57 protein-coding genes (2 of these 57 cut by a window edge) are annotated in these 54658 nt (G+C 64.3%); 32 read left to right on the top strand and 25 right to left on the bottom strand.

Features of this window, described 5'->3' with window-relative positions:
• The 3 genes from ACNHGR_RS12685 to ACNHGR_RS12675 all read left to right on the top strand — a co-directional run.
• Nucleotides 1-63 carry the final stretch of a hypothetical protein gene (locus tag ACNHGR_RS12685; RefSeq protein WP_475288416.1) on the top strand. 438 nt of this gene lie to the left of the window's left edge, so 63 of the gene's 501 nt are visible here — the last part of the coding sequence; its start codon lies off the left edge, out of view; the stop codon is at nucleotides 61-63.
• A gap of 168 nt (nucleotides 64-231) precedes the next feature.
• Nucleotides 232-1494 (top strand): dual-specificity RNA methyltransferase RlmN, encoded by a 1263-nt coding sequence (gene rlmN, locus ACNHGR_RS12680; RefSeq protein WP_475286519.1) that lies wholly within the window; start codon nucleotides 232-234, stop codon nucleotides 1492-1494.
• Nucleotides 1495-1577: 83 nt separating this feature from the next.
• Nucleotides 1578-2000 carry a hypothetical protein gene (locus tag ACNHGR_RS12675; protein ID WP_184267772.1) on the top strand — a complete coding sequence of 141 codons (423 nt, stop codon included), beginning with the start codon at nucleotides 1578-1580 and terminating at the stop codon, nucleotides 1998-2000.
• 74 nt (nucleotides 2001-2074) lie between these two features.
• Here ACNHGR_RS12675 and ACNHGR_RS12670 read toward each other — a convergent pair whose 3' ends face one another.
• Entirely contained in the window at nucleotides 2075-2584 is a 510-nt protein-coding gene (locus tag ACNHGR_RS12670; RefSeq protein WP_184267770.1) for a porin family protein, read from the bottom strand.
• 343 nt (nucleotides 2585-2927) lie between these two features.
• On the opposite strand from ACNHGR_RS12670, the gene ACNHGR_RS12665 reads away from it, so the two are divergent.
• The 7 genes from ACNHGR_RS12665 to ACNHGR_RS12635 all read left to right on the top strand — a co-directional run bounded on the left by ACNHGR_RS12665 (nucleotide 2928) and on the right by ACNHGR_RS12635 (nucleotide 7775).
• Nucleotides 2928-3647: a cytochrome b/b6 domain-containing protein gene (locus ACNHGR_RS12665; protein WP_475286516.1), complete on the top strand. Its 720-nt coding sequence runs from the start codon at nucleotides 2928-2930 to the stop codon at nucleotides 3645-3647.
• Entirely contained in the window at nucleotides 3644-4390 is a 747-nt protein-coding gene (locus ACNHGR_RS12660) for a molybdopterin-binding protein (protein WP_475286514.1), read from the top strand. Before ACNHGR_RS12665 ends, ACNHGR_RS12660 begins: the two co-directional genes overlap by 4 nt.
• A gap of 31 nt (nucleotides 4391-4421) precedes the next feature.
• Nucleotides 4422-5663, top strand: a complete 1242-nt coding sequence (locus tag ACNHGR_RS12655) for a class I SAM-dependent methyltransferase (RefSeq protein ID WP_475286513.1) — start codon at nucleotides 4422-4424, stop codon at nucleotides 5661-5663.
• A gap of 146 nt (nucleotides 5664-5809) precedes the next feature.
• Nucleotides 5810-6112: a hypothetical protein gene (locus tag ACNHGR_RS12650; RefSeq protein ID WP_475286512.1), complete on the top strand. Its 303-nt coding sequence runs from the start codon at nucleotides 5810-5812 to the stop codon at nucleotides 6110-6112.
• A 70-nt stretch (nucleotides 6113-6182) separates the two neighbouring features.
• On the top strand, nucleotides 6183-6605 hold the full coding sequence (locus ACNHGR_RS12645; protein WP_475286510.1) for a DUF350 domain-containing protein: 423 nt from the start codon (nucleotides 6183-6185) through the stop codon (nucleotides 6603-6605).
• Nucleotides 6606-6609: 4 nt separating this feature from the next.
• Nucleotides 6610-7446 carry a S1 family peptidase gene (locus ACNHGR_RS12640; protein ID WP_184267761.1) on the top strand — a complete coding sequence of 279 codons (837 nt, stop codon included), beginning with the start codon at nucleotides 6610-6612 and terminating at the stop codon, nucleotides 7444-7446.
• A 53-nt stretch (nucleotides 7447-7499) separates the two neighbouring features.
• Nucleotides 7500-7775, top strand: a complete 276-nt coding sequence (locus ACNHGR_RS12635) for a DUF3297 family protein (protein WP_184267759.1) — start codon at nucleotides 7500-7502, stop codon at nucleotides 7773-7775.
• Between the two features lie 39 nt (nucleotides 7776-7814).
• Here the strand turns inward: ACNHGR_RS12635 and ACNHGR_RS12630 are convergent, their stop codons facing one another.
• From ACNHGR_RS12630 to ACNHGR_RS12610, 5 genes are all read right to left on the bottom strand, one after another.
• Nucleotides 7815-8603 carry a CHAP domain-containing protein gene (locus ACNHGR_RS12630; RefSeq protein ID WP_475286507.1) on the bottom strand — a complete coding sequence of 263 codons (789 nt, stop codon included), beginning with the start codon at nucleotides 8601-8603 and terminating at the stop codon, nucleotides 7815-7817.
• A gap of 125 nt (nucleotides 8604-8728) precedes the next feature.
• Nucleotides 8729-9259, bottom strand: a complete 531-nt coding sequence (locus ACNHGR_RS12625; RefSeq protein ID WP_184267755.1) for a CHAP domain-containing protein — start codon at nucleotides 9257-9259, stop codon at nucleotides 8729-8731.
• Between the two features lie 107 nt (nucleotides 9260-9366).
• Nucleotides 9367-10437, bottom strand: a complete 1071-nt coding sequence (gene recF, locus ACNHGR_RS12620) for a DNA replication/repair protein RecF (protein ID WP_475286505.1) — start codon at nucleotides 10435-10437, stop codon at nucleotides 9367-9369.
• Nucleotides 10438-10545: 108 nt separating this feature from the next.
• Nucleotides 10546-11088: a demethoxyubiquinone hydroxylase family protein gene (locus ACNHGR_RS12615; protein ID WP_475286503.1), complete on the bottom strand. Its 543-nt coding sequence runs from the start codon at nucleotides 11086-11088 to the stop codon at nucleotides 10546-10548.
• Nucleotides 11089-11619: 531 nt separating this feature from the next.
• Nucleotides 11620-12135: a hypothetical protein gene (locus ACNHGR_RS12610; protein ID WP_475286501.1), complete on the bottom strand. Its 516-nt coding sequence runs from the start codon at nucleotides 12133-12135 to the stop codon at nucleotides 11620-11622.
• Between the two features lie 100 nt (nucleotides 12136-12235).
• Between ACNHGR_RS12610 and ACNHGR_RS12605 the strand changes: the two genes are divergently transcribed.
• Nucleotides 12236-12649 (top strand): VOC family protein, encoded by a 414-nt coding sequence (locus ACNHGR_RS12605; RefSeq protein ID WP_475286499.1) that lies wholly within the window; start codon nucleotides 12236-12238, stop codon nucleotides 12647-12649.
• Nucleotides 12646-13176: a peroxiredoxin gene (locus tag ACNHGR_RS12600; protein WP_184267747.1), complete on the top strand. Its 531-nt coding sequence runs from the start codon at nucleotides 12646-12648 to the stop codon at nucleotides 13174-13176. The genes ACNHGR_RS12605 and ACNHGR_RS12600 overlap by 4 nt, the downstream gene beginning before the upstream one ends.
• 30 nt (nucleotides 13177-13206) lie before the next feature.
• On the opposite strand, the gene ACNHGR_RS12595 is transcribed toward ACNHGR_RS12600, so the two are convergent.
• From ACNHGR_RS12595 to ACNHGR_RS12580, 4 genes are all read right to left on the bottom strand, one after another.
• A complete protein-coding gene (locus tag ACNHGR_RS12595; protein ID WP_475286497.1) occupies nucleotides 13207-14100 on the bottom strand; it encodes a dienelactone hydrolase family protein in 894 nt (297 codons plus the stop codon).
• A gap of 124 nt (nucleotides 14101-14224) precedes the next feature.
• Nucleotides 14225-14650 carry a response regulator gene (locus ACNHGR_RS12590; protein ID WP_475286495.1) on the bottom strand — a complete coding sequence of 142 codons (426 nt, stop codon included), beginning with the start codon at nucleotides 14648-14650 and terminating at the stop codon, nucleotides 14225-14227.
• A 72-nt stretch (nucleotides 14651-14722) separates the two neighbouring features.
• Nucleotides 14723-17482, bottom strand: a complete 2760-nt coding sequence (locus tag ACNHGR_RS12585; RefSeq protein WP_475288415.1) for a TonB-dependent receptor — start codon at nucleotides 17480-17482, stop codon at nucleotides 14723-14725.
• Between the two features lie 203 nt (nucleotides 17483-17685).
• Nucleotides 17686-18354, bottom strand: coding sequence for a 2OG-Fe(II) oxygenase (locus ACNHGR_RS12580; RefSeq protein WP_475288413.1), 669 nt, complete (start codon nucleotides 18352-18354; stop codon nucleotides 17686-17688).
• A gap of 92 nt (nucleotides 18355-18446) precedes the next feature.
• Here ACNHGR_RS12580 and pip point away from each other — a divergent pair, with 92 nt between their 5' ends.
• Entirely contained in the window at nucleotides 18447-19388 is a 942-nt protein-coding gene (pip, locus tag ACNHGR_RS12575) for a prolyl aminopeptidase (RefSeq protein WP_475286493.1), read from the top strand.
• Between the two features lie 26 nt (nucleotides 19389-19414).
• Nucleotides 19415-19822, top strand: a complete 408-nt coding sequence (locus ACNHGR_RS12570) for a membrane protease subunit (protein WP_184267738.1) — start codon at nucleotides 19415-19417, stop codon at nucleotides 19820-19822.
• Nucleotides 19823-19837: 15 nt separating this feature from the next.
• Here the strand turns inward: ACNHGR_RS12570 and ACNHGR_RS12565 are convergent, their stop codons facing one another.
• From ACNHGR_RS12565 to ACNHGR_RS12555, 3 genes are all read right to left on the bottom strand, one after another.
• Nucleotides 19838-20380 (bottom strand): SixA phosphatase family protein, encoded by a 543-nt coding sequence (locus ACNHGR_RS12565; RefSeq protein WP_475286491.1) that lies wholly within the window; start codon nucleotides 20378-20380, stop codon nucleotides 19838-19840.
• Nucleotides 20377-23145, bottom strand: a complete 2769-nt coding sequence (locus ACNHGR_RS12560) for an ATP-dependent DNA helicase (RefSeq protein ID WP_475286489.1) — start codon at nucleotides 23143-23145, stop codon at nucleotides 20377-20379. Before ACNHGR_RS12560 ends, ACNHGR_RS12565 begins: the two co-directional genes overlap by 4 nt.
• A 67-nt stretch (nucleotides 23146-23212) precedes the next feature.
• Nucleotides 23213-23593: a PilZ domain-containing protein gene (locus ACNHGR_RS12555; RefSeq protein WP_184267731.1), complete on the bottom strand. Its 381-nt coding sequence runs from the start codon at nucleotides 23591-23593 to the stop codon at nucleotides 23213-23215.
• A 129-nt stretch (nucleotides 23594-23722) separates the two neighbouring features.
• On the opposite strand from ACNHGR_RS12555, the gene ACNHGR_RS12550 reads away from it, so the two are divergent.
• Nucleotides 23723-25303, top strand: a complete 1581-nt coding sequence (locus tag ACNHGR_RS12550) for a lysine--tRNA ligase (RefSeq protein WP_475286487.1) — start codon at nucleotides 23723-23725, stop codon at nucleotides 25301-25303.
• A gap of 205 nt (nucleotides 25304-25508) precedes the next feature.
• Here the strand turns inward: ACNHGR_RS12550 and ACNHGR_RS12545 are convergent, their stop codons facing one another.
• From ACNHGR_RS12545 to ACNHGR_RS12535, 3 genes are all read right to left on the bottom strand, one after another.
• Complete coding sequence (locus ACNHGR_RS12545) at nucleotides 25509-25979, bottom strand: RcnB family protein (RefSeq protein WP_184267727.1); 471 nt, start codon at nucleotides 25977-25979, stop codon at nucleotides 25509-25511.
• A 156-nt stretch (nucleotides 25980-26135) separates the two neighbouring features.
• Complete coding sequence (locus ACNHGR_RS12540; RefSeq protein ID WP_184267725.1) at nucleotides 26136-26810, bottom strand: prolyl hydroxylase family protein; 675 nt, start codon at nucleotides 26808-26810, stop codon at nucleotides 26136-26138.
• Between the two features lie 210 nt (nucleotides 26811-27020).
• Entirely contained in the window at nucleotides 27021-28019 is a 999-nt protein-coding gene (locus ACNHGR_RS12535) for an RcnB family protein (RefSeq protein WP_475286486.1), read from the bottom strand.
• 275 nt (nucleotides 28020-28294) lie between these two features.
• Between ACNHGR_RS12535 and ACNHGR_RS12530 the strand changes: the two genes are divergently transcribed.
• The 3 genes from ACNHGR_RS12530 (at nucleotide 28295) to ACNHGR_RS12520 (ending at nucleotide 32474) form a co-directional block, all read left to right on the top strand.
• Nucleotides 28295-28828, top strand: coding sequence for a biliverdin-producing heme oxygenase (locus ACNHGR_RS12530; RefSeq protein ID WP_475286484.1), 534 nt, complete (start codon nucleotides 28295-28297; stop codon nucleotides 28826-28828).
• Nucleotides 28821-31388 carry an HWE histidine kinase domain-containing protein gene (locus ACNHGR_RS12525; protein ID WP_475286482.1) on the top strand — a complete coding sequence of 856 codons (2568 nt, stop codon included), beginning with the start codon at nucleotides 28821-28823 and terminating at the stop codon, nucleotides 31386-31388. Before ACNHGR_RS12530 ends, ACNHGR_RS12525 begins: the two co-directional genes overlap by 8 nt.
• Nucleotides 31389-31664: 276 nt before the next feature.
• Nucleotides 31665-32474 (top strand): DODA-type extradiol aromatic ring-opening family dioxygenase, encoded by an 810-nt coding sequence (locus ACNHGR_RS12520; RefSeq protein WP_184267721.1) that lies wholly within the window; start codon nucleotides 31665-31667, stop codon nucleotides 32472-32474.
• 93 nt (nucleotides 32475-32567) lie between these two features.
• On the opposite strand, the gene ACNHGR_RS12515 is transcribed toward ACNHGR_RS12520, so the two are convergent.
• From ACNHGR_RS12515 to ACNHGR_RS12500, 4 genes are read right to left on the bottom strand one after another with little or no spacing between them, the layout of a single operon-like run.
• On the bottom strand, nucleotides 32568-33140 hold the full coding sequence (locus tag ACNHGR_RS12515; protein WP_475286480.1) for a (2Fe-2S)-binding protein: 573 nt from the start codon (nucleotides 33138-33140) through the stop codon (nucleotides 32568-32570).
• Nucleotides 33137-33616 carry a DUF2721 domain-containing protein gene (locus tag ACNHGR_RS12510; protein ID WP_475288412.1) on the bottom strand — a complete coding sequence of 160 codons (480 nt, stop codon included), beginning with the start codon at nucleotides 33614-33616 and terminating at the stop codon, nucleotides 33137-33139. The genes ACNHGR_RS12515 and ACNHGR_RS12510 overlap by 4 nt, the downstream gene beginning before the upstream one ends.
• Before the next feature lie 2 nt (nucleotides 33617-33618).
• Nucleotides 33619-33774, bottom strand: a complete 156-nt coding sequence (locus ACNHGR_RS12505; protein ID WP_475286478.1) for a hypothetical protein — start codon at nucleotides 33772-33774, stop codon at nucleotides 33619-33621.
• A gap of 58 nt (nucleotides 33775-33832) precedes the next feature.
• The gene (locus tag ACNHGR_RS12500) at nucleotides 33833-35044 is read right to left on the bottom strand and encodes an LL-diaminopimelate aminotransferase (RefSeq protein WP_184267717.1); all 1212 of its coding nucleotides are present in this window, start codon (nucleotides 35042-35044) and stop codon (nucleotides 33833-33835) included.
• Nucleotides 35045-35187: 143 nt separating this feature from the next.
• Between ACNHGR_RS12500 and ACNHGR_RS12495 the strand changes: the two genes are divergently transcribed.
• The 8 genes from ACNHGR_RS12495 to ACNHGR_RS12460 all read left to right on the top strand — a co-directional run bounded on the left by ACNHGR_RS12495 (nucleotide 35188) and on the right by ACNHGR_RS12460 (nucleotide 44572).
• Nucleotides 35188-36927 (top strand): PHA/PHB synthase family protein, encoded by a 1740-nt coding sequence (locus tag ACNHGR_RS12495; RefSeq protein WP_475286477.1) that lies wholly within the window; start codon nucleotides 35188-35190, stop codon nucleotides 36925-36927.
• Between the two features lie 151 nt (nucleotides 36928-37078).
• Entirely contained in the window at nucleotides 37079-37888 is an 810-nt protein-coding gene (locus ACNHGR_RS12490) for a phasin family protein (protein WP_475286475.1), read from the top strand.
• Between the two features lie 160 nt (nucleotides 37889-38048).
• On the top strand, nucleotides 38049-38426 hold the full coding sequence (gene clpS, locus ACNHGR_RS12485) for an ATP-dependent Clp protease adapter ClpS (RefSeq protein ID WP_475286474.1): 378 nt from the start codon (nucleotides 38049-38051) through the stop codon (nucleotides 38424-38426).
• Nucleotides 38427-38560: 134 nt separating this feature from the next.
• Nucleotides 38561-39172, top strand: a complete 612-nt coding sequence (locus ACNHGR_RS12480) for a hypothetical protein (RefSeq protein WP_475286472.1) — start codon at nucleotides 38561-38563, stop codon at nucleotides 39170-39172.
• Between the two features lie 123 nt (nucleotides 39173-39295).
• Nucleotides 39296-40795: a glycerol-3-phosphate dehydrogenase gene (locus ACNHGR_RS12475; protein ID WP_475288411.1), complete on the top strand. Its 1500-nt coding sequence runs from the start codon at nucleotides 39296-39298 to the stop codon at nucleotides 40793-40795.
• The gene (locus ACNHGR_RS12470; RefSeq protein WP_475286470.1) at nucleotides 40792-42255 is read left to right on the top strand and encodes an FGGY family carbohydrate kinase; all 1464 of its coding nucleotides are present in this window, start codon (nucleotides 40792-40794) and stop codon (nucleotides 42253-42255) included. Before ACNHGR_RS12475 ends, ACNHGR_RS12470 begins: the two co-directional genes overlap by 4 nt.
• 69 nt (nucleotides 42256-42324) lie before the next feature.
• Nucleotides 42325-44106: a sensor domain-containing diguanylate cyclase gene (locus tag ACNHGR_RS12465; RefSeq protein ID WP_475286468.1), complete on the top strand. Its 1782-nt coding sequence runs from the start codon at nucleotides 42325-42327 to the stop codon at nucleotides 44104-44106.
• An 88-nt stretch (nucleotides 44107-44194) separates the two neighbouring features.
• A complete protein-coding gene (locus ACNHGR_RS12460) occupies nucleotides 44195-44572 on the top strand; it encodes a MerC domain-containing protein (RefSeq protein ID WP_184267703.1) in 378 nt (125 codons plus the stop codon).
• A gap of 96 nt (nucleotides 44573-44668) precedes the next feature.
• On the opposite strand, the gene glpX is transcribed toward ACNHGR_RS12460, so the two are convergent.
• Nucleotides 44669-45655 (bottom strand): class II fructose-bisphosphatase, encoded by a 987-nt coding sequence (glpX, locus tag ACNHGR_RS12455; protein WP_184267701.1) that lies wholly within the window; start codon nucleotides 45653-45655, stop codon nucleotides 44669-44671.
• Nucleotides 45656-45798: 143 nt separating this feature from the next.
• Here glpX and ACNHGR_RS12450 point away from each other — a divergent pair, with 143 nt between their 5' ends.
• Nucleotides 45799-46230: a hypothetical protein gene (locus ACNHGR_RS12450; protein WP_475286466.1), complete on the top strand. Its 432-nt coding sequence runs from the start codon at nucleotides 45799-45801 to the stop codon at nucleotides 46228-46230.
• Nucleotides 46231-46236: 6 nt separating this feature from the next.
• Here ACNHGR_RS12450 and ACNHGR_RS12445 read toward each other — a convergent pair whose 3' ends face one another.
• Together ACNHGR_RS12445 and ACNHGR_RS12440 are read right to left on the bottom strand one after the other, a co-directional pair.
• Nucleotides 46237-47541, bottom strand: a complete 1305-nt coding sequence (locus ACNHGR_RS12445; RefSeq protein WP_475286464.1) for a homoserine dehydrogenase — start codon at nucleotides 47539-47541, stop codon at nucleotides 46237-46239.
• A gap of 113 nt (nucleotides 47542-47654) precedes the next feature.
• On the bottom strand, nucleotides 47655-48533 hold the full coding sequence (locus ACNHGR_RS12440; protein ID WP_475286463.1) for a hypothetical protein: 879 nt from the start codon (nucleotides 48531-48533) through the stop codon (nucleotides 47655-47657).
• 248 nt (nucleotides 48534-48781) lie between these two features.
• Between ACNHGR_RS12440 and ACNHGR_RS12435 the strand changes: the two genes are divergently transcribed.
• The 5 genes from ACNHGR_RS12435 to ACNHGR_RS12415 all read left to right on the top strand — a co-directional run bounded on the left by ACNHGR_RS12435 (nucleotide 48782) and on the right by ACNHGR_RS12415 (nucleotide 51879).
• A complete protein-coding gene (locus ACNHGR_RS12435) occupies nucleotides 48782-49444 on the top strand; it encodes an energy transducer TonB (protein ID WP_184267692.1) in 663 nt (220 codons plus the stop codon).
• Between the two features lie 72 nt (nucleotides 49445-49516).
• Nucleotides 49517-50269 (top strand): MotA/TolQ/ExbB proton channel family protein, encoded by a 753-nt coding sequence (locus ACNHGR_RS12430; RefSeq protein ID WP_184267690.1) that lies wholly within the window; start codon nucleotides 49517-49519, stop codon nucleotides 50267-50269.
• A 115-nt stretch (nucleotides 50270-50384) separates the two neighbouring features.
• Nucleotides 50385-50873 (top strand): ExbD/TolR family protein, encoded by a 489-nt coding sequence (locus tag ACNHGR_RS12425; RefSeq protein WP_184267688.1) that lies wholly within the window; start codon nucleotides 50385-50387, stop codon nucleotides 50871-50873.
• A 24-nt stretch (nucleotides 50874-50897) separates the two neighbouring features.
• Nucleotides 50898-51320, top strand: coding sequence for an ExbD/TolR family protein (locus tag ACNHGR_RS12420; protein WP_184267686.1), 423 nt, complete (start codon nucleotides 50898-50900; stop codon nucleotides 51318-51320).
• Nucleotides 51321-51549: 229 nt separating this feature from the next.
• On the top strand, nucleotides 51550-51879 hold the full coding sequence (locus tag ACNHGR_RS12415) for a PilZ domain-containing protein (RefSeq protein WP_184267684.1): 330 nt from the start codon (nucleotides 51550-51552) through the stop codon (nucleotides 51877-51879).
• A 9-nt stretch (nucleotides 51880-51888) separates the two neighbouring features.
• Here the strand turns inward: ACNHGR_RS12415 and ACNHGR_RS12410 are convergent, their stop codons facing one another.
• Together ACNHGR_RS12410 and ACNHGR_RS12405 are read right to left on the bottom strand one after the other, a co-directional pair.
• The gene (locus ACNHGR_RS12410; RefSeq protein ID WP_475286460.1) at nucleotides 51889-53676 is read right to left on the bottom strand and encodes an ABC transporter transmembrane domain-containing protein; all 1788 of its coding nucleotides are present in this window, start codon (nucleotides 53674-53676) and stop codon (nucleotides 51889-51891) included.
• A 127-nt stretch (nucleotides 53677-53803) separates the two neighbouring features.
• Nucleotides 53804-54658 carry the 3' portion of a class I SAM-dependent methyltransferase gene (locus ACNHGR_RS12405; RefSeq protein WP_475286458.1) on the bottom strand. 435 nt of this gene lie beyond the right edge of the window, so the window shows 855 of its 1290 coding nt (coding positions 436-1290); the start codon falls outside the window, past its right edge; the stop codon is at nucleotides 53804-53806.

The raw sequence follows: 54658 nt of genomic DNA, 5'->3' as shown, positions 1-54658 counted from the left end.
GCCCTGCGCGGCGCTGCGACGGCGATCGACGCGGCGGCATTGGGTTGCGCGAAATTGCGTTAAACTTGAAAATGCGCGGTAGAGCGCATTTTTACGGCACCGGCCCACACCCCCACCCGACTGCCCAATCAGGATACGCTGTAGGCGGTCGGATGGGGGTGTGGGCCGGTGCCGTGCTTCGACGTTCAACCCATCTTTAAAATTCTGCGAAAATCGACTATGTGCGCGGCCATGCAATCAGCCGCCAGCCCACTCATGCCGATTCCCGGCCCCCTTGATCCTGTGCCCGTGCCGCGCGCCGTGACGCCGCGCGAAGATGGCCGCATCGACCTGATGGGCCTGTCGCGCCCGCAGATAAAGGGGGCGCTGGAGGAGGTCGGCCTCGACCTGAAGGCCGCCAAGCTGCGCTCCAAGCAGCTGTTCCACTGGCTCTATCATCGCGGCGAAACCGATTTCGAGGCGATGACCGACCTGGCCAAGCCGATGCGCGGCTGGCTGGCCGAACGTTTCGTCGTCGGCCGCCCGCAGGTGGTGGAGGCGCAGGTGTCGAGCGACGGCACCCGCAAATGGCTTCTCCGCTCCGACGACGGACAGGATTATGAAATGGTCTTCATCCCCGATGCGGATCGCGGCACGCTGTGCGTCTCCAGCCAGGTCGGCTGCACCTTGAATTGCAGCTTCTGCCACACCGGCACGATGCGGCTGGTGCGCAACCTGACGCCGGGCGAGATTGTGGGTCAGGTGATGCTGGCCCGCGACGCGCTGGGCGAATGGCCCAAGGGCAATATGGGTGCGGCCAATGATGCCGACGAGGATGAGGACGCCCCGCAATATTCGCCCGACGGGCGGATGCTGACGAACATCGTCATGATGGGCATGGGTGAGCCGCTCTATAATTTCGAGCATGTGCGCGATGCGCTCAAGGTCGTGATGGATGGCGACGGCCTGGCCCTGTCGCGCCGCCGCATCACCCTGTCCACCTCTGGCGTCATCCCGATGATGGCGCGCGCCAGCGAGGAAATCGGCGTCAATCTGGCCGTCTCGCTCCATGCCGTGACCAAGGAAGTGCGCGACGAACTGGTCCCGCTCAACCGCAAATATGGCATCGAGGAATTGCTGCAGGCCTGTGCCGACTATCCCAAGGCCAGCAATGCGCGCCGCATCACCTTCGAATATGTGATGATTCGCGACAAGAATGACAGTGATGAGGACGCGCGCGAACTGGTTCGCCTGATCCGCAAGTACAAGCTGCCGGCCAAGGTCAACCTGATCCCGTTCAACCCCTGGCCCGGCACCGACTATGAATGTTCGACGCCCGAGCGCGTCCGTGCGTTCAGCAGCATCGTGTTCGAAGGCGGCATCAGCGCGCCGGTGCGCACACCGCGCGGCCGCGACATCATGGCGGCTTGCGGCCAGCTCAAGTCGGCGAGCGAGAAGAAGAGCAAGGCGGAAATGAAGCGCCTCGCCGAAGAGAAGCAAGCCGCACTGGGATAATCCGGGGACGACAAGCTGTGCGGCATACGCATCATGACAAGCCCCGCCCGCAACGGCGGGGCTTTTCTTTTGGGGGAACGAACATGACCGATGACGAGATCGAGGCGCTGGCGAATGGTTTTTGCGCCTGCACCCTGCCCAAGGAATGCTGGACGCATCAGGCGCATTTTGCGACCGCGCTCTGGCTGATTCTGAAACGCCCCGACATCCAGCCCGAACGCGACATGCCCGACCTCATTCGCCGCTACAATGAAAGCGTGGGTGGCGTGAACAGTGACAGCAGCGGCTATCATGAAACGATCACGCAGGCCTCGCTGCACATGGCGCGCGCGCTACTCGCTGGCCTGCCCGACAACATTGCGCCGACCGACGCGCTGGCCGCACTGATGGCGTCTCCGCTGGGCGACAAGGACTGGCTGTTCACTTATTGGTCGCGCGATCTGTTGATGGCGGCGCCGGCGCGACTGGCCTGGGTGGAGCCGGATCTGCAACCCTTGCCCGCCTGACTTTGGCAGGCACAAGAAAAGGGCGGCCTCTTGCAAGGCCGCCCTTCCTTAAGATCTGATCGTTTTGAGAGGGATCAGAAACGGAAGCCGATGCCGACCACCGCGGCGTCGCGGCCGCCGATGTTCTGCTCATATTCGGTGCGCTGATATTCAGCCGAGATGTAGGTGTTCGGGGTCGCCGCGAACTCCAGGCCACCGCCGTAGCGCACGCCTTCCAGGCCGACGCCGTCACCAGCGGCTTCGAAGCGGGTCGAAGCGTAGCCGACCTTGCCGAAGGCCAGGACGCGCGGGGTCACGACATAGCCGGCGCGCAGCGACGCGGCGATGTCACGGCTGACGTCCAGGCCGCTGTCGTCGACGGTGCTGTCGCCCAGGCTGACTTCCACGCCGCCGACGATGCGCGGTGCGAGCGCGAGGTCGTAGCCGGCGTTGACGCCGTAGGAGAAGCCGTCTTCGCCGCCGATCTTGTCATAGCCCAGCGTCACGCCCGCGCGCGGCCCGGTGAAGGGCGCAGCGTCCTGAGCGAAAGCAGGAGCCGAAACAACGGTGGCAGCAGCAATCGCTGCGAAAATCACAGTCTTCATAAAGTCCTCGATATTTATCTTGTCGCCGTGACTTAGACATTCATCCGGCGTTCAGGTTCGATGCAAAGATATTACGAACTTATTCTCATAATAACTCCTGCGTCTCTTCTCTCCATTATCGGGAGATCAAGAGCGCGATCCGCATCATGACCGCGCAGCAGCCATCTAGGATTGCGAGTTTGAGTTGCAAAGGGGGTCGATCTTTATTTCAATCAATTTCAGGGCTTGTGTTGCAAAACGGTTACATCAGCGATGGTGGCTTCCGCCGTCCGGATCGTGCCGGAACACGCCCTTGCGCATGGTCGCCTATGGACCCGTCGCCAGAATCGGATAGGATGGTGCCATGGGCAGCAAAGCCGACAGCGCAGACAGGATGGTCCGACGCCATCGTCTTTCCACGCGCCTGTGGCACGCGCTGAACGCGCTGCTGCTCTACACCCTGTTCACCAGTGGCCTTGGCATCTTTAACGCCCATCCCCGACTCTATTGGGGGCAATATGGTGCCAATTTCGACCATCCCTGGCTGACGCTGGATCGCTTTCCCGGCTGGATCACCCTGCCGGGCCATTACAGCCTGGCCCTGTCGCGCCACTGGCATCTGGCCGCAGCGCCGATCTTCGCCTTCGGGCTGCTCGCCTATATGCTCTGGAGCCTCGCCAACCGCCATATCGCCCGCGATCTCGCCTTTCGCCGTAACGAATTGACCTCGCGCCACCTCTGGCAGGACATATGCGACCATGCCCGGCTGCGCTTTCCCACGGGGGAGGGCGCCTTGCATTATGGCCTGCTGCAGAAGGCCAGCTATGTCGGCGTGCTCTTCGTCGCGCTGCCGCTCGTCATCCTGACCGGCCTCACCATGTCGCCCGGTATGAATGCGGCCTGGCCCTGGCTGGTCGATCTGTTCGGCGGGCGGCAATCGGCGCGATCGATCCATTTCATCACCGCCTTTGCACTGCTCGCCTTCTTTCTCGTCCATATCCTCATGGTGCTGCTCAGCGGGCCATGGAAGCAGGTTCGGGCGATCATCACCGGCCGCTTTCGCCTGTCGCAGGACCGGCCATGATCCTGACCCGTCGTACACTGCTGCTCGGCGCCACCGCCACGCTGGCGGGCTGCGATCGGCTGGCGCGCGACGAGCGCTTCCGAGAGGCGCTCTTTTCCGCCGAGAATTTCCACAAATGGGCGCAGCGCGGCCTGATGGCGCCCGAAGCGCTGGCACGGGAGTTTCGGCCCGACCAGATTTCTCCCATCTTCCGCGCCAATGGCACCGCCAATCCCAACACGGCCGCCTATAAGGCGCTCTGGCGGGGCGGCTTTGCTGACTGGCGGCTGCAGGTAACGGGGCTGGTGGCGCGCGACCTGTCGCTTTCGCTATCGCAATTGCACCGCCTGCCGCATCGCGAGCAGATCACCCGTCATGATTGCGTCGAAGGATGGAGCGCGATCGGCAAGTGGCGCGGCGTGCCGCTGAAGACGATTCTCGACGGGGCGGGGCTGAAAAGCCGGGTGCGCTACATCGTCTTTCGCTGCGCCGACGATATGGGCGGGGGGCGGCCCTATTATGAAAGCATCGACCTTGCCGATGCCTTTCATCCCCAGACCATCCTGACCTTCGCGCTCAACGACCGGCCGCTCTCCGTAGCGAATGGCGCGCCCCTAAGGCTGCGCGTCGAACGCCAATTGGGTTACAAACAAGCCAAATATCTCATGGGGATAGAGGCGGTGGACAGTCTGGCAAAGATCGGCAAGGGTAAGGGCGGCTTTTGGGAAGACCATGCCGATTATGACTGGTATGCCGGTATTTGACGCCTGCGTAACGACATGACAAGGTAGCGACATGAAACTGTTTGAACTGGTTCTCAAGCGGCTCGTCACGCGCGGCCGCGTGACCGTCCATTACGCCAATGGCAAAACGATTACGGTCGGCCAGTCCGATCCCGAATTTCCCGATCTGGCGCTACGGTTCAAGGATGGCCGCGTGCCCTTCGACATCGTCAAGGACCCACGCCTCGGCATGGCGGAAGCGTGGATCGACGGGCGGGTCGCCATAGAAGGCGGCGGCATCATGGAATTCATATCCATGATTCGCGCCAACAATCCGTGGGAGCAGGGCAAGTCGATCGAATCGAAGAGCCGGCTCAAGCGCGGCATCAGCGAAGTCCGGCAAAAACTCTGGCGTGCCAACCACCGCGCCCGGTCGAAGGCCAATGTCGCCCATCATTATGACCTGTCGGGCGCGCTCTACGCACTCTTCCTCGACCGCGACCGCCAATATAGCTGCGCTTATTATCCCGATGTGGACAATGAGGCCGGGATCAGTCTGGAGCAGGCGCAGGAGGACAAGAAGGCGCATATCGCCGCCAAGCTGCACCTGAAACCGGGCATGAAGGTACTGGACATCGGCTGCGGCTGGGGCGGCATGGCGCTTTATCTGCATCGCACCTGCGACGTCGACGTGACCGGCATCACTTTGTCGGAGGAACAGCTCAAGGTCGCGCGGCAACGGGCGATCGACGCCGGCGTCGCCGACCATGTCCGCTTCGAATTGATCGACTATCGCGACATGACCGGTCCGTTCGACCGGATCGTGTCGGTCGGCATGTTCGAACATGTCGGCACGCCCGATTACCGCACCTTCTTCGATAAGTGCCGCCAATTGCTGACCCCCGATGGCGTGATGCTGGTCCACACCATCGGGCGCATGGGAGGCCCCGGCACGACCGACGCCTTCACCACCAAATATATTTTCCCCGGCGGTTATATTCCGGCCCTGTCGGAAATGGTGGCGGGCAGTGAGGGTACGCGGCTGATGGTGACGGACGTGGAGGTGCTGCGCGTCCATTACGGCCTTACCCTGCGCGAATGGTACAAGCGGACGATGGCGCACAAGGCGGATATCGTGGCGCTCTATGACGAACGTTTCTTCCGCCTCTGGACCTTCTACCTCGCCGGCGCGGCGACCGTGTTCGAACATGGCGGCATGGTGAATTTCCAGATTCAGTATGCCCGCAACCGTCGCACCTTGCCCATCACCCGCGACTATATGCAGGAAGCGGAAGCGGCTCTGCGCGGGCGCTGAAACGGTTGGGCGCGATGGGCCATCCACCCACCGTTTCAGGCTGAACCGTCGCTGACAGATGCATTCCCGGACGGTTCAGCCGGGCAAGGCCATTCTCTCCTCATGCTCCCACCCCCTCATGGGCGGGATCTATGAGGAGAGAAGAGATGAACATGTTTTGGAAGGGCGCGGCGGCGCTGGGCCTCGCCATCACTGGCCTCGGCGCGGCGGCTGCGCCGGCGCAGGCACAATATTATGGCGGTCATGGCTGGCGCGGCGATCGCGACCGGCATTGGGATAACCGGCGCTGGGACAATCGCCGCTGGGATGATCGTCGCCACTGGCGCGGCGGTCGCGACTGGCGGGGCTATCGCGGCTATTACCGCTCCAGCTATCGGACCCGCTGCTGGACCGAATGGCGCTACGACTATTATCGCGATCGCGACGTGCGGGTGCGCATCTGCCGGTAACAGCGTGATAAATTGACATGGCAACCCGTCCCGATTGAACCTCGGGGCGGGTTGCTGCATTTCTGACGGCATGAGCGATCCAATGCCCGTCATCCAGAGCCTGTTGTCGGGCCTCCCCATCCTCTTGCTGCATCTGGGCAGCGCCACTTTTGTCTGGCTGGCGGCGCTCGCGCTCTACATGTGGATCACCCCGCATGACGAATTCGCGCTGATTCGTGGCGGCAATGAAGCCGCTGCTATCTCGCTCGGCGGCGCGGCGATCGGCCTTGCCGTACCCCTGGGTTTCTGCCTCGCCGGATCGGTCAATGTCTGGGATATCGTCATCTGGGGCAGTGTCACGTTGATCCTGCAACTGGTCGCCTTTCGCCTGGTCGATTTCCTGCTCGGCACCCTGTCGGCCCGGATCGAGGCGAATGAGCGGTCCGCCGCAATCTTCCTTGCCATGATGAAGGCGGCGATCGCCTGCCTCACCGCCGCGGCGGTGGCGGGCTGATCCGATGGCGGGTGGCAAGGGCTGCGGCTGCCTGCCCTTCGCGCTGGGCGCGCTGCTGCTGGTCGCCTGGTTCGGGCAGGATGTGCGCGTGCCGCCGCTGGAGGTGGAGCAATATGATCCGCGCTCCCCGCGCCGCCCCATGCCCGGCTGGGGCGACGAGCAGTTCGTGATCGAGGACAGCCCGGATGGCCCGACCGATTCGATGGGCACCGCCTTTGCCGTGGATCGCGACGGCGCCTGGCTGACGGCGCAGCATGTCACCCATGGTTGCGCCCGCGTCGGGCTGGAGGATGGCCGCTTCGCTCGTCCGGTGTCGCGCGTGCTGGAAAGCCGGGAGGCGGACGCCGCGCTGGTGCGCGACGGCCTGCCCAGCGATGCGGCGCTGCCCTTATCGGCCCATGTGCCGCAGCCGGGCACACCGGGCTATCATATGGGCTTCCCCGCCGGCCAGCCGACCCTGGTCTTGTCCGAACTGATCGGGCAAGCCAGTGCCCGGCGCGGCCGCACCGACCTGACCCAGCCGGTGCTGGCCTGGGCCGAAAAAGGGCGCATCCCGACCAGCGACGGCACCTTGTCCGGCATCAGCGGCGGTCCGGTCTTTGCCGAGGACGGCCATGTCGTCGGCGTCAACAGCGCGTCGACCGACCGGCGCGGCCGCATCCTGACCACTGCGCCTGATGCGCTCGCGCGGCTGACCCGCGCCAGCGGCGCAGTGGACGACCGGCCGGTCGCCTATCCCTTCGCCGGCATTGCCGACGCCGAAAGCCGCTTTGCCGCCTGGCTGGACGAAGGGGTGATCCGCCGCATCTTTTGCGATGTGGACGAAAAGCGCGGCGGTTGACGGCAATAGGCCCCAACCGCTAGGCGGGGCGCAAATTTTCAGGGAATATGATCATGAGCGACACGCCTCCCAACCACCTCTCCACCAATCCCAAAAGCCCCCATTTCGATATGGAGGTGCTCCAGCGCGGCATCGGCATCCGCTTCAAGGGCCGCGAGCGCAAGGATGTGGAGGAATATAATATTTCGGAGGGCTGGATTCGCGTCGCCGCCGGCAAGACCCGCGACCGCCATGGCAATCCGCTGACGATCAAGCTGACCGGCGAGGTCGAGGCCTGGTTCGAGAACCCGGCCGAAGGCGCCGAGGACAAGGCCGCAGACGCGGAATGACATAAAGAAGGGCGCCGGAGACGGCGCCCTTTTTGTTTGTCAGTTCATCGCCGTTTCGCGCCGCACATCGGCGATTATCGCGCTCAGCGTCCGCTGCGACGGCGTGGCATCGGCATATTCCACTACGAAGGGATCGGCTTCCAGATGCGGCTCGCGTGATGCTTTCGCTGGTTTGCTCGCCTTCACCGCCTTGACGGGCGTCGCCATCGCCATCCGGGTCGGGCTGGCCAGCACCGCCTTCGCCGGCATTGGCACCGGCGCCGCAAGCGGCTGGCGCATCACGGCCGGCAGCGTCCGCTCGTCCCACATGTCCGAATCCACCTTGGCGAAGCGCACGCTCGCGCCCAGCGTCGGATCGGGCGTGAAATCATGCAGCTTGGCCTTGACCGGGTAGATGAAACCAAAGGTCGGGTTGGTCCGCGCCCCCATCTGGTTGGTCGGACTGTGCCACACCCGCACCTGGCTCCAGTCGCCCGCCGCCGACACGTCGATCGCCAGCACATCTTCTTCGATGGAGCCGGGCACCGACCAGTTGGCATGGCGGATCAGCACGCGGCGATCATCCAATATCTTGCTGACGACGGCGACATGGCCCAGCGTCATCGGGCCATTGGGCCTGAACGCCAGCACCGCGCCCTTTTTCGGCCGGTCGCCCCTCTTATACTGTCCGTCCGCCTGATCCCACCAGGTCAGCGCATCGCCCCTGATGGCCACGCCCGACACGATCCGGGCATAGGGCACACATTGCAGCACCGCCGATCCCCAGGAGGGCGCGGTTGCCAGACCGGACAGCAGCAGTGCTGCGGTCCAGCGCATCGATCGAAACATATGCGATCCCGAAATTTTTAGAATCGCCCCACCGGGATCGACCCTAGGCCCGGCTTCCTTTGGAAAGGGTTAAACCGGCATCCGGGATAGAGGTGGGATAGGAAATATTATGGGGAAAATTCGGCTCAGAAGGCCGAACGGACGGCCGCGCCGCCGGTCGTGTCGGCCGACGCGATCTGCACCGGCTGGTCGATGCCCTTGGGCGCGCTGGCGTAGATGAAACCCTTGGCCGGATTGGAGCGGAGGCCCAGGTCGCCGATCGGGCCGTACCACACGCGCACGTCGGACCAGTCATTGTTGGCCGACACGTCGATGGCGCGGACATTGCGCTCGATGCCGCCGCGATAGGACCAGTTGGCGTGGGTCAGCAGCACTTCGCGGTCGTTCACGACCTTGCTGACCATGGCGACATGGCCGACCGGCATGGAACGGCTGGCCGAGAAAGCCAGGACCGCGCCGACGCGGGGTTCATGGCCACGGTCGTAGCGGCCTTCGGCCTGGCCCCACCAGGTGTTCGCATTGCCGTGAATATCGATGCCGGAAACCTGCCGGGCGAACGGTGCGCATTGCAGCGTGCCGGCGGTGGCGGGAACAGCGAGAAGGGTCGAAAGCGCAAGAACAGACGCCGCGAAAACCGCGCGAAAACCAGCGAACATGCGATTGCGACCCCGACTTGTTTTTAGGCTTGAACCCCGATGCCGGTCTTAGGCCAGACGCCGGACGAACCGACAAGCGCCGGGCGACGAGTCGTTTTATCGATGCGTTATGCTGCGGAACGAAAAACATGGCCGGCCGTTACAGTCAGCCGGGTTGCATCCGGTAATTCGCTGAAAAGACTGGATTCGGTGCCCGTCATCCACACCTGACCCCCACTTTCCCGCAAACGTTGGAACAGTGCGGCGCGGCGCAACGGGTCGAGATGGGCCGCCACTTCGTCGAGCAGCAACACCGGCGGCTGGCTCCGGTCGGCCGCGACCAGCGCGGCATGGGCGAGCAGGATCGACAGCAGCAGTGCCTTCTGCTCCCCAGTGGAACAGAGCGCGGCGGCCTGCCCCTTGGCGATATGGGTGACGGACAGGTCGTGGCGATGGGGGCCGGACAGCGTTCGCCCCGCCGCCGCATCGCGCCGCCGCTCCCGCGCCAATCGCTGCGACAGCGGTTCATCGCTCCCCTCATCCCCCAGGATAGCGATCAACGGCCGGGCAAAGGGTTCGTCGGGCTGGTCGGCCAGCGCGTCATTCAGCCGCGCCACCAGATCGGCCCGCGCCGCTGCCAGCGCCGTGCCATGCTCGCCCATCTGCGCCTCCAGCGCGCTCAGCCAGGTCGGATCGGCGCGGCGTATGTCCGCCAGCAACCGATTGCGTGCCCGCATCGCCGCGTCATAGCGGGCGCTGTGCGCGGCATGGCCGGGATGCAGCGCCAGCGTCAGCCGATCCAGAAACCGCCGCCGCCCGCCCGGACTGTCCAGGAAGAGCCGGTCCATCGCCGGCGTCAGCCATACGATCGACAGATGATCGGCCAGCGCGTTCGCAGAGGAAGCGACCCCGCCGATCCGCACCTGCCGCCGGTCGGGGCTGGCGGCGGTCACGCCCGTGCCCAGCATCACCCCGTTCACTTCCGCCGCGATACCGAAGCCACCGCCACCCCCCTGCCGCGCCATGGCGGACAGCGCCGCGCCACGCAGGCCACGCCCCGGCGCCAGCATCGACACGGCTTCCAATATATTGGTCTTCCCCGCGCCATTATCGCCGGTCAGCAGGATGAAGGCATGATCGGGCAGGATCAGCGCATCCGCATGATTGCGGAAATCGCTCAAGGTCAGACGGCCGATCATCGCGCGGCTGTAGCGGCGCGGCGCGGGGGAGGGAAGAGTCGGCGTTTAGGGATGCGTGATGATCGTTGCTGCTGTGATGACAAGGTGAGTGGATGGCGGACAGGCAGGTTAAAGTCGCATTCCAAGCCAAATCACCGCCTCTGTTGACGCCATGACTATTGGTTCGATGGCAACTGACCAAAAGCGATTTGTTGAAGTGTGCGCCAGCGAAAGGTCATGATGCTCCTGCTCATCAAGAATGATTTTGCGAAGCATAACGGTGGCCTCGATATCGCTACCGTCAAGCGCCTCAATCTGCTCACGCATATGCCGTAGGACGACCCGTTCGATGGCAACAGTTGTCGCGCCAACAGCTTCGCGCCCCGCTAAACCTGTCACCGTGCCTAAGAGAAAACCTCCTAATCCACACAAATAGTAGCTTCGACAGCGAGGCCGGTGTCGGCGTTCAAGTTCGGCTCCAAAGCGGGCGCGATGCCCGATTTCGTGTTGAAGAAATTGGTCAAGTTCACTCAACAATTCCGGTGATCGCCAGCGCGAAATCCATCTTTGCGCCCGATAAACACATACTGCGCCATGCTCGCCCGCATGATCGACTTTGATAACGCGGTCGCCCAGCGTCTCACCGCGATTTAATCGTGCTGAAAGAGTCATTGCGCCTTATTGTCAGTCAGTTCCTATGTCCGCAACTGGGATGGGATTTGAGGGAACTGAACGGCAAAAACCGGTCGTTTCCAGACTCAAACATCCGTTCGCCCTGAGCCTGTCGAAGGGCCGCACTTTTCTTCAAACATAAGCCCAAAAGAAAGATCAGGGCTTCGACAGGCTCAGCCCGAACGGACGTTGGGTGTCCGAAACTGGTCGCTTCCAGACCGTCCGCATCTGCTCATCGCACCCTCTCGAAAGCCTTTCCTAATAGGATTTTGTCTGATCTATCCTGCGGAATGACGCCGTCCCGCATCCATCGACGCCATCGCCCCGGCATGCGACGCGCGCAAGGTGCAATGGCGGCGCGTAGGTGGTGCATGCCTGTCACCACGGCGAAGAAGGAGGTGACGCTTCGGGAAAGCCTTAGTGACGCTTCGCGAGAGCCTTGCGAGCGCTTCGAGAATGCTTCCGGCCCAAAACCCCTGTTACACTGTGAACTTCGGACGCTGCCCTTTTTCAGTCCGCGACCGCCCTGCCTCAGCAGCGTTTGCGCGTCACTGCGGCACCGTCATTCACCACGGTCAGCGCCTTGCCATCCTTCGACAGGCTGAGCGCCAGCGTGCGGGTCCAGCTCTGGCCCTCGCCGGTAAAGGCGGCCTCCACCGCTGCGCGCCCGTCCTTGTCCTGGGTCACGCTTTTGACCGTGCCGACGCTTTCGTGGAACAGCAGTTGGTCGGGCATGACCGTTAGTTCCAGCGCCGCCGCCTTGTCGCCGCAACGCTCCGCCGCCCCCGCCCAACGCCCCTGCATCGCCGCCGGGATCAGCCCGTCCGGCGCGGCGGCGGGTGGCGGCGTCTTGACGTCCGGGGCCGCCTCGACCGGCGTGATGCCGTTGTCGGGCGCCTCCGCGACATTGGGCCTCGTACCGGGTAGCGTCTGGTCCAATATATTGGTGACGACGCCGGGCCGGTCGCCCTGTTTATCCGGCGTCCGGTCACAGGCGGTGGTCAGCAGCAGCGGCAGCGCAAGCAGGGCGGCGGAAACATATCGCATGCCTGTCCAACCGACCACCGCCCCCGCCAGTTCCCGTCCGCCCTTTCCTTGTGCCACCGTCCTGCTAGGCTCGGTCCGGTCCATAAGGGGAGTCGATGCCATGCCGGTGCTGGGAATGGGCGGCCTGTTCTTCCGCGCGCGCGATCCCGATGCGCTGGCGGCCTGGTATCGCACGCATTTGAACGTCGGTGGTGGCTGCGTGGTCGATCCCGCTGACCAGCCAAACGAATGGATCTGGCAGCCGCAGGGTGGGCCTATGGTCTTCGCCCCGTTCAAGGCGGACAGCGACTATTTTGCCGCGGACAAGGCCTTCATGCTCAATTTCCGCGTGTCCGATCTCGATTCCCTGCTGGCCCACTTGCGCGGCGCAGGCGTTGAGATCATCACCAAGCCCGAATGGGACGATCCTGTCCTCGGCCGTTTTGCCCGCATTCACGATCCGGAGGGCAATGCGATCGAATTATGGGAACAGCCCGAACATCGCCCCGAAACGCCGCAAGGAACCCCGTCATGAAGCGCCTCTCCCTTCTCCTCGCCGCTGCCGCGACCCTCATGTCCGGCAATGCCATGGCTGCGCTCGCCATCGGCACCAAGGCGCCCGACTTCACCACCCGCGGCGCGCAGGCGGGCAAGACCTTCACCCTCACTTTGTCGCACCAGCTCAAGCGCGGCCCCGTGGTCCTCTATTTCTTCCCCAAGGCGTTCACGCCCGGCTGCTCGGCCGAAGCGCGCGAATTTGCGGAAAATATCGACAAGTTCAAGGCCGCCGGCGCCACCGTCATCGGCATGTCGGCCGATCCGGTGGACGATCTCGTCGCCTTCTCGACCAAGGAATGCGCGGGCAAGTTCGCCGTCGCCTCGGCCGGTCCCGGCATCGTGTCGGGCTATGACGTCGCCTTGAAGATGCGGCCGGGCATGACCGACCGCACCTCCTATGTCATCGCCCCCTCCGGCCGCATAGCCTTCGTCCATAGCGAGATGAGCTATGCCGGCCATGTGAAGAGCACGCTGGCGGCAGTGGAAGCGATGAAGGGGAAATAACGAGCGGGAAATAAGCGCCAACGGAAGTTGCTACTTTTTCACATAGGTGCCGAACCAGCCAAGCGTCGCCTCCCAAGCGGCCTTGGCGGCGGCTTCATTATAGCTGGGGCGGTAATCGGCCATGAAGCCATGCTCCGCCCCGGCATGAACGGTGATCGCATCGGGTGGCGACTTGCCCGCCTTGGCCAGCGCGGCGCGCATCGCCTCCACGTCCGTGATTGGAATGCCCTTGTCCAGCGCGCCATATTGACCCAGCACCGGCGCCTTGAGTTTCGCAACCTCTTCGATCGCGCTGAATGGTTGCAGTTCGGTCTTGTCGCTCACCAACCTGCCATAATAGGCGACCCCGGCATCCAGCCTGTCACTATGCGCGGCATAGAGCCACACGATCCGACCGCCCCAGCAAAAGCCGGTAATGCCCCGCTTCTTGCCATTGCCGCCATGGCTGCCGGCCCAGCCATAGACGGTGTCGATATCGGCCAGCACCTGCGCGTCGGGCGCCTTCGACACGATGGTGCCCACCAGTTGCTTGAAGTCCGCAATCTTGGTCGCGTCGCCATGGCGGGCGAACAGGTCCGGCGCGATGGCATAATAGCCTTCCCTGGCGAAGCGGCGGCACATGTCGCGGATCCATTCATGCACACCGAAAATCTCATGGACGACGACGATCACCGGCGCGGCCTTCCCACCCGCCGGACGCGCGACGAAGGCGGGCAGGGCGAAGCCGTCATCGGCCGGGATGGTGACGCTCTCTTCCGTCAGCCCTTCGCCCGACGTCTGCACCGCACTGCTGGCGACCGGGCGGCAAGCGGCGGCAAAGCCTGCCGCAAAGGCGCCGCCGGCCAGCACATGCCGGCGTTGCAAGCCGGTGCTGCGTACCCAATTGCTATCCTCGGACAGGCGTTCATTGTCGTCGCTGGTCATCGGCATGCTCCTCTTGCCCGGCTGCTCGGTGAACAGCTTAAGCAAGCGCACAGCAAAGGCACAACGAAAAGGGGGGAAGGCGCGGATGCCTGCCTTCCCCCTTTTGCAATCGTCCGGGCGTAGATCAGGCGGCGATCGCCACCGGTTCCGGCTCTGCGACGATCATGCCACGGCCCAGATCGCGGATCAGGCCGATGAAGCGGGTGGCTTCCCGTACGATCATCGCCTTGTTGAAACAGGCCGCCGCACCCCGGTCCATCGCCTCGGCGACGATCGGTGCGCCGTCGCGCATCAGGCTGGACAACATGATGACCGGGCACGGCTCCATGTCCATGATCTCGTCCAGGATGGCGAGGCCATCCTTCCCCGGCATGGCGATGTCCAGCGTCACGACATCGGGCTTTTCCAGCCGGATCATGTCGATTGCTTCCTCACCATTGCGGGCGATGCCGACCACCTCGATGCGGCGGTCCCGTTCCAGCAGCGTCTCGATCATCGCACGGATGGTCAGCGAATCATCGACCACCACTATTCTGACAGGCTTCATCATCTCGGTTCCCCAACCATTATGGGCATCATAACGGCCGGGGAACGAGCAGCTTTAGCCGTGCCTAATGCGAATTTAACTACGGGGCCGATCGGCCGCGAAATTGGGGAAGAACAGCTTGCGGAAACTGATCGACACGGTGCGGCCCAGCGGGTCGAGATAGCCCGGCTGATAACGCAGCGGCGTCGCCCCGGTTGCGTCGGTCACTTCGCGCCGCTGGTTGAAGATATTGTCGACGTTGAACGATATGCGCGCCCCCCGCATGAAGGGAATCTTGCGCTCCAGCCCCTGCACCTGCCCCAGATTGGCGAAGATGCGCAGGTTCGCGGTGGCGAGGCTGCCGAAGTTCAGCCGTGATGCGCCGCCCGCCGTGCCGGTCAGCGCGCCGTCCACATGGGTGCCGCTTTCCCAGTCGATGCCCAGCCGCGCGCCGATGCCGTTGTTCATATAACCAATCCGCGCCTCGATCTCATGCCGGGGCTGGCCGCCCGACGATCCGGTGGCGTCGCCGTCCAGCAGGTTGAGCTGTGGCACGCCCGGCGCGATCTGGATGCTCTCGGTCAGATGCCAGGTGTGATAGAGGCTGAACGTCATCCGCCCGCCGCCCTGACCGCCGCCTGGCCCACGGAAGCCGCCGGGGCCGCCAAAGCCGCCGCCACGCGGACCGCCGCCTTGGCCGCCCGCACCGGCATTGCCGCCCTCGCCACGCGGCCGATCGCCACCCCCTTCGCCCTGTGGCGGGCCACCTTCGGCGCGGGGCTGGCGATTGCCGAACAGCGCCTGCAATTCGGGCGGCCGGTCTTCCGGCTTGCCACCGGACGCGCGCCAGGCTTCCATCAGCTTCTGGATATGCGACTTGATCGGGACCGACAGGTCCACGCCCCAGCGCAACTGCTCGCTCTGCGACGACAGGAAATTGATCGGCCGCGCATCGATCTGCAACAAATTGCCGTCGGCATCGCGCAGGAAACGCTGCGGATAGGCCGCCTCCAGCGCTGGCGTCGGCGTGGGGAAAGCGGCGATCGGGTTGCGCGTCCGGCTGTTGAGATAGGTCGCCGTCATCGTCAGATTGGGCTTTTCGAACGGCTTAATCCGCGCGCTCAGGCGAAACTGGTCGCGCACGCTTTCACGCAGCGCCGCATTGCCGCCCGACAATTGGGTGACGAAAACTGTCTGCCCGGTCGCATAGTCGAACACCGACACGTTGGGGGTGGAAATCAGCGGGTCGGTGATGTTCGCGCCCGTCGGCGCGGCACGATCCTGATTGGCGGACGCCAATATCTGCACTGCGTCGACCGGCTTCCAGCGCAGGCCATAGCCCAGCGTCGACAGCGTGCCGAAGTCCGAATAATGCTGCGCGGCCGCGTTCAGGTTGACCGCGACGTCGCCTACCGCGCCCAGCACGCCGCGCGACCGGCTGGTGATCGGCAGGTCGAGGCTGATCTGCCCACTGCCGATTTCCCGGCTATAGTCGCTGCCGCTTTCCACGCCGGATCGGACGGAGCGGCTGGTAAAGCCATTGGCCGACGCGCCGATGCTGATTGATGTGGTCACCCCGCCGGCCGGCAGATCGAACAGCGTGCCGCTGATCAGCAGGTCGCCCTGCACCGCCTGGCTCTTGGCGCGGGCGCGGTCGGTCAGGCGGGTGGCAATCAGGTCCGGCGCGAAGCTGCCATAGGGATTGACGCTGGCGTCGCCGGCATCCAGCGCCGCCTGGATCGCATCGGTGGATACGCCACGATCGGTACGGGTGCGGGTGATCGACAGATCGCCATTGCCGGTGAAGGACCATTGCCAGCTGCCACCAAGCCGCCCGTTCAGCGTCAGCCCGATATGGCCGGTCGTACCCCTGATCTGCTGCTGCAAGGCGCCGCCCTGCGCCAGATAGCGATAAAGCGTCACATCATCAGCGAAGGGGGAGAAGGCACTGCCCGCCGGCAGGTCGAACGCAGCCTGCGACAGGCCTTGCAGCGAATCATTGTCGGACAGTTCCAGCCGCCCGTTCAGCGTCGCCGATATGCCGCCCAATGCGCGGGAGAGGGTGGCGTTGGCGGCGAAGCTCTTGGTCGAAGGGCTGAGCGTGCGGTAACGGGTCAGGTCGCTGAGGCTGGCGACATTGGCGCCCGCGACGAAATCATTCAGGCTCGGTGGGCCGGACGCGGCGCTGCCCGGGACGTTGGCGACCGTGACGGTTTGACCGGCCAGCGCCGACAGGGCCGGGTCTATCTCCCCGTTCGCACCGGTGCCGACGACATTGCCGGCCAGGGCATAGGGGCGGCTCGGCGCCGTCGCGATGATGCCGCGTTCGCTTTCCAGCAATTGCGCGGCCCGATTATATTGCAGGTTCAACGTGAAGCGATTGTCGCCCTGGATGCGCAGCAGGCCCACTTCCACCTTGCCATTCTCGCCCCCGCCCTGCGTCGTCGTGCGAATGCGTCCCTCGGCCGTTTCGCCACGAAAACGCTGGCGCAGGACGATGTTCACCACCTTCTGCGTCGGCGCATAGCCATAGGAGAGCGCGACCTGCTCAGGCAGGATGTCGACCCGCGCCACGGCCTCCGATGGGATATCCTGAATTTCCGAAAAGCTGGAGATGCGCTTGCCGTTCAGCAGGATGACCGGCGTGCCGTTGGTCTGCGGGGCCAGTTCGGTGATGAGTTCGGAAATGGAGGTCACGCCCAATGCGCGGACATCCGCGCCGGACAATTGCTGTTCGGGCTGGACATTGCCGATCACCGATCCGCGCTGCGGCTGGCCGGTGACGATGATTTCCTCGCCATCATCGACCGGGGCGGTTTGCGCAGCCTGGGCGGCCTTCGTCTCCTCCTGCGCCATCAGCGCAGAGGGCGCGACCCCGGACAGGAGCGCAACACCGATGATGGACGCAGAAAAACGCACGGAAACCGCCACAGAAACCCCCAAAAAACCCTATGCTATGACCGCTGGACTAGCAGGCGCTTGTCGCAAAATTCTGGCAACAACCAGCGATATTTGTCGCAAGATGTAACCATGCCGGCTGAACGGGGGATGGCCGGGGATCAGGGCGCGTCATGGAAAATGATGCCCAACGTGTAGCGTACGCCCCACAGGAGCCGACTGACGCCGTGCCGCATCTGCACGCGATGGACGCCGCGCGTGCCCACGACTGGCCGATCGCGCACCGGGAAGATGACGGCATCCCCCTGCATCAGTGGCACGACTTCGGCGCGCGACTGCATGCGCGGCCGCTGCTCGGTCAGGACGAAGGCGCCGCCGGTGAAGTCCTGCTCCGGCCGGGACAGCAGGATCGCGGCCTGAAACGGAAAGATATGCGGGCCAAAGACATCCTGATGCAGCGCATTCCAGTCGCCCGCTTCGTATCGCAGCAACAGAGGCGTCGCCTTGTCCTGCCCGGCCAGAGCGCAGCGCGCCAGATAATCGGCATGATGGGTCGGATAAATGTCGCTTGTGCCCAGCCGCTCGGCCCAGCCATTCGCATGACGCGCCAGCGCGGGATAGAGCCGCTCCCGCAGCATCGCGATCGGATCGGGCAGGGGATAGGCGAAATAGCGATAGCGTCCGCTGCCAAAACCATGGCGCGCCATCACCACCTCCTTGCGGAAGGCGGCCGGCTCTTCCCACAGCGCGACGATGGCGGCGCATTGTTCGGGCGACAGCAGGGCAGGCAGGCGCACGGCGCCATGGCGGTCGAGATCGGTCAGGTCCATTGGTGCAGCATCGCGGCAATGCGCGTCCGGGGCATCCCGCGCCTTGCGTTCAAACACTTCCCTTCGCCGCCGCCGATTTATAGGATGTGCCCATGCGCACGCTCTATCCCCCGATCGCTCCCCATGCCTCCGGCCATCTCGATGTCGGCGACGGCCACCATATCTATTGGGAACGGGCCGGCACGCCCGGTGCTAAGCCCGCGGTCTTCCTGCATGGCGGGCCGGGCGGCGGCATTTCGCCCGACCATCGCCGCCTGTTCGATTCCGCCCGCTACGACGTTCTCCTATTCGACCAGCGCGGCTGCGGCCAGTCGACGCCGCACGCCAATCTGGACGCGAGCACGACCTGGGATCTGGTCGCCGATATCGAACGGCTGCGCGTGATGATGGGCGTGGAGCAATGGCTGGTCTTCGGCGGCAGCTGGGGTTCCACCCTCGCGCTCGCCTATGCGCAGGCGCATGTCGATCGCGTGACCGAACTGGTACTGCGCGGCATCTTCACCATCCGGCAAAGCGAGATCGACTGGTATTATCAGGAAGGCGCCAGCCGCATCTATCCCGACAAGTGGGAGCGGTTCGTCGCGCCGATCCCGGAGAGCGAACGGGGCGATCTGGTCAATGCCTATCGCCGCCGCCTGACGGGGGATGATCGCGCCGCCCAAGTCGCCGCCGCCCGCGCCTGGAGCGTGTGGGAAGGAGAAACCATCCGCCTGCTGCCCGATCCGGCGCTATCGGCGACCCATGATGCGGACGATTTCGCGCTCGCCTTCGCTCGGATCGAAAATCATTATTTCGCCCATGGCGGCTGGCTGGAGGACGGTCAACTGATCCGCGACGCGGGCAAGCTGGCGGCCATTCCCGGCGTCATCGTGCAGGGCCGCTACGACATGGCCTGCCCTGCGGAAACCGCCTGGGCGCTGCACCGCGCCTGGCCGCAGGCCCGCTTCGAAATGATCGAGGGCGCCGGCCACGCCTATAATGAGCCGGGCATCATGGATGCCCTGATCCGCGCGACGGACGGCTTTGCAGAATAGGCGTTACAAACGGGGGATTGATATTGATGCGACTGACAGGAACCGGCGTAGTGGGCCTCACCATGCTTTTTGTGCTGACGCTATCGGGTGTGCTGTGGGGGTGTCCCAGCTATAATGTCTACAGCAAGGAACAGGCCGGTCGCGCTGCGCTGGCCGAGGCGCAGTCGTCGCGCCAGATCGCGGTGCTGGAGGCCAAGGCACGGCTGGAAAGCGCCAAGATGCTGGCGGATGCGGAAGTGGTCCGGGCCGAAGGTGCCGCGCGGGCCAACCGCATCCTTCAGGATAGTCTGGGCGGGCCTGACGGCTATCTGCGCTATCTTCAGATTCAGGCGATCGATTCGAAGGAAGCCAGCATCATCTATGTGCCGACCGAAGGCGGGTTGCCATTGCTGGAAAGTTCGCGCCTCGCACCCAGAGCCGCGCCGGCGGATTGAAAGCCGCCATCCGATTCAGCGCGATCCCGGCCCCAGCGCAGGGTCGAGGTCGCGCGGGCGGGTGAAGCTGGCCAGGGTTGCGATATTCTCCCGCGCGTCGTCCCAGCGATCGATGGCCAGGTCCAGCACCGCGATGCTGGCGGTCGGGAACTTGACCTCCACATCCTCGCGCAGCGGGCTGGCGCCGTCATCGGGGACGAGGTCGAGGATCAGTTCCTCCAGCCCCGGATTATGCCCGGCCATCAAGGCACTGTTGGTGCTGTCGGGCAGGTCGCGGATGACATCGAACAAAGTCGGTGCGGACGCCAGATAGATGCGCCGGTCCCAGCGCGCGTCCAGCGTTTCGCCATAGCCGGCAAAGAAGGTTTCCAGCGTCTGCACCACGCGCACCGCGGGGGAGGCGACCAGCAGGTCGAACGCCATCTTCCGCTGCGCGGCGAACTGGCCCATCAGCATGGCGGCCTTTTCCCCCCGGCGATTCAAGGGCCGGTCGAAATCACGCGCGACCGGATCGTCCCAATCCGATTTGGCGTGGCGCAACAGGGTCAGCCTTTTCATTGTCTCTCCTGTTGGGGAGGGCCTGATGGGGGTAGGCCGGATTCGCGCCCCTGATGCCCCAAAGCGGGCGCTGCGCCAAGGGCCTGTTCGCGCGCCTGTACGCTGACCGCGATGATCGCCTCGTCCAGCGTCAGCCGGCGAATCGGCGTGCCGGGCGGGAAGGCGCTGAGCAGGCGGCTGGGCATGGCGGCGGACAGGATGACGAAACTGCCCTTGTCCTCGGCCCGGCGGATCAGGCGGCCGAACGCCTGCGCCAGCCGCGCCCGGATCAGCCGGTCGTCATAGGCGCTGCCCCCGCCTGCCAGCCTGCGTGCGGCATGCAGCACCGTGGGCTTGGACCATGGCACGCCCTCCATCACCACCAGCCGCAGCGAATGCCCCGGCACGTCCACGCCGTCGCGCAAAGCATCGGTGCCCAGCAGCGAGGCGCGCGGATCGTCGCGGAAGATATCGACCAGCGTGCCGGTATCCATCGGATCGACATGCTGGGCATAAAGCGGCAGGCCCGCCCGCGCCAACCGGTCGGCGATCCGCGCATGGACCGCTCGCAATCGTCGGATCGCGGTGAACAGCCCCAGCGTGCCCCCGCCCGCCGCTTCGATCAGCCGGCCATAGGCACCCGACAGCGCGGCGATGTCGCCCCGTTTGATATCGGTGACGATCAGCACCTCGGCCCGGCCCGGATAGTCGAACGGGCTGGCTGCCTCGAACCGTTCCGCGCCATGCGGCAAATGGCTGGCGCCGCTGCGCGCCTCCGCATTGCCCCAGTCGCCCCCGCCCTTCAGCGTGGCCGACGTCAACAGCACGCCCTGCGCCGGCTTCAGCACCGTCTCCGCCAGCGGCCGGGTCGGGTCCAGCCAGTGCCGGTGAATGCCGATATCGAACTCGCGTCCCTCGATCCGGTCGACGGTCATCCAGTCGACATAGTCCGGGTCCGCCGGCCCGCCGATCCGCGCCAGCAAGGCCAGCCAGGCCGCGATCAGGTCGCGTCGCCAGCCGAGCGACGCGATCGCCCCCTCGACCCGCGCCCGCGCCGCACCGTCCAGCCAGTCGGGCGCATCCTCGATCACCGCCTCCAGCCGCCGGGCGAGCCGCACCAGCGGCTTGATGAGCGCGTCGAGCGCCAATGCCGCTTCCTGCGCCGCTTCGACCAGCGCGCCATCGGGTTCGGCCAGTTCGGTTTCCAGCCCATAGCCGGCATCGGCCTCACCCGCCGCTTCCGCGCGGGTGTAAACGGTGCCGCGCACGGCGGCGAGCAGCGCCTCCAGCGGCCCGAACGGTTCGCCCGCGACGATGCGTTTCAGCCAGTCATCGGCGGGCAACGCCTGCGCCGCGTCGATCGCCGCGCGGATCGCCTGACCGCCGTCCTCATCATAGCTGGCCAGGTCGGACAGGCGCGCCGCCAGACCCCGGCGTCGTCCGCGCGATCCGCCCTCCGGTCCCATGATCCAGCGACGCAGCTCGATCGCCTCCTGTCCCGACAAAGCGACGGAGAAGGTCGAATCCGCCGCGTCGAACAGATGATGGCCTTCGTCGAAGACGATCCGCTGCGGCCGCTGCCCTGTTTCCCGCCCGCGCGCGGCGTTGATCATCACCAGCGCATGATTGGCGATGACGATATCGGCATCTGCTGACGCCCGTGCCGACCGCTCGATGAAGCATTTGCGATAATGCGGGCAACCGGCATAGATGCACTCACCGCGCCGGTCGGTCAGCGCGGTGGAGCCGTTGCGGCGGAACAAGGTCGGCAACCAGCCGGGCAGGTCGCCGCCCACCATGTCGCCATCCTTGCTGAAGGCCGCCCACCGCGCGACCAGTTGCGCCAATATCGCCGCGCGCCCCGAAAAGCCGCCCTGCAACGCATCTTCCAGATTGAGCAGGCAGAGATAATTTTCCCGCCCCTTGCGCACCACCACTCGCTTGGCCGCCACTGCTGCATCGGGAAACAGCCGCAGCGATTCGCGGTCGAGTTGGCGTTGCAGCGCCTTTGTATAGGTCGAAACCCAAACCGTGCCCTGCGCTTCCCCGGCCCAGAGCGACGCCGGCGCCAGATAGCCCAACGTCTTGCCGATGCCGGTGCCGGCTTCGGCCAGCAGCATATTGGGCTGATCGCGATGCTTGCGCGGGGTGAAGGCAATGCTGGCGGCAGCGGCATAGGCGCGCTGGCCGGGGCGCGGTTCGGCGCCCTTCCCGGTCAGCGCGTCCAGCCGGGCCAGCACCTGATCCTCGTTCAGGCTGATCGTGCGCGGGGCAGGGCGGGGCTGCGCCTCCTCCCATTCGGGCAATTTGGAAAAGAGCCAGCGTTCCGCCTCGCGCGGGCGAGCGATCCGGGGCGCGACCAGCGGCGACCAGGGCCAGCGCAGCCGGTGCAGCGCCTGCGCGGCGGTCCATCCGCCCTCGCGCTCCGTCCAGTCAGGCGCCTCCAGCCGGCCGAGCAGCATCGCCGCGCCCTGTTGCAGCAGCGCGGGAATATCGCCCTCGCTCGTAGGCGCAGGCAGGCCGAGCGCCTCCGCCAGCCCCTTGGGCGTCGGCACCAGAAAACGCGCCGGATGCAGGAACGCCCAGAGTTCCAGCAGGTCGAGTCCGTTCAGTTCAGGATAGCCCAGTCGCTGCCCGGTGAGCGGCGCATTGAGCAGCAGCACCGGCGTTTCGGCGCTGCGCGCGATTGCCTGCCCCTTGGCCAGCGCCTGTGTGCGGTCGCCTTCGCGCAACCAGATGCCGCCATGGCTGGCGTGGAGCGCGGGCAGGGTGGCGGGATCAATCACTTGCCCGATCTAGGCGAGCAGGAACAAAAGGAAAACCTGAAATATGGCCTCTACGCCGGGAAGAGCGTCAGCCGGTGCGGCGCCCGAAGCCGCCGCCACCGACATAGGCGCTACCAAACCCCGTCTGTTGCTGGACGCGTGGCTGGAAAGCGACTGGCGCGCGCTTGGCGGCGCGGGCCATCTCCAGGCGCTCGTACAACGGGCCTTCGCTCAGTTCATAAGGGAAACGGATGCCCATGCGATCCTCTTCGGACCAGCGCACCGTGCCGAAGACGATGAAGCCGTCCAGGTCGATCTGGCATTGCGACCGGGCGGGCAGGGTACAGCCCACAACCTGCGCGCCGCCCTCGCTCAGATCCACGATCACGCCTTCCAGGCTGTCCAGCACCGTCGTCACGACGATGGGGATGTCCACGGCAATGCGCTCGCGGCTGCGCTGTATCTGCATATCGCCTCCTGTCGGCCCATTATCGATACGCAGGGTTAATGAAATCTAAAGCTGCGAACGATTGTCAAAACGCTTTTGCGGCCAAATAGCATTTTCTTTCGCTTTAGCAGGGTTTAGGGGGCGTGAATCATGACAATGTCCGATATCCTCCGCACTGCGGCGACCGCATCCAAGGCCTGGCCCTATGAAGAAGCCCGCAAGCTTCTGAAACGTTACGCCAATGGTGCGCCGGACAAGGGGCATATCCTGTTCGAAACCGGCTATGGCCCATCGGGTCTGCCGCATATCGGCACCTTCAATGAAGTGCTGCGTACCACCATGGTCCGCAACGCCTTCCATGCCTTGTCGGACATTCCGACCCGGCTGGTCGCGTTCAGCGACGATCTGGACGGTTTCCGCAAGGTGCCGGACAATGTCCCCAATCAGGCGATGCTGGCCGAATATCTGGGCAAGCCGCTGACGCAGGTGCCCGATCCGTTCGAAAAGTTCGAAAGCTTCGCGCATCACAATAATGCGATGCTGCGCGAATTTCTCGACAGCTTCGGCTTCGACTATGAATTCGTCTCCGCGACCGAACGCTATCAGGCCGGTGCCTTCGATGAAGCGCTGCGGCAGGTGCTGCGTCGCTATCAGGCGATCATGGACATCATGCTGCCGACCCTGCGCAAGGAACGGGCGGCGACCTATTCGCCCGTGCTGCCGATCAGCCCCAAGAGCGGCATCGTGTTGCAGGTGCCGATCGAGGTGGTCGATGCCGAAGCGGGCATCGTCCGCTTCGTCGATGAAGGTGAGACGATCGAACAGTCGATCCTGGGTGGCGCGGCCAAGCTGCAATGGAAGGTCGACTGGGCGATGCGCTGGTATGCGCTGGGCGTCGACTATGAAATGGCGGGCAAGGATCTGATCGATTCGGTGACCCAGTCGTCCAAGATCTGCCGCGCGCTCGGCGGCCGTCCGCCCGAAGGCTTCAATTACGAGATGTTCCTCGACGAAAAGGGCGAGAAAATCTCCAAATCCAAGGGCAATGGCCTCAGCCTCGAACAATGGCTGACCTATGGTCCGCAGGAAAGCCTCGCCTTCTACGCCTATCGCGAGCCGAAAAAGGCGAAGCAGCTGCACATGGGCGTCATCCCGCGCGCGGTGGACGAATATTGGCAGTTCCGCACCAACTATCCCAAGCAGGCGGTCGAGCAACAACTGGGCAATCCGGTCCATCATATCCATGATGGCAAGCTGCCCGACGGCGAACTGCCGGTGACTTTCGGCCTGCTGCTCAACCTCGTCGGCGTGATGGGCGATGCCAGCCGCGAACAGGTCTGGGGCTATCTCCAGAATTATGTCCCCGGCGCCAGCGCGGAAACCTATCCGGAACTCGACGCGCTGATCGGCCATGCGCTCGCCTATCACCGCGATTTCGTCGCGCCGACGCTCAAGCGCCGCGCGCCCGAAGCGAACGAGGCCGCGGCGCTGCGAAAGCTGGACGATGAACTCGCTGCGCTGCCGGCCAGTGCCACGGCGGAAGATATCCAGAATATCGTCTATGCCATCGGCAAGGATGAGACGTTCGGCTTTGCCGAACTGCGCGACTGGTTCAAGGCGCTGTACCAGACGCTGCTGGGCGCCGATCAGGGACCGCGCATGGGCAGCTTCATTGCGCTCTATGGTGTGGAAAACAGCCGCAAGCTGATCGCGGAATCGCTCGCTTCCTGATCTGGATCAACATCGGTACGGAACATAATGCCGTGCCGGGCGTTTGCGCATCGGTCCACCCCCCTTTCGGACTGGTGATGCGCCTGGCGCGCGTCATCGGCCGCGTGCGCCCGGAAACGGGCGGCGCGGCCAAGCTGGGGGGACATGCAATAACGGCCCCGGATTTCGCCATCCGGGGCCGTTTTGCTGCTGTGATACCGGCGCCTTACCAGAAGAAGGCGCGATGCGCGGTAATCACGCGGCCGGTGCGTACATTGACCAGCAGCACGTCATTATAGTGGCGGACCCAGCGCTGGTTGTAGCCCGGGCGGGGCAGGCGATAGCGATAGGGGTCGGCGATATAATAGCGCGAATTATAGTAAGCCGGGCGAAGCTGCGCACCGGCATTCCACTGGCCGTAGCGGAAGGGCGCGCGCCAGTTGCCGCCGCGATAGACGTCCCTGTGGCTGCGGCGATAGTCACGCCAATCCTCGCGCGCTTCCTGACGGGCGTCGCGGACGTCGCGGCGCGCTTCGCGTACATCGCGGCGGTCGCCATAGCGCTGCGCCTGGCGCAGGTCGCGCTTCTCTTCGCGCAGATGCTGTTCGCTGCGGCGCGCTTCGCCATAGGACTGGGCCGATGCAACCCCGGGGACGACGGTGGCGGCCAACAGGCCCAGGATGATGAACTTACGCATATCTTGTCTCCCATATTCCGTGGCGGTTGAACCTGTCCGTCAGGATCGGGTTCCGTCGCCTACATTCAGGGATATGGGCCTCGCCAACTGAACGTGCCGGGAATGGGTCAGTCAGATTCCAGTCATTTATGTCGCAAAGTGTAACCGGTCGCCCGTTCAACCCCATGGCCGTTCGCGAAACCATTTGGTGACGACATATTTCGTGCCGCTTTCCACCGGCCGCGCCGCGTGCAGGCTCTTGCGGTTGGGGGCGCCGTCGCGATCCATATTGTTCCAGATCAGGATCATGCCTTCGACCGGCGGCACCATGAATTCGCATTGCGGAAAATGCGTCTCACCCCCCGCCTCGACCGGCGACAGATAGATCATCGCGGTCCATGTTCGCTGCCCGCCGCTGGTCCGCATCTGCGGCCAGTAGCTCGCCGTGACCGGGAAATAGTCGCAATGGACCTTATATTCCTGCCCCGGCGCATAGCGTTGTCCCTGCAATGTCTCGCCATGACGGGCTGGCAGGCCGGTCATCGCGCAGATGCGATCGCTGACCGCCATCACCAGCTCCTGCCAGGGGTTGAGGTTGCAGCTATGGCTGGTGCGATAATCGGCATTCGCGCTGCCGGAAAACAGGGTCGACGGCTTGGCGTCGGCGTCGATCAGCGCGCGCAGCCCGGCGCATTCCTCCGCGCTCAGGAAATGCTGGCGGCCGTAAATTTCCAGATCAGGCGCCGCGATCTTCTGCACCATCGGGTTGCGGTCCAGTCGCTTGCGCACATCTTCGCCGATCCCGGCGCGCAGCGGCGACGCGATGCCGCCATCATCTTGTCCTTCGCTCATGCCGGCGTCCTGCCACAGACAGGACCGGCATGAAAAGACCCCGGCATGTTTCCATGCCGGGGCCAGTCGTTCCTGAAGGCCAGTCCAGGAAGGGGGAGTCTTTTGGGTGCGCTCACGCGCACGGCGCATCACCGGCCCGCGCCCCCACCCGACCACCCACAGGCTACTATCGTTGGGTGGTCGGGTGGGGGAGCGGGCCGGTACCGCTCATCACCAGAAGAAATTATTGATGACGTCGACCACATAGCCGTCGCGGATATCGACCAGCAGCGCATCGTCATAATAGCGAATCCAGCGCAGCGAGCCGTAGGCCGGCGGCAGGCGGTAGCTATAGGGATCGTCGAGCCAGTAGCTGTTCGAATAAAGCAGGCTGTTCAGGAAGATCCCGACCGAAAAGCTGCGATAGCCATAAGTCCAGCCGCGCGGGGCATAATAGCGGCCCATGCGATAGCGGTCGCCATAGCGGTTGCGGTAGCTGTACCAGTCATAGCGCCGATCCTGGCGCCAGCCATTGTCCCAGCGTCGCTGATTCGCCCAGCGGGTGCGATCATCGAACCGGCGGCCATTATTCCAATCGCTGTTGTTCCAGCGGTTGCCGGTCCAGCCGCGATTGTCGGTCCACCGCCGATCGTCTCGACGATCGGCGCGCCAATCCTGTCGATCGTCTCGACGATCGGCGCGCCAGTCCTGTCGATCGTCCCGACGATTGTTACGCCAATCCTGCCGATCGTCGCGGCGGTCATTGCGCCAATCCTGCCGGTCATCCCGGCGATCGTTACGCCAGTCGCGCCGATCATCCTGGCGCCCATCCCGCTGCTGCTGTTGCCGCTGGTCGCGCCAGTTCTGCATCTGCTGCTGCCGGTCGCGCACCACTGTGTTCAGGTCGCGATTGGACGGCTGGTTGCGATCACCGCGCGACTCCGGCCGCACTTCCGGGCGCGGCGGCGCCATAGGCGTAGCCGGACGTTCGGCCGGGCGCTGTTGCCAGCGCTGCGTCGGCGCATCGCTGCGCGGCTGCTGCTGGTTCATGCGCTGGCCGCGCATCTCGCCATCGCCGCGTGACTGGGCGGGGCGGCCATCCGCCCGCTCGCCACCGCGCCAGCCACCGCGTTCACCGCGCTGCTCCATGTTGCTCTGGGCATAGGCCGGCGCAATGCCGCTCAGCAGCGTCGCACCCATCAGCCCCGCCAGCATCATCTTCCTCAACATCGTCGTGACTTTCCTGGATCGGGGGCACTACGCCCCCTCATGATTCCCTCTCTACGACAGGCGCGATGTCATGAGGCTGAACTTGCCAGACAGCATTCAGAAAGAATCGGGCAGAAAGAATCGGGGCAAAAGAAATGGCGACAGACGATAGACATTGATCGCCGAAACGCCCACTGTCCGCGCGTACATATCGCATTGTCGATAAACCATGGTCGCGCGAGAAAAAGCTGATCCAGATCAGTGCAGGGCCGTGTAACTGCCTTTAGGATCAATGCGTGAAGAAATCGACCGATGCTGGCCAGACTCGCCAGGCCCTGCGCGAAGCGACGATGGGAAGCCATCGCCGGGTGGATGCCATCTACGGCGATTTCGCGCTCGATTCGCCGATCGACTATCGCGCTTTCCTGACCGCCCATGCCCGTGCACTGGCGGGCCTCGAAGCAGCGGCCCGCCCTGATGCGCCCCGCCTGCCGCTCCTGGAACAGGATCTGGCCGCGCTCGATCTGCCCATGCCGCCGGCTTTGCCGCTGGAGGCGAATGCGGCCAATGGCTTTCATTGGGGCCTGCGCTATGCGTTGGAAGGATCGCGGCTGGGCGGCGCCATGCTCTCGCGGCAAGTCGGTGCCGGCCTGCCCAAGGCCTATCTCTCGGCGGCCCATGGCAAGGGTGAATGGATAGCCTTCCAGCGCGCGCTCGACAGCGCTGCTGCGGAAGGCGGCGAAGGCTGGCTGGACGACGCCGTGCAGGGCGCGCAGGCCGCCTTCGCCCTGTTCGCTGATGCGGGGCAACAGGCGTCGGCGCATGGCTGATTTGAAAGATCCGGCCCCGACCTTCGCGGTCGACCTTACCAATTGCGATCGCGAACCGATTCATGTGCTGGGCACGGTACAGCCCTTCGGCTTTCTCATTGCGCTGACCGCCGACTGGCTGGTGTCGCGCGTCTCGGCCAACAGCGCGCAATTTATCGGCCTGACGCCCGAAGATATGCTGGGCAAGCCGATCGCCACCCTGTTCGATGGGGAGGCGATCCACACGCTGCGCAACCGCATCACCCTGTTGCGCGGACCCGATTCGGTCGAGCGCATCTTTTCCGTCGCGCTGATGCCGGGTGGGCCGTCCTTCGACGTCGCGGTCCATTTTTCCGGCCCGCTGGTGGTGATCGAGGCGGAGCCCGCCAGCCATGACGAGATGGAGGCGAGCAGCACCGTCCGATCGATGGTCGCGCGCCTCGCTCAGACCGACAGCATGACCGCCTTCCTGCGTGACGGCGCGCGGCAGGTGCGGGCGCTGACCGGTTTCGACCGCGTCATGGTCTATCGCTTCGCCGACGGAGGCGATGGCGAAGTGGTCGCGGAAGCCCTGAAGCCTGGCATCGACAGCTTCTTTGGCCTCCATTATCCCGCGTCCGACATTCCGGCCCAGGCCCGCGCCCTCTATCTGCGCAACATCTTCCGCGTGATCGCGGATGTAAAGGCGCCGCCGGTGCCGGTCGTCCCGGCGCTGGACCCGACCGGAGTGGCGCTCGACATGTCGCTCTGCATCACGCGCGCAGTGTCGCCGATCCACATCGAATATCTCGGTAATATGGGCGTGGGCGCCTCGCTCTCCATCTCGATCATTGTCGAGGGGAAATTATGGGGCCTGTTCGCCTGCCACCATTATGCGCCGCGCCTGCCCACCTTTGCACAGCGCAGCGCGGCCGAACTGTTCGGCCAGATTTTCTCGATGATGCTCGAAAGCCGTGAGCGCGGCGAAACCGCCGCTTATGAAGGCAAGGCGCGGCAGGTGGCCGACCGGCTTCTTTCCGCGGTGGCGCAGGATCATGACCTGCTGACCAATGCGCGCTGGCTGGGCGACATCATCTTCGACACCATCCCCGCCGATGGCGTCGGCGTCTACATCGATGGGCAGATGACCTTTTCGGGCCTTGTCCCGGACGCCCCAGCCTTTTCGGCGATCGTGTCGATGCTGAACCGGGTCGCCGCCAGTCAGGTCTACACAACGGACAATCTGGCGGGGGTGATGCCCGAAGCCGCCGCCTATGCCGACCGCGTCTCGGGCCTGCTGGCAATCCCGCTCTCGCGCCGCCCGCGCGACTATGTCGTGTTGTTCCGGGCCGAGCAGTTGCGCTCGGTGCGCTGGGCGGGCAATCCGGAAAAGGAAATCGAATATGGGCCGAACGGCCCGCGCCTGACTCCGCGCAAGAGTTTCGAATCCTGGTCGGAATTGGTGAAGGGCGTTGCCCTGCCTTTCACCGCCGCCGAATTGCGCGTGGCCGAAGCGCTGCGCACCGCCTTGCTGGAAGTCATCCTGCGCATGTCTGATTCCGCCGATGCGGAACGGCAACGGGCGCATGAGAAGCAGGAATTGCTGATCGCGGAACTCAACCACCGCGTCCGCAACATCCTCTCGCTGATTCGCGGCCTCCTGTCGCAGACGCGCGACAGCGCCCGTTCCGTGGATGAATTTATCGGTACGCTCGAAAGCCGCGTGCACGCGCTGGCCCGCGCCCATGACCAGATTACCGCCGATCGCTGGAGCCCGGCCCGCCTCTATGACCTGATCGAGGTCGAATCGGGCTCTTATCTCGGCGAACGCAGCGATCGCGTGCGCCTGTCCGGCCCCAATGTCCTGCTGACACCCGGTTGCTTCACGGTGCTGGCGCTGGTCATTCATGAAATGCTGACCAACGCCGCCAAATATGGCGCGCTGTCGGATGGCGGCACGGTGGCGATCGACTGGCGGGTGGATGAAGATGGCAGCCTGCTGCTCGACTGGACCGAAAGCGGCGGCCCGCCGGTCGTCGCGCCGACGCGGCGCGGCTTCGGCTCGACCGTGATCGAACGGTCGATCCCCTATGATCTGGGCGGTCATGCCGACATCAGCTATCGTCTTGCCGGGATAGAGGCGCATTTCTGCATTCCCTCCGCCCATATCGTCTCGGTCCTGCCGGACGCCGCCGGAGCGGAGCGCGGTAAGCCCGCCGCGCCGGTCGTCCCCGGCCTGCTCAAGGGACGCAATGTCCTGCTGGTCGAGGATAATATGATTATTGCCATGGATGGCGAGGATGCGTTGCGTGATCTGGGTGCAGAGGTGATGACCGCCGCCAGCGTCGGTCGCGCCTGCGAGGCGCTGGCGATCCAGTCGGTCGACCTGGCCGTGCTGGACTTCAACCTCGGTCCCGAAACCAGCCTGCCGGTTGCCGACCTGCTGGCCGAACGCGGCATCCCCTTCCTCTTCGCCACGGGCTATGGCGATGGTCTGGAACTGCCGGCCCGGTTCGAGGATGTGACGCTGGTGAAGAAGCCCTATAGCGGCGCCACCCTGGCCCAGGCCCTCGCACCGGTGATCGAGGCTGCACAGCCCTGATCTGCCCGTTGCGCGCGTAACCGGGAAGCGGACAGGGCTGTTTGAGGGGAAACGGACAGTTTCCACCTCGCCGATTGCAGGATCGCCTGCCTGCGCCGATCTATCCTGCATGCCTGCTATCCTGTCCTACATCATGGCATATTGCTATGATGTCGGTCCGGGATGACAGGCAGTGCAGGCCGCTTTCCGATAGGATCGCAGCCACGTAACAAAATGTCGAAACATGCGGGAAATGTGCGAAGTTAAGCCCGCGCCATCCTATTGCCGGACCTCAGCATGACCCAGCCTACCCTTTTCATTCCGCATGGCGGCGGCCCCTGCTTCTTCATGGACCCGTCCGACCCGGATCACCCGCACAGCGACCCGATGTGGCAGCCGATGCAGGATTATCTGGCGGGGCTGATCGCCGATCTGCCCGAACGGCCCCGCGCCATCCTGCTGATATCTGGTCATTGGGAAGAAGCCGCCTTTACCGTCCATAGCGGCGAACGGCCCTCGCTGCTCTTTGACTATTACGGCTTTCCGCCCCACACCTATCAATTGCATTGGGATGCGCCGGGCGCGCCAGATCTCGCCCGCCGCGCCGCCGGCCTGCTGGCAGGCGCGGGCTTCGCCACGGCGGAGGAAGCGGCGCGCGGCTGGGATCATGGCGTCTTCATCCCCATGAAGGTCGCGCTGCCCGATGCCGACATTCCCGTCGTCCAGTTGTCGTTGCGGCACGATCTGGACCCGGCGGCGCATATCGCGGCCGGCCGGGCGCTCGCGCCGCTGCGGGATGAAGGCGTGCTGATCGTCGGCTCCGGCATGAGCTTCCATAATCTGCGGATACGCGGGCCGCAGGCGATCGGACCCTCGACTGCCTGGGATTATGCACTGACCGCGGCCGTGACCGATCCCGATCCGCAGGCCCGCGCCGCCCGCGTTGCCGCCTGGGAACAATTGCCGCAGGCCCGCTTCGCCCATCCCCGCGAAGAACATCTGCTGCCGCTGATGGTCGCGCTCGGCGCGGGCGGCGACGATGGCGCGACCTGCACCCATCGCAGTTCGGTGCTGGGCTGGTCCGTCTCGGGCTATCGCTTCGGCTGACGCGCCATTATCCCGACAGCCGTTCGGGCTGCGCTGGTCGAAGCCCCGCACTTTCTGGCAGATGTCCTTCAACGGGCTCAGGGCGAACGGTGTCTATTTCGGGGGTGGTGTTTTGCCGGGACGCCCCAGTGCCGGCACGGTCCGCGCGGCCTCTTCCGGCGTGATGCCCGGCGGCGGCGCGGCGGCGATCTGGCCTTCACTGCCCTCATCCTCACCGCGCATGATCCGCCCGGCCCGCTTGATCGCCCCGCGCAGCCGGGGATAGATGCCGCAACGGCAGATATTGGTGATCGCGCCGTCAATCTCTTCGTCGCTCGGATCGTTGGTCCGGCGCAACAGCACCGACGCCGCCATGATGACGCCGGGGATGCAATAGCCGCATTGCGACACATTGTCGGCGGCGAAGGCCTGTTGCAGCGGATGGCCGCGATCGGGCGACAGCGCCTCGATCGTGGTGACGAAGCGGCCTTCGGTATGGCCGATCGTCACCTGACAGGATCGCACCGCCTCGCCATCGATATCCACGGTACAGGCGCCGCAATCGCCGGTGCCGCAGCCATATTTGGTGCCGGTCAGGTTCGACGCATCGCGCAAGGCCCACAGCAAAGGCGTGTCCGGGTCCATCCGATACTGGATCGGTCGGTCGTTGACGGTGAAGCGGGTCATGCCGACTCTTCTTCCTCGGCCTTGTGGAACAGCACTTCGTTGCGGATATGGATGATCCGCGACGCCAGCCTGATTTCCTGGATGAAGGTGGCGAAGGCGGCGGCCTGCAATATCATCGCCAGGCTGAAAAGGATGGCGACCGGCGTGCCCAGATGGGCGTTGAACAGGTTGCCGGCGAACAGCAGGATGACGACCAGACAGACGGCGCAGGCGGACGCGACCGAAAAGAAGATGGCGCTGTTCACCACGCTCATCCGCCGGTCGAGCACGCGGATTTCCCCGACCATCCGGTCATGTTCCTTGCCGCGCGTCGACAGCACCCATTTTTCCACATCGCGCGCCCGGTCGATGATTCGCGACAGACGGCTGACGCAAACATTCAGGAACGCGCCGATACCCGCCAGCAGGAACACCGGGGCAAGCGCCAACTGGATCGTCTGCGCGACCTGGCTAACCTGGGGAAGGGCGGGGATCATGGTCATTTCTTCTTCCCTACCAACCAGCGGATAAGGAAGAAAGTGGCGATGCCGGAAAGAGGCATCGTCAATAACAGCCCCGGCACCCATGGCTCTTTAGCAGCGCATGCAGTGTCCGGTGGACAGTCGCCAATAGCGAAGGCCACGAACACCAGCATCTGAAAAGCCATGACGGGGAGCGCGGCCAAACAGCCGCAGCGCCCATCGCCCTGTACGTCAGGCAGCGCCCTTGGTCGATGGCGTGTTGACGCCCATGGACTTGAGATACTGCTTGATGTTGCGGGCGGCCTGCCGCAACCGCTGCTCATTCTCGACCATGGCGATGCGGACGAAGCCTTCGCCATCCTCGCCATAGCCCACCCCCGGCGCGACCGCGACCTTGGCATGGGTCAGCAGCTGTTTCGAGAACTCCAGCGACCCCATATCCTTCAATGCAGGCGGCAGCGGCGCCCAGCAGAACATGGAGGCGCGAGCCGGCGGAATGTCCCAGCCGGCGCGGCCGAAGCTCTCAACCAGCACGTCGCGGCGCTTGTGATAGAGTTCGCGGTTCTTTTCCACGATATCCTGCGGCCCGTTGAGCGCCGCGCAGGCCGCCGCCTGAATCGGTGTGAAGGCGCCATAGTCCAGATAGGATTTCACCCGCGTCATCGCCGCGATCAGCTTCTGGTTGCCCACGGCAAAACCCATGCGCCAGCCGGCCATGGAGTAGGTCTTGGACAGCGACGTGAATTCGATCGCCACATCCTTGGCGCCCGGCACCTGAAGGATGGAGGGCGTCGGATTGCCGTCATAATAAAGCTCGGAATAGGCAAGGTCGGACAAGATCCACACCTTGTTCTCCTTGGCCCACGCGACCAGCCGTTCATAGAAGGCGAGGTCCACCGTCTCGGCCGTCGGGTTGGACGGATAATTGACCACCAGGATCGACGGGCGCGGCACGGTGAAGGCCATGGCGCGGTCGAGCGACCGGAAATAATTCTCGTCCGGCGTCGTCGGCACGGAGCGGATAGTTGCCCCGGCGATGATGAAGCCGAACGTATGGATCGGATAGCTGGGATTGGGGGCCAGCACCACGTCGCCCGGTTCGGTGATCGCGGTGGCAAGGCTGGCAAGTCCTTCCTTCGACCCCATGGTCACCACGACTTCCTTGTCGGGGTCGACCTCCACGCCGAAACGGCGGGCATAATAGTTCGCCTGCGCCTTGCGAAGGCCCGGAATGCCGCGCGACTGCGAATAGCCATGCGCGCTTGGTTTCTGCGCGACTTCGATCAGTTTCGCGATGACATGGTCGGGCGGCGGCAGGTCAGGATTGCCCATGCCCAGGTCGATAATGTCCTCGCCCGCGGCCCGCGCGGCGGCCCGCATGCCGTTCACTTCGGCGATGACATAGGGCGGCAGACGCTTCATGCGGTAAAATTCTTCGGACATTATAGGGGCTTTCCTGAAAGCTCTCTGTAGGGAATAGTGCGCGACGCGCCTCTGGCATGTCACAATCTGGCTATAACCCGCTCGATTGCGACACGCCAGTGAAAGCGGCGCAGGATGACGATGCCAGGAGGAGCAAGGTGGCCATGGATAAAGCCGATGTCATGGAGCCCCATCTGCCGACCCTGGAACAGATGCAGCAATGGACCCAGGTCATCGGCCGCGCCCAGCAATTGATGCTGGAGCAGGCGGCGGGTGCCACTGGCCGCGTCTTGCCCTTCGACCCGGAAACTGTGTCGCGCATCCAGACCAGCTTCGCCGACGAAGGGCTGGCGCTGTGGCAGCGTTTCCTGGATTCGGGCGGCCTGCTGCGCGACCAGCCCGATCCTGCACCGGCTGGCAGCCCGGCGGCGGCGCGCGATCGGCGCTTTGCCGACCCGGCCTGGACCGATCATCCCTTCTATGACCTGATCCGGCAAAGCTACCTGCTCGTGTCGGATTATCTGACGCGCCTGACAGATGCGGTCGACGGTGTCGATCCCAAGGCCAAGGCCAAGCTGCGCTTCGCCACCAGCGGCATGCTCGACGCGTTGTCGCCCTCCAATTTTCCACTGACCAACCCCATCGTCATGCAAAAGACGATCGAGAGCGGCGGCGAAAATCTGGTCAAGGGCCTGAAGCATATGCTGGCCGACCTTGAGAAGGGCCAGCTGACCCATACCGACGGCACCCATTTCGAACTGGGTCGCAACATCGCCGCGACGCCGGGAAAGGTCATCCACGAAACCCCGCTCTATCAGCTGATCCATTATGCGCCCACGACGGAGACGGTGCTGGAAACGCCGCTCATCATCTTCCCCCCCTGGATCAATCGCTTCTACATTCTCGACCTGTCGCCGGAAAAGAGCTTCGTCAAATGGGCGGTGGATCAGGGGATCAGCGTCTTCCTGGTGTCGTGGAAGTCGGCCGACGCTTCCATGAAAGAGCTGGAGTGGGATGATTATATCCTGCGCGGCCAGATCGATGCGATCGACACGGTGCGCGATTTACTGAAGGTCGAGAGCGTCCATACTATCGGCTATTGCGTGGCGGGTACCACGCTGGCCGCCACGCTGGCGCTGCTCGCGGCCCGGGGGCAGGGGAGCAAGGTCGCCAGCGCCACCTTCTTCACCGCGCAGGTGGATTTCAGCGCGGCCGGTGACCTCACCCTGTTCGTCGATGACGAGCAGATGAAGTTGGTGGACCAGCTGTCGTCCAACGGCTTCCTCGACGGGCGCTACATGGCCGCGACCTTCAACCTGCTGCGCGGGCGCGACCTGATCTGGAACTATGTCGTCAACAATTATCTGTTGGGCATGGATTACCCGCCCTTCGACCTGCTCTACTGGAATGGCGACACGACCAACCTGCCGGCGCGCTGGCACAAGGGGTATCTGACCCAGCTTTATCGCGACAATCTTCTGGTCGTGCCGGGCGCACTCAGTGTGGATGGCACGCCGATCGACCTGACCAAGGTGATGACCCCTGCTTATGTCCAGGCCGGACGGGAGGATCATATCGCGCCGCTGGAAAGCGTGTGGAAGCTGACCGAGAATCTGTCCGGGCCGATCCGCTTCCTGCTGGCCGGGTCGGGCCATATCGCAGGCGTGGTCAATCCGCCAGCGGCCAACAAATATCAATATTGGACGGCGGAGGCGTCACAGGCGACGCTGGATGATTTTCTCGCCGCGGCAACCGAAACCAAAGGCAGCTGGTGGCCGGACTGGCGTGGCTGGATCGGCCAGCATGATTCGCAGGAGGTGCCGGCAAAGGGCGCGCGGCAACCCGGCAAGGGGCGGTTGAAGGCGATCGAGGATGCGCCTGGCCGTTACGTAAAGGCGCGATAGACGGTTCCAGAAGCGCGTAAATTCGCGCTTTTCGACCGACTGTGCGGAAAAGCGGGCGAGCCGCCCATGTCAATTTTGTTGCACTGCACAATAACTATTGCGGATGCAGTGCAAAAGGCTTATTGTGCAGTGCAACAAACGGAGGATGGTCATGGCTGTTTCACCGAAGACCCCGAAAGTCAGCCCGCGTGGCAACGCCGGTTCGACGACCCTGTCGGCGACCGAGGCGCTCAAGGCGGCTGAATCGGCGATTGGAAGCGCGCCGGTGAAGAAGCCCGCGCCCCGGAAGCCGGCTTCGATTTCGGCTGCGGTGAAGCCGATCGACACAAATCCGCAAAAGGAACCGACGCCGACGCCAACTCCCGCGCCGACGCCAACCCCCACACCGGCGCCCACGCCGACGCCGACCCCTTCGTCGGCACTCGAAACCACAGAGAGCCTGACCGAAAAGGCCGAAACCATCGCGACCCAGCCGCTGCCCGCAGAAGGAACCAAGAGCATGACCGACGTCATCGAAACCGGAAAGAAGTTTGCCGAAGAAACCAAGGCCAAGTTCGAAACCGCCTATGCCGATTTCAACGAGAAGGCGAAGGCCGGCGTTGAAAAGTCGACCAAGGCGATCGAAGAACTGAGCGACATCGCCAAGGGCAATGTCGAAGCGATGGTCGAATCGGGGAAGATCGCTGCCAAGGGCATCGAAACGCTCGGCCAGGAAGCTGTCGACTACAGCAAGAAGAGCTTCGAAAAGGCGACCGCCTCGTTCAAGAGCTTCTCGACCGTCAAGACGCCTACCGAATTCTTCCAGCTCCAGAGCCAGCTCCTGTCGAGCAGCTTCGACGAGTTCACCAAGGAAGCCGCCAAGAACAGCGAAGCGATGATGAAGCTGGCCGGCGACGTGGCCCAGCCGCTGACCGCGCGCGTCACGCTGGTGACCGACAAGGTGAAGGCGCTGGCCGCCTGATCGGCTGCCCGCTTATTGTCATAGCCTGAAAGGGGCGTCGCTTTCCCATGAGGGAGGGCGGCGCCCCTTTCGCGTTAACGTTGAATTATTGGCACGGCTTGCCCGATCGACCGTCCCGCCCCTTGCCATGGGGCGGCAAATCGCCATATCCTTGAGCATCATGAACAGCTTCACCCCATCCCATGCAGGCCTCGTCACCATGGCCGGCCAGGATCCGGACGATCAGGGCGAAGGCCCCGGCGGCCCCAGCGTCGGTATCGCCACCCGCACCCGTACCCGCACCAAAAAGCCTTCGCTTTACAAGGTGCTGATGCTCAATGACGACTATACCCCGATGGAGTTTGTCGTGCATGTGCTGCAAAGCTTCTTCCGCATGGACATGGAGGAAGCGACCCGGGTGATGCTGCATGTGCATCAGCGCGGCGTCGGCATATGCGGCATTTTCAGCTATGAAGTGGCCGAGACAAAGGTCAATCAGGTGATGGATTTTGCCCGGCAGAATCAGCACCCGCTGCAATGCACGCTGGAAAAGGCCTGACCGCGATCGTGCGTTAACCATCGTTTGATGATTGTAGCGCTTATATTTCAGTAAATTACGTCCTTGAAATACAAGGTTTTTTTAGACCTTGCCGGCATGATGGTCCTCGCTGAAATGAAGTGGGGACTTCAATCATGACCAGTATCAATAGTTATAGCATGAACATGCCACCATCGCCTCGCGCGATGATGGATCGTAAGATCGGCGCCGCCGTGGAGGCGGGATCGCTGTCGGAGGTCGATGGCGACGCTCTGGAAACCGCGCTGGATTCGATCGACAGCGCGCTCTCTTCGTCCGCCAGCGAAAGCACGTCGCGGCTCGATCCGTCCGAGATGAAGGACCGGATCGATTCGCTGATCGACGATCAGGTGTCGGCGGGTACGCTGACCGAAGATCAGGCCGCAGCCTTGCAGAGCTTTTTTGCGCAGGGGCCGGGCGGATCGACCGCCACGGCCGATGCCAGCAGCGACGAACAGGGTTTCAGCATCGACGGCATGGGCGGGGTCGGTGGTCCCGGCGCCATGCGTGGTCCGCCGCCCGGCCCGCCGCCATCGGCATCGAGCGAGGATAGCGAAGACAGCAGCACGACCAGCAGCACCGACGCGACCAGTGCGACGGAGCAGTTGGACTCGATCATCGCCTTCCTTGAAAATCTGCGAACCAGCCTGTCGCAATCGCTCTATGGCAGCGCCGCCAGCAGCACTGACAGCAGCAATAGCGGGCTGGTGATCGACAGCCTGGCCTGATCCTCTTCGTCCGGGGACTGACGAAGGCCCGGCGGTGGCATGCCAAGGCATGTCGCCGCCGGGTTTTGCATTTGCCGGTTCCCTCAGCCGCCAGCGCGCCCTACATCATGGGGCGTGAGCGATATGCCAGCAGCCGATATCTACGACCTGGCCGTCATCGGCGGCGGGATAAACGGCTGCGGCATTGCCCGCGATGCGGCGGGGCGCGGCGCGCGCGTACTGCTGCTGGAGCAGGGTGATCTCGCCAGTGGCACATCCTCCGCCTCGACCAAGCTGATCCATGGCGGCCTGCGCTATCTGGAACATCATGCCTTCGCGCTGGTGCGCGAATCGCTGATCGAGCGGGAACGGCTCTGGGGAATCGCTCCGCACATCATCCATCCGATGCGGTTCGTCCTGCCATGGACCAAGGGCTTGCGACCGCGCTGGATGCTGCGGCTCGGCCTGTTTCTTTACGATCATATCGGCGGCCGTCGCGCTTTGCCCGCGACCGAGGCGATCGACCTGCACCGCCATGTCGCGGGAGCCGCGCTCAAGGACGGTTTTGGTCCTGCCTATTGCTATTCCGACGGCTGGGTCGATGACGCCCGGCTGGTCCTGCTCAATGCCCGCGATGCCGCTGACCGGGGAGCGGACATCCGAACCCGCACCACCGTGGCCCGGCTGGACCGGGCCGGCGCATATTGGCGCATCGTGACGCGGACGGAAAAAGGGGGAGAGGCATCCTTCTTCGCCCGCGCCGCCGTGAACGCCACCGGTCCTGCCGTGCTCGACCTGCTCGATCGCGCGCATCGGCCGACCGATCGGCATATGCGGCTGGTGCGCGGATCGCACATCGTCGTGCCGCGTCTGTTCGATCATGACCATGCCTATTTCTTCCAGTTACCCGATGGCCGGATATTCTTCGCCATTCCCTATGAGCGCGATTTCACCCTGATCGGAACGACCGACCAGGATCATCAGGGCGGGCTGGATCATGTCGTCCCCAGCGCGGAAGAGGTCGCCTATCTGTGTGAGGCGGCCAACCGCTATTTCGCGCGCCCGATCGCGCCGGCCGATGTGCTGTGGTCCTATGCCGGCGTGCGCCCATTGGTCGATGACGGTTCGGGCCGGCCGGAGGCGGCAACGCGCGGCTACAGGTTGGACCTGGACGAAGCGCCAGGGCAGGCGCCGCTGCTCAGCGTCTTCGGCGGCAAGATCACCACCTATCGCCATCTCGCGGCGGAAGCCGTGGAGAAGCTCAAACCCCATTTGCCTGCTTTGCAGGGCGATGACTGGACCGCCGACGCACCCTTGCCCGGTGGCGATTTTCCCATGACCGGTCTGGCCACGCTCACCGCCGATCTGGCGCGCGACTATCCTTTCCTGGCGTCGGCCACGGTCGATCGGATCGCGCGCGCCTATGGCACGCAGGCACGGGTCTGGCTGGGCGATGCCACTGACCCCTCGCAGCTCGGGCTGGATTTCGGCCATGGGCTGAGCGAGGCGGAGGTCCGCCACATGATGACTCGCGAATGGGCGCAAACCGCTGAGGACATAGTCTGGCGGCGCAGCAAGCTCGGCCTGCGACTGGACCGCGTGCAGGCGGAGCGGCTGGCACAATGGGTGAAGGAGAGGGCATGAGCGAGCGTCATCTGCTGGTGCTGGATGCCGGGACGACATCGACCCGGGCGATGCTCTTCACCCCCGCTGGCGCGCGCGTCGCGACTGCGCAGGCGGACCTGACCCAATCCTATCCACAGCCCGGCTGGGTCGAACATGATCCGACGGAAATCTGGACTCGCACGCTCGATTGCGCGCGACAGATGGTGGCGCGGGCAGGCGGTGCCGATCGGATCGCCGCGATCGGCATCACCAACCAGCGCGAAACGGTCGTCGCCTGGGACCGGCAGAGCGGCGATCCGCTTGGGTCCGCGATCGTCTGGCAGGACCGGCGCACCGCCGACCACTGTGCCTTGTTGCGCGAAGCGGGGCATGAGGCACTGGTCCAGCAGCGCACCGGGCTGATTCTCGATCCCTATTTCTCGGCGACCAAGATGCGCTGGATGATCGATCACCGCCCGGAGGTGGCGGCGGCCGGCGACCGGCTGGCCTTTGGCACGGTGGAAAGCTGGCTGATATGGAAGCTGACCGGCGGCCTGCACATCAGCGATGCCAGCAATGCCAGCCGCACACAGTTGATGGCGCTGGACGGGGCGGGCTGGGACGATCAGCTATGTGCCCTGTTCGGCGTACCGCTACGTGCCTTGCCGGACATCGTCGACAATGCCGGCGATTTCGGTGCGACCCTGCCGCAACTGCTGGGCGGGCCAATTCGCATCTGCGGCCTGGCCGGCGATCAGCAGGCCGCGACCATCGGTCAGGGCTGTCTGGCGCCGGGTACGGTCAAGGCGACGCTCGGCACCGGTGCCTTCCTATTGGCGTCGCTGGGTAATCAGCTGCCAGCCTCCACACATCGGTTGCTCGGCACCGTCCTTTGCCAGATGGGCGGCCGCCGCCACTATGCGCTGGAAGGGTCCATTTTCGTCGCCGGCAGCCTGATCCAGTGGCTGCGCGACAGTCTGGGCCTGATCGCTGTGGTGGCCGATACGGACGCAATTGCGCGGTCGGTGCCCGACAATGGCGGCGTGACCTTGCTGCCGGCCCTGTCCGGCCTGGGTGCGCCCTATTGGCGGCCCCAGGCGACCGGGATCATCAGTGGCCTTACCCATGGCACCGGCCGCGCGCATATCATTCGCGCAGCGCTCGAATCGATGGCGCATCAGGTGCATGACCTGGCCGCCGCCTTCGCCGCCGATGGCGCGCCCTGGCGCATGCTGCGCATCGATGGCGGCATGAGCGCGAATGACTGGATCGCGCAGGATATGGCGGACATTCTGAACCTGTCCGTTGAACGCCCCGTCGATGTGGAAACGACGGCGCGGGGCGCGGCGATGCTGGCGGGGGTCGGTTGCGGCCTGTTCCCGTCGCTGGAGGCGGCAACGATGATGCTCTCGCCGTCGATTCGGTTCGAGCCGGCCATGGCGACGGAGATACGAGAGATTCGGCTGGCGGCTTGGCGCGCCTTGCTGGCCCGGTCGTAATGGTCCCGTCATCATGCGGCGGGGCTCGTGAGCAAATATTAAGAATGAAGGCGTAGCACCGGCTGCAACATGCCGCGTACCGCCCTTCGTCAGCCTCCCTCCTGGATCGCACCGGTTGCCACCGGTTGCGTCTATTTTGCGGTGGCGTCGCTGGCGCTGGCCATGTCCCGCTTTGAAGGGGGGCTGGCTTTCATCTGGGCAGCCAACGCTTTCCTGATGGCGGAATTGCTGACGTCGCGCACGGCCCATTGGCCACGCGCCATCATCGCTTGCGGCATTGCCAGCGCGGCGGCGACCGCCTGGGTCGGCATGGGGCCGGCCGCTGCGCTGCCCATGGCGGCGATCAATATTCTCGAATCGCTGATCGTGGCGGTGATCTGTCGCTGGTTCGTGGCGGACCGGATGGTGACCGGTGCGATCCGGCCGCTGGTCGTGTTCGTCATCGCCCTTTGCGGCGCCGCCAACATCATCGCCGGCCTGTGCGCGGCCTGGGTCGCATCGACCCTGACGCCCGTCTCCTTCAGCCATTCCTTCCTGCAATGGTATACCGGACATGTGCTGGGCGGACTGATCTGCGCACCGATCCTCATCATGGCGTTCCAGGGCGAATTTCGCCGTTGGCTGGACGAAGCATCGGCACGGTCCAGGGTGGAAGCCGTGCTGCTGCTCGCCCTGTTTGCGCTGACGACCGTCCACGTCTTCCATTGGGCACGCTATCCACTGCTGTTCGCGCCGCTCCTGCCCCTGGTGCTGATCGCCTTTCGCGTCGGCCATATGGGATCGGCGCTGGCGATCATCCTTCTGGCCGCCATTGGCGGGCAGGCGACCATGGCTGGCGTTGGTCCGCTCGCATGGGTGACCGATGGCACGGGTGAGCGCATCCAGTTCTTCCAATTCTATCTCGCGCTCAGCTTCCTGCTGTGCATGCCCGTCGCGGTCGAACTGGCGGCGCGCAAACGGCTGTTCCAGATGCTGCAACAGAGCGAAGCGCGCTATCGGGCCATGGCCGAATATAGCGGGGATGTCGTACTCAATATCGGCGTCGACGGGGTGATCCAATATGCCTCGCCGTCCGCGACCGAACAGATAGGTTGCGCGCCGGAATTGCTGATCGGGCAGGAGGCGGCCAATCTGGTCGATCCGCAGGACCGTGCCCTGGTGATCGCGGCCTATCGTCGCGCGCTGGCGCGGCCCGGTTCGGTCCACAAGGTCGAATTTCGTCCGCTCGTGCTGGCCGAGGGGCTGGAATGGTGCGAGATGGTGAGCCGGGCGATGATCGACGAACGCGGCTTGCCCAGCGGCGTCGTCAGCATGATTCGTGACATGTCCCGGCACAAGGCACGCCAGCGTGCCCTGCAACAGGTCGCCTCGCGCGACTCGCTGACCGGGGCCGACAGCCGCCGCGCCTTTCTCGAAAAGCTGGACCGCGAGATTGCGCGCATCGCCATGGGCGCTCGCTCTTCCTTGCTCCTCATCGACATCGACCATTTCAAGTCGGTCAACGACCGGTTCGGTCATGGCGCCGGGGACCGCGTGCTGACGGCCTTTGTCGAACGGCTGCGTCCGGGCCTGCGGGCGGGCGACAGCATAGGCCGACTGGGCGGCGAGGAATTCGCCATCCTGCTGGAGAATAGCGACATCGACCGGTCGAGCCTGATGTGCGAGAGGTTGCGCGCCCTGCTGGCCGAACCGATCCTGATCGAAGAGTCGGTCGCCATCACCATCACCTTCAGCGCCGGGCTGGTCGAACTGGACGGCAGATCCGATCGTTCGGCCATGCTCGAAGCGGCGGATAAGGCGCTTTATCGCGCCAAGCATAGCGGCCGTAACTGCCTGCGCCTCGCTGCCTGATCCATCCTTGTGTCGCTCGCCGCCCAAGGCGGAAAAATCGCGATGTTATGTTGTAACTTACGATGGGTTAGCCTATGTAGCGGCGACCATGAAGTTGACTCTGCGCCATGCCCTGATGACTGGTCGTGTCGATCGTATCGCGATTGCACTCTCGGGTCTGTGCGTTGCCCATTGTTTCGCGACAGCGGTGATCCTGGGCCTGCTCGCGTCGGCGGGCGGTATCTTCGAAAGTCCGATCTTTCACGAAGCCGGTCTGGTGCTGGCCATCCTGCTCGGGGCGGTGGCGCTTGGCCATGGCGCTCTGGTGCATGGCTATATGATGCCGGCGGCGATCGGATCACTCGGCCTGGGTGTGATGGCGGGCGCACTCACCATGGACCATGGCATGCAGGAAAGTGTCTACACGCTGATCGGCGTCGGCATATTGGCGCTGGGCCACGATCTCAATCATCGCGCCGGTCGCTAGGGCATTTTTGCAGTCATCTGGAAAAGATGGCGGCGCGGAAAATTCGGAAGGCAAAAGCCTTCTGACGAGGGAGCCGGCGGCTCCCCCTTTCCCTTCTCAATTCTGGTTCTTGTGATCGAAACGGTGTTCGCCCTTTACCCAGCGCACCGTGCCGGTGCTGGCGCGCATCACCACGCTTTCGGTGGTCAGCTTCCCACCAGGCAGGCGCTTCACGCCATCGAGCAGTGATCCGTCAGTCACACCGGTTGCGGCGAAGATGCAGTCGCCTTTCGCCAGTTCGTTCAGGTCGTAAATCTTGTCGAGGTCGGTGATGCCCCATTTGCGGGCGCGAGCCTTTTCATCCTCGTTGCGGAACAGCAGCTTGCCCTTGAACTGGCCGCCGACGCAGCGCAGCGCGGCGCAGGCCAGCACGCCCTCCGGCGCGCCACCCGATCCCATATAGATGTCGATGGTGGTTTCCGGATCGGTCGTGGCGATCACCCCGGCGACATCGCCATCCGGGATCAGCATGATGCCGCAGCCGATGGCGCGCAATTCGCCGATCAGCCGCTCATGGCGTGGCCGGTCGAGCACGCAGACAATGATCTCGTGCGGGTCGACCCCCTTGGCCTTTGCGACGGACTCGACATTCTCCCGCACCGATTTCTTCAGGTCGATCGTGCCTTCAGGATAGCCGGGGCCGATCGCCAGCTTGTCCATATAGACATCGGGTGCGTTGAGCAGGCCGCCTTCCTCGGAAATGGCCAGTACCGCCAGCGCGTTCGGGCCGGCCTTGGCAGTGATGGTGGTGCCTTCCAGTGGATCGAGGGCGATGTCGATTCTGGGACCGGTGCCGATCGCATTGCCGACCTTTTCACCGATATAGAGCATCGGTGCCTCGTCCCGTTCGCCTTCGCCGATCACGACAGTGCCGTCCATGTAAAGATCGTTAAAGGCCAGGCGCATCGCCTCCACGGCGGCGGCATCGGCTGCCTTCTCGTCACCCCGGCCGATCAGCTTCGACGCGGCGATCGCGGCCGCTTCGGTGACGCGGACCATTTCGAGCACCAGGACGCGATCGAGTATCGAGCTTCCCTGAACCATAGTCTTCCTCTGCCTTGTCTTATGGGAGGAGGCGATAGGAGTTTGCCCCCTGCTTGTCGAGCGAGGAAGCCCTTGCGCCTGATCCATTTCGCACCGGGTCCGGGCCATGATGCGGCCATGATTGGCTGCTTTTCTCCTTTGCGATGAAGCGCATCTTCCTTCTTGTCGCGTTGATGACGGCATCGCCGCTGGTTGCGCAGGAAGCGGACGGGGACCGGCTGATGGCGGCGTATCGAGAGAAGACGCAGGTGGTTCGTCCCTGCGATCGCAGCGGCGACGCGATCGTGGTGTGTGGCACGCGGGCGGAGCGCAATGAGAAGGAGCGCCTGCCGCTGCCGCGCGCGCGCGACGAAGGAGCAGGAGCGCCCCGTGGCGAAGCGCCCCGAGCCTCGGCTGCTGCGCCCAGGCAGGGGAGTTGCGGGGTAGTCGGCGGGCAGGGAACGGGCTGCACCGGCGGCCTGCCGGTTTTGCAGGCCGTGGGCGCGCTGGCGAAAATTGTGACGGCGATTGCCGATCCAGACGCCGACTTGTCGCCACCGCCGCCCGAACGCCTCAAGGGCGCCGGGCAGCATTAGGCAGGCTCAGTCGAGAATGTGCATGACCATCGGCGTGTCGAGCAGGCTGTCCGATCCGGCCAGTCGCTCCAGCGTCTCGCGCACGCAGCGTTCCTCGCCGGCATGGGTGACGATCGCGACCAGAACGCCATCTTCCTGATGGGCGCCACGCTGGATCATGCTTTCGATCGAGACGCCGGCATCGCGGGTGGCGGCGGCAATCTCGGCCAGCACGCCGGGGCGGTCCTGCACCTTGAAGCGCAGATAGGCCCGGCCGATCCGCTTGCCTGCATCGGCCGTGTTCTGTGGCGTCAGGGCGGCGACCGGCATGGCGAAGGCGTCGCCATATTCGTCGCGCGCCACGTCGATCAGGTCGGCGACCACGGCAGAAGCGGTCGGACCGTCGCCCGCGCCGCGCCCCTGGAAGAAGAGGCGGCCGACGAAATTGCCTTCCGCGACCACGGCATTGAGCGACCCATCCACATGGGCAAGCGGATGATCGAGCGGCACCAGCATCGGATGGACGCGCTGGAACAGGCCTTCAGGGCCATTTTGCGCCATACCGACCAGACGGATGCGATAGCCCAGCGCCGCGGCCTCGGCTATGTCGGCGGCGATGACATGGCGGATGCCGGTGGTGGCGACCGCATCGAAATCCAGTTCCGTGCCAAAGGCCAGGCTGGCGAGGATCGTCAGTTTGTGCGCGGCGTCTACGCCATCGATGTCGAAGCTGGGGTCAGCCTCGGCATAGCCCAGCTCCTGCGCTTCCTTCAGAACCTCGTCGAAGCCCCGGCCTTCCTTTTCCATCGTGGTCAGGATGTAATTGCAGGTGCCGTTGAGAATGCCGTAGACGCGGCTGATCTCGTTGGCGGCGGCGCCTTCGCGCATGCCCTTGATGACCGGGATGCCGCCGGCGACCGCGGCTTCATATTTGAGCGCGATGCCGCCCTGCTCGGCGAGGCGGGCCAGATCCAGACCATGATGCGCCAGCATCGCCTTGTTGGCGGTGACGAACGGCTTGCCGACGATCAGGCACTGGCGCGCCAGGGTCAGGGCCGGGCCGTCCGCGCCGCCGATCAGTTCGACCACGACATCGACATCGTCGCGGGTTGCGAGCGTCGTCATGTCGTCCACCCATTCATAGGGCGACAAGTCGACGCCGCGATCCTTGTTGCGGTCGCGCGCGGAGATGGCGACGATCTGGATCGGGCAACCGGCACGGCGCGCAATCAGGTCGCCATTGGCTTCCAGCAGGCGAATCACCCCGCCGCCCACCGTGCCGAGGCCGACAAGCGCGACGCGCAGCGGGGCATGGCGGTGCAGATTGGTCATGGCGGTGTGTCTTCCTTCCGGCTGATGAACGCCGCGCTGATAGCCGCCCCAGCGTCTCTGTCCAAGGAAAAGCGGGGGCGTGTCATATGTGTGTCCGAATCAGGTCGGCTCAATCAGGATGGGCTGCGGGTTCGCCCACACGGGCCGAGCGCGGCGATGACCACGGCATAGTCTGCGCGAGCGGCCTCCGCATCCTGGACCGACAGGCTGCGAACCGATTGGGAAGGCAGTGTCGCGGGCAGGCTGCATGCCATCCGATACCAGAGCAATGTGTTCGGTTCGGGCGGACGGGCGGCTTCATCCATGATCTCGCCCAATGCCACCGCCCAATGCGGCGCCTGCCCTGGCCTGCGCAAAATCGAAAGCGACACCGGATCGCCTTTTTCCGTGCGCAGGAATATCTGCGTCTCGCCTTCGCCCGCGATGGTGCCCGCGACATGGAAGGCGTCACCCAGGCCAATGATGCGGGGCGGTGCATTGGGCGCGACCAGAGCGGACAACACCGCCTTCACCCGCTCGACCTCGGCTGGCGTGGCCGCCAATTGCGCGTCGGGGGCGATCAATTGAATCTCACCCGGCCTTCCGCCTGGCCGTGCGAAGAGGATGACCTGCTCCTTCTTCAGCTTCGGCACCTTGCCGCGCGCGTCAGTCGGGGCGTCGTAGAGATAGGTTACAAGGGGACTGATTCCCGATTCACCGCGAATCAGGCCCGTTACGTCGGCCTCCACAAACAGCCTCTTATACCCTTGCGGGACGGTTCCGGCCTGTGCCGGCTTCAAGGGGATGATGTTGCGAATGCGCACATTGGCCACCAGCGGTGCTTTGTCTGCCATGTCTACAATGTCTGCATAGGACGGGCCGACCTGACCGGAAGATGGTTGCGGTACCACTTTTCCATTTTGAGCAAAGGCCGGGAAAACCGCGGGAGATGCGGCGGCAATGAGGCAGGCCAACCCAAAAGGGATCAGACGGGTAGCGGATTTCTTTGTCATCTTCGTCCTGTGTTTTTGGCCCGTGGCAAGGATGTCACAGGCAAGTCATTCCGATATGAAATGGTAACCGCAAATGAACAAAACGATAAAGCGTTTGCGTGCCACGATGCGCCGCGATAGGAGTTTGCGCGGTAGCAAATGAACGGACAGGGGCCAAAGGCGATTGGGATAGCCCGGTCGGCTTGGGTCGTTTTTGGCTGATTTTGTATAAACCACTGGTAAGATGAGTTAAGGAGTGTCGTTGCCGAATGGCCTATGCTGACCACTCGCAAGGATCGAGTCGGACTGTCTCGATCGTCATCGTCGCCCTGATTCACGCTGTTCTTGGCTATGCCTTCGTCACCGGTCTTGGCATGAAATATGTCAAAAAGGCGGCAGAACAGCTGAACGTGATCGACGTGAAGGAGGAACCGCCGCCACCGGATGAGGAGCCGCCGCCGCCGCCGCCAGACCAGCCGGTCGAGCCGCCGCCGGTCGTTGCGCCTCCGCCGATTGTGCAGACCCCGGCGCCTGCGCCGCCGATTCAGACCGTTCGGACACCCCCTCCGGTGTTCAATCCGGTTCCGGTCGCTGCACCGCCGCCCCCGCCGGCTGCGCCGCCGCCACCGCCTCAGGCCGCTACGCGTGCTTCGCCGCGCAGCTCGCCGGGCAGCTGGCTCAGCGATGCCGACTATCCGAGCCGCGCACAGCGTGAAGAACGTTCGGGTACGGCCGGCTTCCGCCTGGAAATCGGCGCAGATGGTCGCGTGACCAACTGCACCATCACCTCCTCGACCGGCCATGCCGACCTCGACGAGGCGACCTGTCGCCTGCTGCCGAAGCGTGCGCGCTTCAAGCCGGCCAAGGGTTCTGATGGTGCGGAAATGCCCGACACCTACAACGGGCGTATCACCTGGCGTCTGCCGGAATAATCCTGATCGGGAAGGCGCGCGCGCTGCGCCGCCTTGCCCTAGCTTGATCTCATTGAGAGGGAAGTCTTGAACATGTTGATGTATCTCGCAGCTGCGGCTCCCAAGCCGGAAAACCCCTATGGCCTGATGGAAGCCCTTGAACAGGGCGGTACCATTGCCTGGACCGTGTTCCTCATCCTGTGCGCCATGTCGGTCGGTACTTTCTACATTCTGTTCACCAAGCTGATCGAACAGCAGAAGGTGATCAACCAGGGCAAGAAGGTTCGTGCGACCTTCTGGCGCTCGGCTTCGCTCAAGGAAGCTGCTGCCAAGCTCGAAAAGAACTCGGCCTACAAGCAGATCGTCGACGACGGCATCAAGGCCCAGGACGAGCATGGCAAGCTGAAGGACCCGGTCGAAGCGCATGACTGGCTGCACGGCTCGCTGGCCCGCTCGGAAGCCGCGATCAACTCGTCGCTGAACGGTGGTCTGGCCTTCCTGGCAACCGTTGGTTCGACCTCGCCGTTCATCGGTCTGTTCGGTACCGTTATCGGTATCTACCGCGCACTCATCAAGATCGGCGCTGCCGGTCAGGCTTCGATCGACGCCGTCGCCGGCCCGGTCGGTGAAGCTCTGATCATGACCGCGCTGGGTCTGGCCGTGGCCGTTCCTGCGGTGCTTGCCTACAACTTCCTGCAGCGCCGCAACAAGTCGATCGCCGAACAGCTGAACGGTTTCACCGTCGACCTGCTCGCCTATCTGGTTTCGGACGGCGCCGTGAAGCCTTCGGTTGCTGCCGCTCCGGCCGCTGCTGCCAAGCCGGCTGCTGCTCCGACCAAGGCCTGATTGCCTTAATACTCCGGTTCGGGGACCGGGTGGCGGCTGCGACCGCCCGGTTTCCCGCCGGACGTGGGCCTCGGTTTAACGGGGCACCATCGACACCAAGGTTAGGATAGTATCAATGGCAATGAGTGTTGGCCCCGGCGGCGGTGACGACAAGCCCTTGTCCGACATCAACACGACGCCGCTCGTCGACGTCATGCTGGTGTTGCTCATCATCTTTCTCATCGCGGTCCCGGTCGTCGTACAGACGGTCGATCTCCAGCTTCCCAAGGTGGCTTTCGAGCCGACCACGACGAAGCCGGAAAATGTGTCGCTTTCGGTCACGCAGGCCTCTGATGGCAAATGCGCGGTATTCTGGGGCATGGCCCCGGTCAGCTCCAGCGAATTGCTGGATCGTGCCGTCGCCAAGCTGGAAGCGGACATCAAGAAGGCAGGCGGCGTTGAGAATATGACGCCCGAGGATCTGCCCGAAGTGCATATCCGCGGCGACATCAACACCCCCTATCGTTGCATCGGCGGCACCATCTACACGATGCAGCGCGCTGGTTTCCCGAAGGTGGGCTTCATCTCCGAGCCGGAACCCGGTTCGCAGACGACCCGTCTCTGACCGGCTGATTAAGGAGATTTCGCTATGGCTATGAGCATGGGCTCCGACGAAGGTGAGCCGATGGTGGAAATGAACACGACGCCGTTGATCGACGTCATGCTCGTTCTCCTCATCATGTTCATCATCACCATTCCGATCCAGACCCACGCGGTGAAGATCGACCTGCCGCAGAACGCGCCGCCCACGGACAGCGTGATCGACCCGGTCAAGAACAAGGTCGCTATCGATCCGGCTGGTATCATCACCTGGAACGGTTCGCCGATCGACCTGCTGACCCTGCGTCAGTATTTGCAGCAGTCGCTGCGCCTGCCGGTCGAGCCGGAACTTCAGTTCCAGCCGAACGCTGCCACCCGCTATGTCGTCGTTGACGAAGTGCTGGCGGAGATCAAGCGTGCGGGCGTGACCAAGCTGGGCTTCGTCGGCAACGAACAATATGGCAGCTTCTGATCGCTGACCTCCGGCAGCGCTTTTCCCGCGCAAGACTTCCCGGTTTTCGGGATGGCGGGCCGGAGCGACGAGAATGGAAGATTGCAGATATTAAAGGGTCGCCTTCGGGCGGCCCTTTTTTTATGCGCGGCACGCTGGAAAAGCGGTGGATGACGGTGCAGCCAGCGTGAACTTAACCCTTTGCTTACTTCAATCGCCGAAGATGCGGCGACGGAAGAATGGTATCGGCATGGGTGCGGAACGACAGACAGAATATGACCGGAAGGGGCGGGCGGCCGAGCGTCGGCATGTCCAGATCGGGGTCAAGGTACGGCGACCGGGGGAAACCTGGTTCACCAGCCGCATCACAGACGTGTCGGTTACCGGTTTCCGCCTGCAAAGCTTCATGAAACTGACCGTGGGCAGCGACCTGTGGATCATGCTGCCGGGCTTCGAAGGGCGGCGTGCGCGTGTGTTGTGGACTCGCGGTCCGGAATCAGGTTGTGCGTTCGAGCGGCCCCTGCACCCTGCGATTCTCGACCATATCGTCAAGCTGAACCTGAACGCCGTCATTCGCTGACACGCCGAATCAGGCGGCGGCCACATCCTGAAATTGCAGGCTCGCCAGTCGCGCATAGAGGCCATCCTGCGCCACCAATGTGGCATGATCGCCCTGTTCCACGATCCGCCCTTCATCCATGACCAATATACGGTCTGCAGCGCGCACCGTGGCAAGCCGATGGGCGATGACGATGGTCGTCCGCCCCTGCATCAACCGGCCAAGCGCATCCTGCACCAGCCGTTCGGACTCGGCGTCGAGCGCCGAGGTCGCTTCGTCCAGCAGCAGGATCGGCGCGTCGCGCAGCAGCGCCCGGGCGATCGACAGGCGCTGGCGCTGGCCGCCCGACAGACGCGCGCCACCTTCGCCCAGATGGCTGTCCAGCCCTTGTGGCAATGCGCGGAGGAAGGCTTCGGCATTGGCAGCGCGGGCTGCATCCCAAATCTGTTCGTCGGTCGCGTCCCACCGGCCATAGCGCAGATTATCACGCGCAGAGGCGGCGAAGATCACGCTGTCCTGCGGCACCATCGCCATCATCGCGCGCAACGCGGCGGGATCGGCGTCTGGCAAGGCGACCCCGTTCAGCCGCACCATGCCGGCGGACGGATCGTAGAAGCGCAGCGCCAACTGGATCAGCGTGGATTTGCCTGCGCCCGAAGGGCCGACCACCGCCACCGTCTCACCCGGCGCCACCGCGAAGGAGACACCATGCAGCGCGGCCTGATCGGGGCGGGTGGGATAATGGAAATGCACATCTTCAAACGCCAGCCGTGCGCCCTGATCGATGGTCGGCAGGGGGGAGGGATGGGCCGGCGGGACGATGTCCGGCTCCGCCGTCATCAATTCGTGCAAGCGGCTGGCGGCACCGGCGCCGCGCAGCAGGTCGCCCCAGCTTTCCGACAGTGATCCGAACGCGCCGGCCACCAGGCCGCCGGTCAGGACGAAGGCGGCGATACTGCCGCCCGACAGCCGCCCGGCCGCGACATCGAGTGCACCCTGCCACATGACGGCGGTAATCGAGCCGAAGACCAGAGCGATCACCACGGCGGTCATCAACGCGCGCAGGGCGATCCGCTTTCGGGCGGTGCCAAAGCCGCTTTCCACAGTGGCGTCGAAGCGTGCGGCTTCCCGATTCTCCTGCCCGAACGCCTGGACGATCCTCATCGCGCCCAGCACTTCGCTGGTGACGCTACCGATATCGGCCAGACGATCCTGGCTGGCGCGGGACAGGCCGCGCACCCGCCGGCCCAGCCCGATCAGGACCAGCAGGATGATCGGGATGCCGAGCAGCAGCAGCGCGGCCAGTTTGGGCGCCAGCGCGAACAGATAGACGAGGCCGCCAATGCCGGTGACGAGATTGCGCAGCGCGACGGAGACGGTCGACCCCACCACCTGTTCGACGATGGCGGTATCGGCGGTCATGCGGGACGCGATTTCGGACGGGCGGTTTTCCTCGAAGAAACGGGGCGCCTGCCGCAGCAGATTGGCCTGGGTGGCGCTGCGGATATCGGCGACGACCCGCTCACCCAGCCAGGATACGAAATAGAAGCGCAGCGCGGTCGCCAGGGCCAGCACGACGACGATCATCAGCAGATATTCGAACCAGCGGCTGATATCGCCGCCGCCCATGAATCCGCGATCGATCACGAGCCGGAAGCCGCTGGGAATGCCCAATGTCGCTGCCGATGAGACGATCAGGGCAAGCAGGGCGCCGGCGATGCGGCCGGGATAGCGGCGGGCAAAGCGCCATAGCATCGCCAGACTGCCAAGGGCGGGTCGCGCATCGGCGCGGGCTGCGGTCTGTGAGGCGTCCTCCATGCATGCCGCGCTTAAAGCGATTTCGCCCGATAGGAAATATCCGACCGCCGGGAAATCGCCCCAGGACCGGAAAAACCCATGCTAACCCTTTCATGCAGGGCGCCTTCAGCTCTGCCGGCCGGCTCGATTATCCCGGTGCAATCTCTCCCGCCAATTGCATGACGCGGCGCGTGTCCCCCCGACCGGTCAGGGCATAGGCCATCGTCCCCTGCTCCCAATAGGCGATCGTTTCGCCCGCGCGCCGTGCCATCAGCGGCGTGGCCTCCGCCGGGGTCTCGGCCCGGTCGGCGAAGAAGGATAGCGCCTCGCCCTGCGGCGTGGTCAGGCTCATGGCGATGGCCGGGCTGTCGGCGGTCGGGAAAAGCTGAACGTCGGTGACGCGCCATCCTGCCGGCAGCACCGGCAGGATGATGCCGGTCGACCGTTCGATCTCCTGGGGGTTGAGCGTCGCGCTTTCGACCTGCGACGTCATGCCCTGCCGCAGCAATCCGGCGCGGCGGGACGCGGCCGCTTCGTCCAGGAAGCTGCTGGCCTGCGCGCTCTGTGGAAATTCGCCCAATTCGCCGCGCGCGATCCAGCCGGTCGCGATCAGCGCCGCGATGGCGGCGGCGCGGCCCATATGACGCCAGGTGCGGCCGGCCTCATTGTCATTGGCGACCGGCAGGCTTGTGTCGCGCCGCCGGCCGACCAGCGTCCCCTTGGTTCCGTCCTTCATCAGACGGAAGTCGATATGCGGCCATCGCTGCCGCCAGCGCCGCGCCACCAGCCGCTCGCCGGGGCGGGCGGCATCGTCCAGCAGAACGACGCCATGGGGTGACAGGCGCGCGAACAGGCTGTCGGCCGCACCGCGCACCAGAGGATGCACGCTCCAGGGCGGGCCGTCGATGATGATGAGGTCGATCTGCTCGGGCAATTGATCGATCGCGTACCAGCGCCCCGGCCAGTCGGCGCTCTCATGGGTCAGCGGCGCATGGCGGATGTC

This window comes from Sphingobium sp. RS1 (assembly GCF_056156825.1).
The sequence above is the reverse complement of the archived record's forward strand: the minus strand, read 5'-3'. Positions and strand labels throughout refer to the sequence as shown.

Excerpts from the sequence above, each read along its gene's own strand:
- rlmN (WP_475286519.1), top strand. The coding sequence starts at position 232 with ATGCAATCAGCCGCCAGCCCACTCATGCCGATTCCCGGCCCCCTTGAT.
- ACNHGR_RS12675 (WP_184267772.1), top strand. The coding sequence starts at position 1,578 with ATGACCGATGACGAGATCGAGGCGCTGGCGAATGGTTTTTGCGCCTGC.
- ACNHGR_RS12670 (WP_184267770.1), bottom strand. The coding sequence starts at position 2,584 with ATGAAGACTGTGATTTTCGCAGCGATTGCTGCTGCCACCGTTGTTTCG.
- ACNHGR_RS12665 (WP_475286516.1), top strand. The coding sequence starts at position 2,928 with ATGGGCAGCAAAGCCGACAGCGCAGACAGGATGGTCCGACGCCATCGT.
- ACNHGR_RS12660 (WP_475286514.1), top strand. The coding sequence starts at position 3,644 with ATGATCCTGACCCGTCGTACACTGCTGCTCGGCGCCACCGCCACGCTG.
- ACNHGR_RS12655 (WP_475286513.1), top strand. The coding sequence starts at position 4,422 with ATGAAACTGTTTGAACTGGTTCTCAAGCGGCTCGTCACGCGCGGCCGC.
- ACNHGR_RS12650 (WP_475286512.1), top strand. The coding sequence starts at position 5,810 with ATGAACATGTTTTGGAAGGGCGCGGCGGCGCTGGGCCTCGCCATCACT.
- ACNHGR_RS12645 (WP_475286510.1), top strand. The coding sequence starts at position 6,183 with ATGAGCGATCCAATGCCCGTCATCCAGAGCCTGTTGTCGGGCCTCCCC.
- ACNHGR_RS12640 (WP_184267761.1), top strand. The coding sequence starts at position 6,610 with ATGGCGGGTGGCAAGGGCTGCGGCTGCCTGCCCTTCGCGCTGGGCGCG.
- ACNHGR_RS12635 (WP_184267759.1), top strand. The coding sequence starts at position 7,500 with ATGAGCGACACGCCTCCCAACCACCTCTCCACCAATCCCAAAAGCCCC.
- ACNHGR_RS12630 (WP_475286507.1), bottom strand. The coding sequence starts at position 8,603 with ATGTTTCGATCGATGCGCTGGACCGCAGCACTGCTGCTGTCCGGTCTG.
- ACNHGR_RS12625 (WP_184267755.1), bottom strand. The coding sequence starts at position 9,259 with ATGTTCGCTGGTTTTCGCGCGGTTTTCGCGGCGTCTGTTCTTGCGCTT.
- recF (WP_475286505.1), bottom strand. The coding sequence starts at position 10,437 with ATGATCGGCCGTCTGACCTTGAGCGATTTCCGCAATCATGCGGATGCG.
- ACNHGR_RS12615 (WP_475286503.1), bottom strand. The coding sequence starts at position 11,088 with ATGACTCTTTCAGCACGATTAAATCGCGGTGAGACGCTGGGCGACCGC.
- ACNHGR_RS12610 (WP_475286501.1), bottom strand. The coding sequence starts at position 12,135 with ATGCGATATGTTTCCGCCGCCCTGCTTGCGCTGCCGCTGCTGCTGACC.
- ACNHGR_RS12605 (WP_475286499.1), top strand. The coding sequence starts at position 12,236 with ATGCCGGTGCTGGGAATGGGCGGCCTGTTCTTCCGCGCGCGCGATCCC.
- ACNHGR_RS12600 (WP_184267747.1), top strand. The coding sequence starts at position 12,646 with ATGAAGCGCCTCTCCCTTCTCCTCGCCGCTGCCGCGACCCTCATGTCC.
- ACNHGR_RS12595 (WP_475286497.1), bottom strand. The coding sequence starts at position 14,100 with ATGACCAGCGACGACAATGAACGCCTGTCCGAGGATAGCAATTGGGTA.
- ACNHGR_RS12590 (WP_475286495.1), bottom strand. The coding sequence starts at position 14,650 with ATGATGAAGCCTGTCAGAATAGTGGTGGTCGATGATTCGCTGACCATC.
- ACNHGR_RS12585 (WP_475288415.1), bottom strand. The coding sequence starts at position 17,482 with ATGGCGCAGGAGGAGACGAAGGCCGCCCAGGCTGCGCAAACCGCCCCG.
- ACNHGR_RS12580 (WP_475288413.1), bottom strand. The coding sequence starts at position 18,354 with ATGGACCTGACCGATCTCGACCGCCATGGCGCCGTGCGCCTGCCTGCC.
- pip (WP_475286493.1), top strand. The coding sequence starts at position 18,447 with ATGCGCACGCTCTATCCCCCGATCGCTCCCCATGCCTCCGGCCATCTC.
- ACNHGR_RS12570 (WP_184267738.1), top strand. The coding sequence starts at position 19,415 with ATGCGACTGACAGGAACCGGCGTAGTGGGCCTCACCATGCTTTTTGTG.
- ACNHGR_RS12565 (WP_475286491.1), bottom strand. The coding sequence starts at position 20,380 with ATGAAAAGGCTGACCCTGTTGCGCCACGCCAAATCGGATTGGGACGAT.
- ACNHGR_RS12555 (WP_184267731.1), bottom strand. The coding sequence starts at position 23,593 with ATGCAGATACAGCGCAGCCGCGAGCGCATTGCCGTGGACATCCCCATC.
- ACNHGR_RS12550 (WP_475286487.1), top strand. The coding sequence starts at position 23,723 with ATGACAATGTCCGATATCCTCCGCACTGCGGCGACCGCATCCAAGGCC.
- ACNHGR_RS12545 (WP_184267727.1), bottom strand. The coding sequence starts at position 25,979 with ATGCGTAAGTTCATCATCCTGGGCCTGTTGGCCGCCACCGTCGTCCCC.
- ACNHGR_RS12540 (WP_184267725.1), bottom strand. The coding sequence starts at position 26,810 with ATGAGCGAAGGACAAGATGATGGCGGCATCGCGTCGCCGCTGCGCGCC.
- ACNHGR_RS12535 (WP_475286486.1), bottom strand. The coding sequence starts at position 28,019 with ATGTTGAGGAAGATGATGCTGGCGGGGCTGATGGGTGCGACGCTGCTG.
- ACNHGR_RS12525 (WP_475286482.1), top strand. The coding sequence starts at position 28,821 with ATGGCTGATTTGAAAGATCCGGCCCCGACCTTCGCGGTCGACCTTACC.
- ACNHGR_RS12520 (WP_184267721.1), top strand. The coding sequence starts at position 31,665 with ATGACCCAGCCTACCCTTTTCATTCCGCATGGCGGCGGCCCCTGCTTC.
- ACNHGR_RS12515 (WP_475286480.1), bottom strand. The coding sequence starts at position 33,140 with ATGACCCGCTTCACCGTCAACGACCGACCGATCCAGTATCGGATGGAC.
- ACNHGR_RS12510 (WP_475288412.1), bottom strand. The coding sequence starts at position 33,616 with ATGATCCCCGCCCTTCCCCAGGTTAGCCAGGTCGCGCAGACGATCCAG.
- ACNHGR_RS12505 (WP_475286478.1), bottom strand. The coding sequence starts at position 33,774 with ATGCTGGTGTTCGTGGCCTTCGCTATTGGCGACTGTCCACCGGACACT.
- ACNHGR_RS12500 (WP_184267717.1), bottom strand. The coding sequence starts at position 35,044 with ATGTCCGAAGAATTTTACCGCATGAAGCGTCTGCCGCCCTATGTCATC.
- ACNHGR_RS12495 (WP_475286477.1), top strand. The coding sequence starts at position 35,188 with ATGGATAAAGCCGATGTCATGGAGCCCCATCTGCCGACCCTGGAACAG.
- ACNHGR_RS12490 (WP_475286475.1), top strand. The coding sequence starts at position 37,079 with ATGGCTGTTTCACCGAAGACCCCGAAAGTCAGCCCGCGTGGCAACGCC.
- clpS (WP_475286474.1), top strand. The coding sequence starts at position 38,049 with ATGAACAGCTTCACCCCATCCCATGCAGGCCTCGTCACCATGGCCGGC.
- ACNHGR_RS12480 (WP_475286472.1), top strand. The coding sequence starts at position 38,561 with ATGACCAGTATCAATAGTTATAGCATGAACATGCCACCATCGCCTCGC.
- ACNHGR_RS12475 (WP_475288411.1), top strand. The coding sequence starts at position 39,296 with ATGCCAGCAGCCGATATCTACGACCTGGCCGTCATCGGCGGCGGGATA.
- ACNHGR_RS12470 (WP_475286470.1), top strand. The coding sequence starts at position 40,792 with ATGAGCGAGCGTCATCTGCTGGTGCTGGATGCCGGGACGACATCGACC.
- ACNHGR_RS12465 (WP_475286468.1), top strand. The coding sequence starts at position 42,325 with ATGCCGCGTACCGCCCTTCGTCAGCCTCCCTCCTGGATCGCACCGGTT.
- ACNHGR_RS12460 (WP_184267703.1), top strand. The coding sequence starts at position 44,195 with ATGAAGTTGACTCTGCGCCATGCCCTGATGACTGGTCGTGTCGATCGT.
- glpX (WP_184267701.1), bottom strand. The coding sequence starts at position 45,655 with ATGGTTCAGGGAAGCTCGATACTCGATCGCGTCCTGGTGCTCGAAATG.
- ACNHGR_RS12450 (WP_475286466.1), top strand. The coding sequence starts at position 45,799 with ATGAAGCGCATCTTCCTTCTTGTCGCGTTGATGACGGCATCGCCGCTG.
- ACNHGR_RS12445 (WP_475286464.1), bottom strand. The coding sequence starts at position 47,541 with ATGACCAATCTGCACCGCCATGCCCCGCTGCGCGTCGCGCTTGTCGGC.
- ACNHGR_RS12440 (WP_475286463.1), bottom strand. The coding sequence starts at position 48,533 with ATGACAAAGAAATCCGCTACCCGTCTGATCCCTTTTGGGTTGGCCTGC.
- ACNHGR_RS12435 (WP_184267692.1), top strand. The coding sequence starts at position 48,782 with ATGGCCTATGCTGACCACTCGCAAGGATCGAGTCGGACTGTCTCGATC.
- ACNHGR_RS12430 (WP_184267690.1), top strand. The coding sequence starts at position 49,517 with ATGTTGATGTATCTCGCAGCTGCGGCTCCCAAGCCGGAAAACCCCTAT.
- ACNHGR_RS12425 (WP_184267688.1), top strand. The coding sequence starts at position 50,385 with ATGGCAATGAGTGTTGGCCCCGGCGGCGGTGACGACAAGCCCTTGTCC.
- ACNHGR_RS12420 (WP_184267686.1), top strand. The coding sequence starts at position 50,898 with ATGGCTATGAGCATGGGCTCCGACGAAGGTGAGCCGATGGTGGAAATG.
- ACNHGR_RS12415 (WP_184267684.1), top strand. The coding sequence starts at position 51,550 with ATGGGTGCGGAACGACAGACAGAATATGACCGGAAGGGGCGGGCGGCC.
- ACNHGR_RS12410 (WP_475286460.1), bottom strand. The coding sequence starts at position 53,676 with ATGGAGGACGCCTCACAGACCGCAGCCCGCGCCGATGCGCGACCCGCC.